This is a genomic window from Candidatus Stoquefichus massiliensis AP9 (assembly GCF_000455285.1).
Classification (GTDB): domain Bacteria; phylum Bacillota_I; class Bacilli_A; order Erysipelotrichales; family Coprobacillaceae; genus Stoquefichus; species Stoquefichus massiliensis.
The window spans coordinates 57,217-114,887 of record NZ_HG005285.1; the positions used below are offsets into that span (position 1 = coordinate 57,217).

46 protein-coding genes and 2 other annotated features (1 of these 48 running past the window's edge) are annotated in these 57,671 nt (G+C 31.0%); of the genes, 3 read left to right on the forward strand and 43 right to left on the reverse strand.

Translation table 11 applies throughout. The annotated features are described in order from the left end of the window. The 14 genes from BN350_RS18330 to BN350_RS02585 all read right to left on the reverse strand — a co-directional run. Positions 1-8,368, reverse strand: an 8,368-nt coding sequence (locus BN350_RS18330; protein ID WP_187117094.1) for a SpaA isopeptide-forming pilin-related protein, incomplete at its 3' end; no start/stop codon positions are given. Positions 8,369-8,379: 11 nt separating this feature from the next. Further along, positions 8,380-9,561, reverse strand: coding sequence for an AfsR/SARP family transcriptional regulator (locus tag BN350_RS02525; RefSeq protein ID WP_028042182.1), 1,182 nt, complete (start codon positions 9,559-9,561; stop codon positions 8,380-8,382). A gap of 219 nt (positions 9,562-9,780) precedes the next feature. After that, positions 9,781-10,836 (reverse strand): type IV pilus twitching motility protein PilT, encoded by a 1,056-nt coding sequence (locus BN350_RS02530; RefSeq protein ID WP_028042183.1) that lies wholly within the window; start codon positions 10,834-10,836, stop codon positions 9,781-9,783. Further along, positions 10,826-11,218, reverse strand: a complete 393-nt coding sequence (locus BN350_RS02535) for a hypothetical protein (protein ID WP_028042184.1) — start codon at positions 11,216-11,218, stop codon at positions 10,826-10,828. The genes BN350_RS02530 and BN350_RS02535 overlap by 11 nt, the downstream gene beginning before the upstream one ends. Before the next feature lies 1 nt (position 11,219). Then, a complete protein-coding gene (locus BN350_RS02540; RefSeq protein WP_028042185.1) occupies positions 11,220-11,579 on the reverse strand; it encodes a hypothetical protein in 360 nt (119 codons plus the stop codon). Positions 11,580-11,591: 12 nt separating this feature from the next. After that, complete coding sequence (locus BN350_RS02545) at positions 11,592-12,041, reverse strand: DUF4860 domain-containing protein (RefSeq protein WP_028042186.1); 450 nt, start codon at positions 12,039-12,041, stop codon at positions 11,592-11,594. After that, complete coding sequence (locus BN350_RS02550; protein ID WP_028042187.1) at positions 12,034-12,333, reverse strand: hypothetical protein; 300 nt, start codon at positions 12,331-12,333, stop codon at positions 12,034-12,036. Before BN350_RS02550 ends, BN350_RS02545 begins: the two co-directional genes overlap by 8 nt. Positions 12,334-12,342: 9 nt before the next feature. Next, the gene (locus BN350_RS02555) at positions 12,343-13,371 is read right to left on the reverse strand and encodes a type II secretion system F family protein (RefSeq protein WP_028042188.1); all 1,029 of its coding nucleotides are present in this window, start codon (positions 13,369-13,371) and stop codon (positions 12,343-12,345) included. 11 nt (positions 13,372-13,382) lie between these two features. Beyond that, positions 13,383-14,276: a transglutaminase-like domain-containing protein gene (locus BN350_RS02560; RefSeq protein WP_044600075.1), complete on the reverse strand. Its 894-nt coding sequence runs from the start codon at positions 14,274-14,276 to the stop codon at positions 13,383-13,385. 106 nt (positions 14,277-14,382) lie between these two features. Further along, positions 14,383-15,603: an MFS transporter gene (locus BN350_RS02565; protein WP_028042190.1), complete on the reverse strand. Its 1,221-nt coding sequence runs from the start codon at positions 15,601-15,603 to the stop codon at positions 14,383-14,385. Then, a complete protein-coding gene (locus BN350_RS02570) occupies positions 15,600-15,929 on the reverse strand; it encodes a MerR family transcriptional regulator (protein ID WP_028042191.1) in 330 nt (109 codons plus the stop codon). The genes BN350_RS02565 and BN350_RS02570 overlap by 4 nt, the downstream gene beginning before the upstream one ends. 120 nt (positions 15,930-16,049) lie before the next feature. Beyond that, entirely contained in the window at positions 16,050-16,934 is an 885-nt protein-coding gene (locus tag BN350_RS02575) for a LysR family transcriptional regulator (protein ID WP_028042192.1), read from the reverse strand. A 20-nt stretch (positions 16,935-16,954) separates the two neighbouring features. Next, positions 16,955-18,235: an amidohydrolase family protein gene (locus BN350_RS02580; protein WP_028042193.1), complete on the reverse strand. Its 1,281-nt coding sequence runs from the start codon at positions 18,233-18,235 to the stop codon at positions 16,955-16,957. A 12-nt stretch (positions 18,236-18,247) separates the two neighbouring features. Further along, entirely contained in the window at positions 18,248-18,703 is a 456-nt protein-coding gene (locus BN350_RS02585) for a GNAT family N-acetyltransferase (RefSeq protein WP_028042194.1), read from the reverse strand. Between the two features lie 145 nt (positions 18,704-18,848). Between BN350_RS02585 and BN350_RS02590 the strand changes: the two genes are divergently transcribed. After that, entirely contained in the window at positions 18,849-19,568 is a 720-nt protein-coding gene (locus tag BN350_RS02590) for a glucosamine-6-phosphate deaminase (RefSeq protein WP_028042195.1), read from the forward strand. 255 nt (positions 19,569-19,823) lie between these two features. Here BN350_RS02590 and BN350_RS02595 read toward each other — a convergent pair whose 3' ends face one another. From BN350_RS02595 to BN350_RS02650, 12 genes are all read right to left on the reverse strand, one after another. Then, positions 19,824-21,074: an alkyl/aryl-sulfatase gene (locus BN350_RS02595; protein ID WP_028042196.1), complete on the reverse strand. Its 1,251-nt coding sequence runs from the start codon at positions 21,072-21,074 to the stop codon at positions 19,824-19,826. Positions 21,075-21,414: 340 nt separating this feature from the next. Beyond that, entirely contained in the window at positions 21,415-21,834 is a 420-nt protein-coding gene (locus tag BN350_RS02600; RefSeq protein WP_028042197.1) for a hypothetical protein, read from the reverse strand. 7 nt (positions 21,835-21,841) lie between these two features. Continuing rightward, positions 21,842-23,350, reverse strand: coding sequence for a Y-family DNA polymerase (locus BN350_RS02605; RefSeq protein ID WP_028042198.1), 1,509 nt, complete (start codon positions 23,348-23,350; stop codon positions 21,842-21,844). Between the two features lie 340 nt (positions 23,351-23,690). Continuing rightward, a complete protein-coding gene (locus tag BN350_RS20855) occupies positions 23,691-23,867 on the reverse strand; it encodes a hypothetical protein (protein WP_187117095.1) in 177 nt (58 codons plus the stop codon). A 191-nt stretch (positions 23,868-24,058) separates the two neighbouring features. Then, positions 24,059-25,411, reverse strand: a complete 1,353-nt coding sequence (gene rlmD, locus BN350_RS02615; RefSeq protein ID WP_028042199.1) for a 23S rRNA (uracil(1939)-C(5))-methyltransferase RlmD — start codon at positions 25,409-25,411, stop codon at positions 24,059-24,061. 35 nt (positions 25,412-25,446) lie between these two features. Next, positions 25,447-26,184: a hypothetical protein gene (locus BN350_RS02620; protein WP_028042200.1), complete on the reverse strand. Its 738-nt coding sequence runs from the start codon at positions 26,182-26,184 to the stop codon at positions 25,447-25,449. Positions 26,185-26,238: 54 nt separating this feature from the next. Next, positions 26,239-27,672 carry an Asp-tRNA(Asn)/Glu-tRNA(Gln) amidotransferase subunit GatB gene (gene gatB, locus BN350_RS02625; protein ID WP_028042201.1) on the reverse strand — a complete coding sequence of 478 codons (1,434 nt, stop codon included), beginning with the start codon at positions 27,670-27,672 and terminating at the stop codon, positions 26,239-26,241. A 3-nt stretch (positions 27,673-27,675) separates the two neighbouring features. Next, a complete protein-coding gene (gene gatA, locus BN350_RS02630) occupies positions 27,676-29,118 on the reverse strand; it encodes an Asp-tRNA(Asn)/Glu-tRNA(Gln) amidotransferase subunit GatA (RefSeq protein ID WP_028042202.1) in 1,443 nt (480 codons plus the stop codon). After that, positions 29,119-29,409, reverse strand: a complete 291-nt coding sequence (gene gatC / locus BN350_RS02635; RefSeq protein ID WP_028042203.1) for an Asp-tRNA(Asn)/Glu-tRNA(Gln) amidotransferase subunit GatC — start codon at positions 29,407-29,409, stop codon at positions 29,119-29,121. 11 nt (positions 29,410-29,420) lie between these two features. Beyond that, a complete protein-coding gene (locus BN350_RS02640) occupies positions 29,421-30,491 on the reverse strand; it encodes a CamS family sex pheromone protein (protein WP_028042204.1) in 1,071 nt (356 codons plus the stop codon). Beyond that, a complete protein-coding gene (gene ligA / locus BN350_RS02645; RefSeq protein WP_028042205.1) occupies positions 30,488-32,476 on the reverse strand; it encodes an NAD-dependent DNA ligase LigA in 1,989 nt (662 codons plus the stop codon). The genes BN350_RS02640 and ligA overlap by 4 nt, the downstream gene beginning before the upstream one ends. Before the next feature lie 186 nt (positions 32,477-32,662). Beyond that, positions 32,663-34,810 (reverse strand): ATP-dependent helicase, encoded by a 2,148-nt coding sequence (locus BN350_RS02650; protein WP_028042206.1) that lies wholly within the window; start codon positions 34,808-34,810, stop codon positions 32,663-32,665. Between the two features lie 172 nt (positions 34,811-34,982). Between BN350_RS02650 and BN350_RS02655 the strand changes: the two genes are divergently transcribed. Beyond that, a complete protein-coding gene (locus BN350_RS02655; RefSeq protein WP_028042207.1) occupies positions 34,983-35,846 on the forward strand; it encodes an ROK family protein in 864 nt (287 codons plus the stop codon). 20 nt (positions 35,847-35,866) lie between these two features. On the opposite strand, the gene BN350_RS02660 is transcribed toward BN350_RS02655, so the two are convergent. From BN350_RS02660 to murC, 10 genes are all read right to left on the reverse strand, one after another. Continuing rightward, complete coding sequence (locus BN350_RS02660; RefSeq protein ID WP_049945492.1) at positions 35,867-37,570, reverse strand: Na/Pi cotransporter family protein; 1,704 nt, start codon at positions 37,568-37,570, stop codon at positions 35,867-35,869. 78 nt (positions 37,571-37,648) lie between these two features. After that, positions 37,649-38,566, reverse strand: coding sequence for a bifunctional riboflavin kinase/FAD synthetase (locus BN350_RS02665; protein WP_028042209.1), 918 nt, complete (start codon positions 38,564-38,566; stop codon positions 37,649-37,651). Beyond that, positions 38,566-39,402 carry a tRNA pseudouridine(55) synthase TruB gene (gene truB, locus BN350_RS02670; RefSeq protein WP_028042210.1) on the reverse strand — a complete coding sequence of 279 codons (837 nt, stop codon included), beginning with the start codon at positions 39,400-39,402 and terminating at the stop codon, positions 38,566-38,568. Before truB ends, BN350_RS02665 begins: the two co-directional genes overlap by 1 nt. Before the next feature lie 57 nt (positions 39,403-39,459). Beyond that, the gene (locus BN350_RS02675; protein WP_028042211.1) at positions 39,460-40,077 is read right to left on the reverse strand and encodes an FKBP-type peptidyl-prolyl cis-trans isomerase; all 618 of its coding nucleotides are present in this window, start codon (positions 40,075-40,077) and stop codon (positions 39,460-39,462) included. 9 nt (positions 40,078-40,086) lie between these two features. Continuing rightward, entirely contained in the window at positions 40,087-41,313 is a 1,227-nt protein-coding gene (gene tyrS / locus BN350_RS02680) for a tyrosine--tRNA ligase (protein WP_028042212.1), read from the reverse strand. A 33-nt stretch (positions 41,314-41,346) separates the two neighbouring features. Then, positions 41,347-41,547: a binding site (T-box leader), on the reverse strand. A gap of 1,515 nt (positions 41,548-43,062) precedes the next feature. Continuing rightward, the gene (locus BN350_RS02690; protein ID WP_028042213.1) at positions 43,063-44,622 is read right to left on the reverse strand and encodes a ClC family H(+)/Cl(-) exchange transporter; all 1,560 of its coding nucleotides are present in this window, start codon (positions 44,620-44,622) and stop codon (positions 43,063-43,065) included. Between the two features lie 43 nt (positions 44,623-44,665). Beyond that, complete coding sequence (locus tag BN350_RS02695) at positions 44,666-45,673, reverse strand: LacI family DNA-binding transcriptional regulator (protein WP_028042214.1); 1,008 nt, start codon at positions 45,671-45,673, stop codon at positions 44,666-44,668. A gap of 2 nt (positions 45,674-45,675) precedes the next feature. Continuing rightward, entirely contained in the window at positions 45,676-46,158 is a 483-nt protein-coding gene (locus tag BN350_RS02700; RefSeq protein WP_028042215.1) for a YtxH domain-containing protein, read from the reverse strand. Positions 46,159-46,178: 20 nt separating this feature from the next. Continuing rightward, positions 46,179-46,478, reverse strand: coding sequence for a hypothetical protein (locus tag BN350_RS02705; protein ID WP_028042216.1), 300 nt, complete (start codon positions 46,476-46,478; stop codon positions 46,179-46,181). A 64-nt stretch (positions 46,479-46,542) separates the two neighbouring features. After that, a complete protein-coding gene (gene murC, locus BN350_RS02710; RefSeq protein WP_028042217.1) occupies positions 46,543-47,853 on the reverse strand; it encodes a UDP-N-acetylmuramate--L-alanine ligase in 1,311 nt (436 codons plus the stop codon). A gap of 125 nt (positions 47,854-47,978) precedes the next feature. On the opposite strand from murC, the gene BN350_RS21610 reads away from it, so the two are divergent. Next, complete coding sequence (locus BN350_RS21610) at positions 47,979-48,113, forward strand: hypothetical protein (protein ID WP_261797083.1); 135 nt, start codon at positions 47,979-47,981, stop codon at positions 48,111-48,113. A gap of 78 nt (positions 48,114-48,191) precedes the next feature. Here the strand turns inward: BN350_RS21610 and BN350_RS02720 are convergent, their stop codons facing one another. The 7 genes from BN350_RS02720 to BN350_RS21220 all read right to left on the reverse strand — a co-directional run. Next, positions 48,192-49,274 (reverse strand): M24 family metallopeptidase, encoded by a 1,083-nt coding sequence (locus tag BN350_RS02720; protein ID WP_028042218.1) that lies wholly within the window; start codon positions 49,272-49,274, stop codon positions 48,192-48,194. Beyond that, positions 49,252-51,018, reverse strand: coding sequence for an aspartate--tRNA ligase (gene aspS / locus BN350_RS02725; RefSeq protein ID WP_028042219.1), 1,767 nt, complete (start codon positions 51,016-51,018; stop codon positions 49,252-49,254). Before aspS ends, BN350_RS02720 begins: the two co-directional genes overlap by 23 nt. After that, a complete protein-coding gene (gene hisS, locus BN350_RS02730; RefSeq protein ID WP_028042220.1) occupies positions 51,011-52,291 on the reverse strand; it encodes a histidine--tRNA ligase in 1,281 nt (426 codons plus the stop codon). Before hisS ends, aspS begins: the two co-directional genes overlap by 8 nt. Positions 52,292-52,329: 38 nt before the next feature. Beyond that, positions 52,330-52,514, reverse strand: a binding site (T-box leader). Between the two features lie 783 nt (positions 52,515-53,297). Next, positions 53,298-53,777 carry a nucleoside-diphosphate kinase gene (locus BN350_RS02740; RefSeq protein ID WP_028042221.1) on the reverse strand — a complete coding sequence of 160 codons (480 nt, stop codon included), beginning with the start codon at positions 53,775-53,777 and terminating at the stop codon, positions 53,298-53,300. A 93-nt stretch (positions 53,778-53,870) separates the two neighbouring features. Beyond that, positions 53,871-56,087, reverse strand: coding sequence for a RelA/SpoT family protein (locus BN350_RS02745; protein ID WP_028042222.1), 2,217 nt, complete (start codon positions 56,085-56,087; stop codon positions 53,871-53,873). 182 nt (positions 56,088-56,269) lie between these two features. Next, entirely contained in the window at positions 56,270-56,782 is a 513-nt protein-coding gene (locus BN350_RS02750; protein WP_028042223.1) for an adenine phosphoribosyltransferase, read from the reverse strand. Between the two features lie 59 nt (positions 56,783-56,841). Next, the coding region annotated (locus tag BN350_RS21220) for a DHHA1 domain-containing protein (RefSeq protein ID WP_044600076.1) crosses the window boundary (this coding region is incomplete at its 5' end): on the reverse strand, positions 56,842-57,671 show 830 of its 859 nt. 29 nt of the annotated region lie beyond the right edge of the window.

Genomic DNA, 57,671 nt, shown 5'->3' on the forward strand with positions numbered 1-57,671 from the left:
CAACCTTTATATGCACTGCCTTTAATTCAGGAGATAATGTAACCTTTTCATATGAAGTTGTACCAATATTTTGAATATTAGTCATTTTTCCATAAGGCACTTCTTTCCATTCACTTACTTTTCCAAGTTCATAAGATTGATAATAAACTTGTGCAGTAATTTGATTGCTTGCTTGAGATTGATTATAAGCACGATATACATTTACAGAATTAATTATCCAAGAATCCTTATCAAATTGATTATCTTCCACATATTGTCCTTTAGAAGCATCAAAGTATTTCATAACAGTATTCGTATCACTTACTGATAAGTAATCTGCAGGAACAGTATTGTTCCCAGTAGCATAACCACGCAATGAGAATGATGTCTGATATGCTTCTTCACTCAATGAATTATCAGCATCTACACTTTTCTTCATAGAAGTTGTAATACCTTTTTGAATATCAGTTTTAAAATTCATCAAGTCATGAGAACTTGTGTTTGTAAATGATATATAATTTCTATCAGCATTTGCTTTGATGAGATTCTCATTTTGAATAGGATAAACTTTTACCTGACCAGTAATTGTATGAATAGAATTATCTAACACATATCCATCAGGTGCTTTTAACTCTTTTATATAGTAATCAGTCCCATTAGATGTAGCCTCTAATAATTGACTTACTCCAAATCCATCATCACCGATGATGACTTCTGTTACTTTATTCTGATAATCTACATCACTAAAGATACCAAATACAGCACCAGCTAATTCATTTGTCAAAGCAGAATTATTATTATCCTTCTTTTGAATAACAACTTTTCCCATTGTTGAATAATTAATAATTTCTCCATTATTTGTTTCATTAGGATAATAATTAATATTAGTAGCTTTGTTTTCAGCAATCGTTACATCATATTTTTTATCTGAATATTGATATCCCTGAGGATTATCAGCTAATTTAATTTCTTGGACATAATATTGACCTGGATCGATATTTTCCCAAACAATCTTTCCTAAATCATCAGTCACTTTTTCTTCAACAAGTTTATTATCTGCTGTATATAGTCCAAAATGTACACCTGCTAATGGTTCATTTTTAGCCAAATATTGACCAGCATCATTGAATTTTGTAATCATGATACTTCCTTGTGCACTATCAACTACTTTTCCGTTTTTACCTAAATAAGTCATTTGTTTAGCAACGATTTCAAATAATATAGGATCAATTTTTGCATAACCTTGTGGTGCATATATCTCTTCTAAACGATATTCTCCTGGTTCTAGCATTCTTGATGAGAACGATCCATCACTTTCTGTTTCAAATTCATCAAAAATTACTTTTTCATAATTACCGTTGATTTGAATCAATCTAAATTTTGCTCCAGATAATGGCTGATTATTAGCATCAACTTTTTGGAATTCAAATTTTCCTAATGTTGGATGATTTACAATAGCGTTTTCACCTGTAAAATAACTATTTTCTTTTCCTTTTTCAATAGTCACTTTATAAGAATCATCATTTAATTCAAATCCTTCTATACCTTTTGTTTCCTTTAAAACATACTTTCCTTGATTGAGTCCGATAAATGTAATCATACCATTTCTATCTGTGATATCTTTTTGAACAACTGTCTTACCATCTTCTTTATATAATGTAAACTCTACTCCACTTAATGGTAATTTTTGAGATTGATTTTCAGGTAAATCCCATTGTGCAACTTTCTTAATTTTTAAACTTCCAAGTAAATCATTTTCAAATATATATTCTTTTACAACTGGTTGTGAAGAATCAATTTGTGTTGTTCCAGTTTTAACTTCCATCAAATCACTCTTTAATTCATAACCAATTGGCGCCTGAATTTCTTTGATATAATATGTGTGATCAGCCTCTAAGTTATCAAACACAATTCCTATATGAGGATCATAAACTTTTGTTTGAAGTGGAGTTTGATCATTTTTATTCTCATATAGAGCAAAAGTTGTTCCTTCAAGATTTGTAATGAGAGTATGAGAATCAGAATCATTCTTTATGATAGAGAGTGCTTGCTTCATAACATTTGTAATTGGAAGCGATGATTCTGTAATGACTTGTTTTGTCACTGAATACGCCCCCAAATATCCTTCATTTAATACATATCCATCTAATGTCTTGATTTCCTTAAGATAATAGTCACCTTCAGGTAGTAATGGAGACGTTGCTATACCCTGCATATCTGTCGTCATAAGAACATTTTCAACCTTTGTATAAGTAGAACCTGATTTTGTATATACTTCAAATTGAACACCTGCTAAAGTTTTAGTCATATTATATTTATCAACCTTTTTAACAGAAAACATACCATATTGAGATTCGTTAATAATTTTGTTTGTTTCAGTTCCAATTGGTTGTCCAGATTCATTTATTTCAGTAACAACTGATGTTAACTGATTACTTTTAATTGTAAATTTTCCTAAATATTGAGCAATATATCCAGAAGATGTGTTATTTCCAATACTCGTTTCTTTAATCACGTAGTCACCAGCATCTAACCAGTTTTTATCTGTTACATCTTGACCAATTAAATTTTTAAATTGAATATGACCATCAGCTTGAGAAATTCCTGTTCCAACGAATTCATTTGTATCAAATTTATAAATTTTAAACTCAACTCCAGATAAATTTTTGAAAACAGTACTTCCATCATATTGAACTTCTTTCCCAACTTTACTTAAATGAATATATCCTTGAGCATTATTAACAATTGTTAATGGATGATTTTGCGCTTCATTTATTGAATCATAATAAGTGATTGTTTGATTATTCATACCAGTAATTTTTCCAGCTTGAATATCGAATTGAATTGGTTCACTCATTGTATAACCTTCTTCAACTTTAGTTTCCTTTAATTGATAATTTCCTGGCTTTAATAATGCATCAAAATGTTGATCAAATTGATAAATATTCTCTCCATCAGTTTCTATTTCTACAATTTTCCCATTGCTTAATTTATAATCAACATATTCATTCCCTTGCTTGATTTGTAAAACAAATGTTGCTTTTAATTTCTGATTTTGAACATTAGAAATTTTATTCAAATAGAAAGATCCATATTCTGTTGTATTTTCAATAGGATTCTTATATAAATCCTTATTATCTTCAGTTTGCTTATTATCAATTTTTGTTAACTCAACAATATGATAACGCTCCTTATTAACCAATCCTTTATCAGGTAAAGAATCCATATCTTCTTCAACAATATAGATACCAGCTGGTAAATGGATACTCACTGCTCCACCATCCCCTGCAATTGTATCAGTACCAGTGTGCAATGTATCGACTTTCTCTCCAAGTTTATAATATTTCCCATCTTTTTCAATAACTGAAGACTCTTTATCCTCAGCTTGAATAGCTTGATATATGTTAAAATTGACACCATTTAATTCTTTAATATTACCAGCAAAAATAAAATTCTTTTTTAGCCAAATTCTTTGATATAAATAATTTGTAACTGATAAAATTTTACCTGTATGTTCATCAATTAAATAATACTTATTCCCATCAACCTCGATAGAAACAGTATATACATTTTTATCTCTTTGATGTGTAGGATGATTGTTATTATCCACTGGTGCTTTAATTTCCAGTACATAATATGTCTTTGTTGTATCTAATCCCTTAAACTGGATTTGTCCATTTTTTGATGTTGTCACTTGTAAAACACCATATTCTTCTTGCAACTGAGAATCATTAGTAAGCTGATTTAATAACTCATCAGATAATTGGGAAACTTTATCAGCATCATCTTTTGATAAGAATAAAGCAAATATTGCTCCATCTACCTTATTGCCTTGTCCATCAACTTTATCTCCAGTTGCTGCTATTGGTGCAAAATTTGTGATTGTCACTTCAGAAAGTTTACCAGATTCTAATGGTCCTACTTTTGTCCATAATTGACTTGCTTCATAACCATTTGGTGCCTTTATTTCCTTTAGAAAATATGTTTCACCAGGTTGTAAAAACCCTGAGAACCCAACACCGTTTAGAGTTGTTGCGTTACCATCTTTATCATACATGATAGCTGTTCCAGATTTAATTTTATACTTCAAACCAGCAGATACAACTTGATATGATGTATCATCTATTGTAATTGTTTCACTTTTTTCGTTTTGTTGTGCTAAACGATAAATATCAAACTCTGCATCATTTAATAATTTTTTAGGATTAGCAGCATCAACTTTTGTAATTTTTATTTTACTGTTTGTATTCGTATTTTTGAAAACAAGTTTTCCTGAACCACCAGCTCCTAAAACAATAGCTTGGGCAGGTGCTTTTGTAAATCCTTGGCTGATTTGTTCTTTTGTTAATTCTTCTTCAACAATATATGCTCCTGGTTTTAACCCTTTAATGGTTATTGAACTATGACCACTTGTCACCTCTTTTTGCGTATAAGTACCTTTTTTATAATACTTACCATTCAATTCAACCGCACCTTCATCAGTTGCTTGACATTCAATTGCATTATAGATTTTAAATTTAAATCCAGCAGCGATAAGATTCACTTCTTCTTGTCCCACAGAATTCCATGATTCATATTTTACCAATGAAAGTGAACCAGATGGTACATTTTGAATTGGATTTTCAAAATAATACTGATTAAGCTTTCCAGCCTCTATCGTAAATTCATGAGGTGTTTTATCTAACACATAAGATCCACTTTTAATTTCTTTTTCCACTAAAACATAATCACCTGGTTCAAACCAGTGCGTACTTAATTTTGTTCCTACTGGTGTTTTATCAGCCGCATCAGTACGAACAGTAAACAATTCTTTTTGTTGAGAATAATCTGTTATTCCTTCAACTTTTTTATAAACAGAAAAGAGCACATCAATACCTATGTTTTCATCTTCAGAACTTACTTTTTTAATTTTCAACTTTCCTTTTGCATAAGTATTCTTAACTTCTAATAAACCTGTTTCTTCATTAGAATTAATCGTAATATTAGGCTTGACAGTGATAACTTGTGGTTCTATTTCTTGATAAAGTCCATCTTTATTTGGAATTTCCTCAACCCAATATTCACCAGCATCTAAAAGAGGTGATTGAACATTCCCTTTATTTCCTGTTGTGCCTAATTGGAATAATGTTTTATTATAAGTAGCCGTTTCTTTGTCAGATGATGAATCTTTTGTTAATTTTGGATAAGTTATAAATGATATACCTGAAAGATTCTTAATTGATTCATCAAGATCAATAAGAGTCTTATGAACTGTGAATTTACCTTTAGGTGTATTCTTAAAATCTTCTCCAAACTGTATCCAATCTCCACTATTTTCAGTTGTTTCATTAATATTGGCTACAAATGAATGAACTTTTGTATCCAATGTATATTCTTTATTTGTAGATGTTTCAACAAAATAATATCTCTTTCCATCAACAAGATGATCAAATGTTATCAAGCCTTTATCATCACTTATAAATTCACGATAACTAGCATTTGGATTGGCTGTTGGATCAACTTCATATAAACGAAATTTAACACCACTTATCACCTGAGAAGTTATAGAGTCAATCTTTTTAAATTGATATTTCATATAAGGGATATTTGCAATGTCACTATCTTTAATCACTGTTTCATTATTATCAGTTATTGTAAATGAAACAGAATTCTTTAATTCGATATATCCATTTGGTGCTACTTTTTCTACTAATCGATAGTCTCCAGATGCTAATAGATTTGATTTAGCATAACCATAAGTATCTGTCACTAACGTCTCAACAACATTGCCTTTTTGATCTATAATATCAAATTTAGCACCTTGTAACCCAACTTTTGTTTTTAAATCAGTTTTATGAATACTCACAAGACCTTGTTGACTCACTTTGTTATCTACGCTTATTCCAAGATTTTTTCCAGAAGTTATTTTCACTTCAATTGGTTCTGTTAATTGAATATACCCTTTAGGAACAACAGTTTCTTTTAAATAATAAGTTCCTTCATCAAGATAGATAATATTTGATGTTGGATTTCCTTTAAAATCAACATAAGGTTTAATGACAATAGCATTTCCATCACTATCTTTAACCAATGATTCCTCATTAAGATTTTTATCTGTATAAATTTGGAATTCAGTTCCATCAATAGGAATTCTAAATGGATTATCTGCTGATAAAACTCCATATTTTTGTAACTCTAAACTTCCTTGAGGAATATTTTTAACAACGACATCTATTAATGTGTTTTGTTCTACTTTAACACTCTTAAATTGAAAATCTACAGTATAGCCTTGTGGTGCTTTTATTTCACGATAAACATATGTTCCTGGTACTAAAGCAGGTGATTCTACAAACGTCTGATCCTTAGAATCTAATACATAACTTTTCAATCCACTTGTATTAAAATCATTAAGTTCTTCTTCTGTATAAGTTTTATTTAAATCGTTTGGAACATATATTTCAAATTGTGCACCTTTCAATTCCTCATCAGTAACACTTGATTTTTTAATGAACTTTAATTTCCCCTTATTAGATACATTTTGAACATAAGGATAAGTGTTATCAAATATATCCATTCCTATCGGATAATTGACTTGATTTCCCTTCACCGTTACAGACCATGACTTATCAGATATTTCAAATTCATTATCATCAGTCTTGTTTTCAGTAACTGTATACTCACCAGCAGGAATTCCTTCAAATAAAACAAGTCCATCTTTATTAGATTTTGCAGTATAAGAATTTCCATTTGTGTCCTTTAAAGTAAATTCCACACCTGCTAACCAGCCAGTATCTTTTGATGTTGCACTTGAGCCTCTTTTCCAAAAAGCAACATATCCATAACCATTTTCATCCGTTGTATTGATAAAATCAATATTGTTATTATTGATATTTTTATCATCAACTTTGATTGTTCCATCTTGTTCATCAATAACAATCTTCTTGACCCCATCATTTTTAAACAAACGAGGTCCAGAAATTTCTTTTAAATAATATGTGCCATATGGAATTGACTGAAATGACGCCTGTCCATTTTCATTAATTTCAATAGGATTCACAACATTCTTGTTATTATCAAGAGCAAGTGTTTTACATTCTTGATCAGTATATAATGCAAACTGAATATGATCATTACCTCGATAATACATATCTTGCATTGTTTTATCAAATAATTTTGTATCATCCACACCAATATTAGGCGTACCAGTTGTTTTAACAGTGGCCTTTTTGGTAACTGTAAAATCAACATTGACTTGATTTTCTTCCTGCCATCCTAATTGAATTGGCGCACTAGAATCAACTGTTTTTTCATCTTTGCCAATAGGTTTATAAACCAGTTGAGCTTTATTTGTTAATATTTTTTGTATAAAATCTTCATTTTGGCGAATTTTATAAGCGTTGTAATCATATAACATTGTCAATGTATATGTGGTATTAATAGCTGCTCCTTTTGGTATAAAACTTTGACTATCTGATCCATTATATTGATTAACATATTGAATCTGAAGTTCTTTAATTGATTTATCATCATTATACTTTCCAACTGTGTAATCAGTTCCTTCAACCAATGTTTTATCTCCTACTTTAATTTCAGATAACTGAGCAGCTCCTCCTTCTGGATAACCAGTTGGTAAAATATCTGTTAAAACAAACTTTTCACAGTTTAAACGTCCATAACGATTGGCACTAATATTTTCTGCCCCTGGTCTAATATGAATTTGATAATCGACTTTATAATATTTTTTTCCATTAATATCTGTAATACTTACATTTTGACCAGCTTGCTTCTCAACATTTTTTTGAATTGTCCACTCTTGTAAAGCTGTTGATGTTATCTTAGCACTTGGAATTTCAATAGGCTTAAATTGAGTTGCCTCACCATTTCCTACTTGTTCTATTCCCGTCAATTCCATTCTATCAAAAATAGCAGTTGTTCCATCAGGCGTTTCCATATTTTTAAAATGCATTTTTATATAGATAGTTCCTGCATTTCCTGCTGCCAATGTCTCATCAGCTGAAATATTAAGATAATTATTTCCAAATTTTTCAACAATTTTAGCATCATGAAATACAGAACTAGAGCCCTCTGGAATAACCAATTCATCAAATTCTATATACTTTGATAGTGGTATAGAAATAAGACAGCTTTTATAAAAAACATTATCTCCCCCTGAATTAACATTATATCTTAATGCCATAAAGAATGGTTCACCAGATTGAATTTCTGTAATTGTATTATTTAGGCTGCCAACACTCCCTACAATTTGTGTTGTAAAAGAAATATTTGCAACAGCATCTTCTGCTTTAACACTATTCAATCCACTCCACTGAATCAAAGACATCACCATTGTTAAGGCCAAGAAAATAACACTAATTTTCTTAGCTAAATAATTTATTTTTAATTTTTTCACCATAATACCTCCTAATTAATCCTCTTCAAATCAGATTTCAATGTCATTTCTATATGTTTCTTCTTTTCATCATATCTTTTTTGAATTCGTTCTACTGCAATTCTTGCTCCGTCAAGATCCGGTGATGCAATAATCAAAGAAAACTGTGTCATATTAAATTTAGAAAAAACATCATTCTTCCGTAAACTTGATGCAATGACATTTCTTAATACGTTTGCTTCATACTGGACTTCTTTTTCAGATAATGTATTCGTCTCATCAGTTAATGTCAATAAAGCCAAGACACGTGCTTTCATAGAACGTCTTGCTGATCTTAAATTCACTTGATAAATATTTTTAAAAACATCAAAATCACAATAGAATGTCGTTTCCGTATTTCCATCATGTGTAAGATTTTCTTCTAATTCATTAACATTAACCTGTGTTGTTGGTGCAGTATCTAATATTAATTGATAAATATCTTTTAATTTTTGAGAAACAGCCATCCCATAACGACTATAATAATAATCAACAGTTTGTCTATAAAAAGACAATGCTGTATCATACTGTTCTGTCTTATAATATGCGTAGAGTTTCATTTCATACAAACGCGAATCTAAAAGTTTTTGAATATTTGGATGATTAGTAATTTTCAGAATTTCTGTATACTTTTTATTTTTTGTTAATATATCTAAAGTATGCAATATAGCGTCTAAGCACCTTGTTTCCAAAGTATTATTCATCTGCATAATCCAATCATTATAATTAAACTCTGGCAAAAAATCATTTTCATAAAATGATAATAAAGTTAAGCACTTTTCATACTTTCTTATCCAATCATTTTCTTGTTCAACACGATTCGCTATTTTTAATATTTCCTCATAATCTATCCGACATTCAATATCCAAATTCCAGTAATATCCCCGACCTTGAGACTGAATACAAGCCGTGTCGTCAAAAAATCTCTTCATTTCTTTACGAGCTCGATAAACTAAATTTCTTAATGCTCCTTCTGGCTTATCAGAATCACCATTAGGCCATAAAAAATCAATCAGCTGTGATGAAGTTAAATTCATATTTCGATTAAGCAATAAATAAACAATTAACAACTCAACTTGTGCACTTCTTTGTCTTTCTAAAGGAAACACAATATTTCCACAAGTAATTTTTAATTTCCCTAATGTTTGAACATTCAATATACCTCTTTTTTTCATAATCGTTCCCTCACTAATATTTTATCTTAACCTCTATGGTTCAAGCTAAATTTATAAATTCATTTAATTTCTTATATTATAATAAATTAATTTTTTCTTTTCATAACCTTTGACAAATACTATTATATACCCATCAGTCACAAATGTCTCTATAATAACATAAATTTTGGAAATTTTTTTAGAAACTTGTGACAAAAAAAAGAATACATCAGTATTCTTTTAAAGCTTCTTTTCTATAATATTGGCATGTGCGGCATACATTAATGCGATTTCTCTTGTAATCTTACCTTGCCGATATAAATCAACAATAGCATCATCCATTGTTATCATTCCTGTTTGTCTTTGTGAAGCAATCGCATTATCTATTTGATGCGTCTTCCCTTCACGAATCAAAGTACGAATTGCTTGATTACAAATCATAATTTCAAATACAGGAATCATTTTACCTTCTCTATTTGGAATTAGCTGTTGTGATACAACAGCATTCAATACCATCGATAATTGAACACGAATTTGTTGTTGCTGTGAAGAAGGAAAAACATCAATCATGCGATCAATTGTATTGGCTGCACCTAATGTATGTAAACTAGAAAAAATCAAATGTCCTGTTTCAGCTGCAGTAATGGCAATATCCATCGTTTCCAAATCACGCATTTCACCCACCAATATAACTTCAGGAGCCTCTCTTAATGCTGCTCTTAGAGCTGATATATAATCTTTCGTATCATGATAAACTTCACGCTGTGAAACAATACTTTGACGATGAGTATGTAGATATTCAATAGGGTCTTCAATTGTAATAATATGTGTATTGCGATGACGATTAATCTGATCAATAATACATGCTAATGTTGTTGATTTACCACTGCCTGCAGGTCCTGTAACAAGTACTAAACCTTTTTTCAGTTTCGCAAGATCTGTAATAATATGAGGAATATGTAATACTTCAGGATCTGGTAATTCAAAACTAACAACTCTAATGACAGCCGCAAATGAATTTCTCTGTTTATAAACATTGACACGAAAACGTCCAATACTTGGAATTGAAAATGAAAAGTCATCATCACCCGTTTTCATAAACTCACCTAAATCGTCTTTATTTGCAATGGAATAGATTTCTTTAATCATTCTCTCTGTATCTTCCGGAAGCAATCTTTGCTCATTATATTTTTCAATTCGTCCATCAATTTTAACTGCACAAGGTGATCCAGCAATAATAAAGACATCCGAAGCCTTCATTGTTACTACATTTTCCAATAATTCCCTAGCTTCCATAGCTTTTCTCCTTACTTTCTGTCTTTAAAGAAACAATCTCTAACGTTTGTTGATGCACTTCAAAAGTCAATCTTAAAACACGTTCATTATTTAAATTCTCTTCTAATATATAATAACCATTTTGATATTGATATTCTCTTTTCATTTGTTTAAGTTGTTTTTCTAAATCATCTGCATCTAATTGATAATAACATTCCATGAGTTTCGCTTCACTTTGATAATACTGACTTGTTATGCTTAATTGTCTATGAATAGATTCATCATAACTCTTTGCTCTTAGATAGGAAAGAATGGATATAATACTCATAACCAAAATAACAAAAATCATAAAAATAGTTGCTGCTCCAATACTCATATGAAATTCATGTCTTTCTTTATCCATCTTAAGCACCTCCCAAAACAAAAGGTAACTCATAACATACTTGGTTATCTAATTGAATTTCAAATATGCCATGAACAGTCTTTTCATGATATAATTTTAGTACAAAATTTTCACCTTGGTAAGTTTGTTCATCCACCTTTTCTAAAGATAATAATTTTGTAGGATTGTCATTAGGGTGTGCCTGCATTGTTTCAATCATAGATTGCACAGAAAACAATGTTTCCTGTAAAACTTTTGCATCTTCCTGTTTTTCTTTAGCTTTCACAATCAGTGAAACACAAATAGTTGTAGATATAGCAAAGAAAAAGATAACGATAATTAATTCCATTAAATATGAAAAAGAATGAACTTTTGATCGCATATAACTCCTCCTTTAACTATGTAAATAAACAGATAATTCTCTAGATTGCTGATGCTTTTCAATATAAACATGGCATAATTGCTGCTGTAAAGTTATTTTTAAACTATCTACTTCAAATAACTTTTCTCCTTCATCTAATAAAGGAATATAATCATCGGCAACAGAAATTTCTTGAATATAACCATCCCTATAATAAATATATGTCGAAGAACTCTCATCACTTAATTTTATACATGATACGTTCTCTAATTCTACCAACGTAATCATATCCCTTTGATCATAGGCTTTTAACTTTGTATTCATATAAGCTAAGGGTGTCATTAGTTCATCTTCTTGTGTGATACTATCATGAATATTCTGATAACCCTGAATTTCACTAGAAACAATAAAAAATGATCCAATCACAAAAATTAAGAATAAAAACAGATTCAAAAGAGTTTGAACATGAAATTGTCTATTCATAATCTTTCACCTTCTTATAAACATGAATGGTTGGTTTGATATTATCCCCCTCATAATGATAAAGAATATGATAATCCTCTTCATTCACTAATAACCCATAATAATTCTTTAAATACTGTATATCTTGAGGGTACTGACCTTCAATACTATAACATTTCAAACTCAAATCAACAATCGTATCATTGATTCTTTGTAAATCTTCTTTTTGAGAATATTCTCCTGCCCAATAAACTCCACTCCATATCAAAGCAATAATAGAGAATAAAAAGCATACTTTTCCTATATTTTTCATAGGCATCACCTATAAAGAAGAGAGAATACTCACAATTGGTAACATAACAGAAAGTAAAACAATTCCTACTATAACAGATAAAAATGTTACAATTGTTGGTTCAATAACATTTAAAAAATGAGTAATAGAGTCATTCACTTCTTCTTGATATGTAAGTGATAATTTTGCAAGAACTTGATCAATACGCCCTGTTTTTTCAGCAACCTGTAACATATTCAGTTTCATCCCATGATAAATGTGATTTTGAGCTATAGCTTCTAAAAAAGGCACTTGAGATTGTATAGCCTTTAAACAATTTTCTAATTGTTTCTTTAAATTTTTTTCTTGAATTAATGGTATAGTGTACTCAATAGCAGCTTCAACCTCATATCCACTTGACATAAACATCGATAATGCATATGTCATTTGTGCATGTGATAATCCTTGTGATAGAGATTTCATAAAAGGTACTTTATCAATAAAAAGTGTTAATAAACTTGTATGAGTCACTTTAGCATAAACATAAAAACTAGCTAATAATATTAAAACAATTAACAACACACAAAAACCTATGAATGAAAAGATTTGTCCACACTGCATAAAGGTATAAGCATATTGTGATAAATCACTTCCTAAACTCTTTAAGACATCTTGAAAAATAGGTAACACTTTCAATACAATAACACCAATAACAACAAACATCATAAATAATAAGACAATTGGATATGTTAAAGCTTGTTGCAATTGTCGTGACATATCATTCATACGTTCATAATATTGTGATAAAGATAACATTGTTTCATCTAAATGACCACTTATTTCTCCAACTTCTAATAAATGAATCATATAATGATCAAATGCATCCGTTTTAAGAACAGCCTGACTTAAACGAGAATCATCCTGAAAATAACGAAGAATATCTTGACACACTTCTTTTATATGAGAATTCTCAACTTCCTGCCCAATCATTTCAACACCCTGTACCATATCAAAACCTGCATCCAAAATCATTGCCATCTGTGTTGTAAAAGCATACTTTTCTTCAAAGTTTAGTTTCATATGATTCCCTCCTAGTAATAATAAACAGCTTCATACTGTCCATCATAGTCAAATTTCGAACTTGCAAATGTTGGATCCATTCGTGTCCAAGTTTTCTCATCTACAAAAATATCAGGATTAACCCATCCTTTTCCCTCCAAATAAACTTCTACCCAAGCATGATATTCAATATCTGTATTCCCACATATCAAACGTGCAGGAATATGCTGAATTCTTAGCATCGCAACCATCATTGATGCATAATCAAAACAGATTCCTTTTTTCTCCTTAAACAATTCTTTTAAATCAGGAATAATATATTTTTGAGTTGCTTCAACGGCCTTACTATCATCATAATCCAAATAATTCACAACAAACATATAAATATCTTTTATACGTTCTAAATCATTCGCATCATCCTTAACAACTTCCATACTTTGCGTTGTTATCATATCTCCTTGTCGATAATTTACCAATTGATTAGGATAAAGAAATGGTAAAAACTCATTCTCTAATTGCACTTGAATTTTTTGAGTTTTCTCAATAAAATATTGATTTCCCTGATGTTGCTTTAATATCGATAAAAGATATTCCCCATCCCCCATCTGTAAAGGTAGAGCAACTGCCTCTAAAGAAGTTAAATCATAAAAATATTTCTGCTCTCCCTTAGATATTTTCACTTTAATCTTGACATCATTATTATGATTTAAATAAGCCATGACATAACCTTTTTTCATATTTGAATAATCAATATTAGCAACATCACTTTCTAAAATCTCTATTCCAGAATTATCCGGATATAAAATCTCATTTAATGTATAACTCTTAGAATTAGGATATTCACTAGGATATTGTTTATCATCATCCTTTGAACATCCGAATAAGGATAGTGTTATCGCTAATAATAAAAATATTTTTTTAAACATCAGCACTTTCCTCCTTCTAATAATCTTATTATACACGAAACACCCAAAGAAAACAATTTTAACAAATTGTCCACCAATACAAAAAAAGAAGTTATGCAAACTTCCATTATTTTGCAATAACTTCTTTATGCTGATATCTCATGACAATCATTAAAAGAATAAAACATAAAATATTAATACCCAATCCCAAGATAAAAGCAAAAATATAAGATCCCATAAAATCATAAATATAACCAACAATAGATAATGCAACAGCCGCACCTAAATTAGAAGCGAACGAAATACTTGGAAAAACTTTATTATAATTTTCTAAACCAAAGAAATATTTACATAACAATGGCAACCCAACTGCACCTACAGAGTAAATAGACCCAAACAAGAATGCACCTATATATAATCCAAATACATGCGGAGAAAAAATAAGGAAAATAATCCCTAACATATTCATACTCATCATTGTTATTGTTGCTTTCATTGGACCAAAACGATCACTCATAATACCAATTAATAGTTTTGAAATAATATTCCCTACCATTCCTGCTGAAAGTAAAGTTGCACCTACTGTAGAAGTATATCCAATGGATTCAGCAAAACCGGGTAAATGTTGAGTAATACCAGTAATCATTGTGTTCATTAAAGCGAGAATAAAAAATCCAATAAATCCAACTGTCAAAAAGCGGAATACTGAAACCTTAGATTGAAAACGTTCTAAAGTCTTTTCATCAAAACCATAGGGAAGAATTCCCTCATCCTGTGGATGAACTGTAAATGGATAGAGAATTGCTGGTAAACATAATACTAAAATAATCAATGCTTTTATTATATAACTCATTTGCCAGCCAAATATCTCAATACATTGTGATAATATTGGTGAACAGATAGATCCTGCTAATCCACTAAAGCCAAAGACAAAACTTGTTGCAAAGCCATGTTTTTTATGAAACCATTCATTAATAATCATTGTCAGTGGCACAATGGAAAACATTCCTGTTGCAAATCCACGGATTCCCCCTAATATATTAAACATAAATGCAGTATCTACAAATCCCATAAAAGCAGTTGCTATAACAGCAATTGCAACACTCACAACTAAAATAAGTTTATAAGAAAACTTACGCATGAAAACAGGAACAACAAATGCACTTAATGCTGTTACAAATGAGAAAATTGTCATATGCATTGCAAATGTCCCTCTCATCATATTTAATGATTCAGATACAGGCGTATAAAAGACCCCTGATGAATTAATAGATATGCCAATAGATGAAGCTGCTAATCCACAGCAAACAGCTAATACAATCCATGGCTTTTTTTGATTTTTTTTCATATATTCCGCTCCATTTCATTAATAATTTGATCAATTCTCTCTTTTTGATGAAAATAATGATGCCATGTTTTTAATAAAATTTGACGTTTCTTAACAAGTAACGTTCTTTTCTTATTTATATCACCCATCAAATAATCATTAATTTCTTTTAAAGATAAACCACTCTTTTCTAAAGAAAGAATTATACTAAGTCTTGCAATAGCATCTTTTGTATAACAATAATCATTGCCAAGCCTTATATCATGAAACAAATCATATGCTTCATATTTGTGAAGGTCAAGCAATTCAATACGATAAATATTACTCACTTCCTGACTTGTCACCATATCCCTTCTTTCTTTGACACTATTATCATAATAGATTTTCTTTGTTATGTCTAATACCTATAATCTATTTTCAATAATGCTTAAAAAGCATAAAAACTCTATAAGTACATCTTACAGAGTTTATATTTCTTTAAAATACATTTTTAGCATATCAAGAAAATGTGTTACTGCTGGTGAGAAAATTTGATGCTTTTTCCAAACAATCACAGTTCCTGTTTCTAAACGAGGGGATAATCTTTTAAAAATAAGATTTGAATCATTATTCATATAAATAAGCTTTTCAAAACAAATAGCCATCCCCATACCTGTTTCTACCATTAATGATGCATTATAGACTAAATTATAAGTTGATACAATTTGAATTTGTCCAAAAGCATCACCAAACCAATGTTCTAATTCTTTTAAAACCAGATCTCTGCGTGAACAAAGAATTTCTTCATGAATTAAATCATATGGTTCAATATATTCTTTACTTGCAAGTGGATGATCTTTTCGCATCAGAACACCCCAGATATCTTTTTGTGGTAATCGTAAAAAATTATATTTTTCGATATCAACAGGTTCAGCCAAAAGCCCAATATCAATCAATCCTCTATCAAGTTTTTCTTTCACATCATCAGCATTACCACTATACAAATGATATGTAACTTGAGGATAGAGATCATGAAATTCTTTCATGACCTCTGCAATTTTTTTCATTGTATATGTTTCACCACTGCCAATATCAATAGAACCTGCAATCATTTCTTCTTTCCACAAAAATTCTTGTTTTGTCTTATCTGCCAAATCAATCATTTCCTGTGCTCTTCTTTTTAAAAGCATTCCTTCATTTGTAAGTGATATTTTATTTTTACCTCGAACAAATAACTGAGTTGCTAATTCGTCTTCTAATTGCATTAATTGACGTGATAATGTTGGTTGTGTAATATGTAATGTTTCAGCAGCACGACTAATATTTTCTTCTCGTGCTACAGCAAGAAAATATTTAAGAACTCTTAATTCCATAGTTTCACTCACTTTCTCAACTATAAAAATTTATCCAACTGAACTTCAATATCATTCATCTTTTTCACTTGAGGTTGATGAATGATTTGACCACCAACAATAACCATTTCAAGATGACGCAATGCCTGTAGATCTTCCAGTGGATTGTTTTGACAAACAATCAAATCAGCAGCCTTTCCTGATTCAATGGAACCTGTTATATCTTCTAAACCAGCCAATTTAGCATTAACTTGTGTCGCTGTATGTAACGCAAAAGCAGAAGATACACCACAATATTTATGAAAATAATAGACTTCACGCCACATATCATAATGTGTAATAAATGGACAGCCAGTATCTGTTCCTAATCCTACAGGTATATGATTTTCTAAACAGGCTTTCGCACATTCCACAATTCCGTCAAAAACAATCTTTCCATTATACTGTTCCATTTCTGTAGCATGACTTATTTCTCGATCAAATAATGCATAAGGGATAGCTGGTGATAATGTCGTGATAAGACAAGCCCCATGTTCTTTAAAAAGATTTAAAATATATTTATCCGGCTTTGCTCCATGCTCAATTGTATCAACACCATTTTCTAAAGCAACTTTCACACCTTCTGGACTTTCAACATGAGCAGCCACTTTTAATCCTAAACGATGTGCTTTATCACATGCAGCATGCACATAATCAGCTGGCATTTTTAAGACACCCGGTTCCCCTTTTACTTTGGCATCTAAGACACCACCAGTAATCATTAATTTAATTAAATCCGGTTGATCTTTTGCAATTTTTTCTACATAGTGACTTGCTTCTCTGGCATTATTAGCAATATAAGCTAAAGATCCAGCCATGTGTCCACCCTCTACAGATATTGCCATATTACTTGCTATAATACGTGGTCCCATGATTTGATGATTAAAAATGCGATCTCTTATCTGTGTATCATAATCCATAATCCCACCAACGGTTCTCAACGTTGTTACACCACTTAATAATTCTGTTTTGGCATAACCTTCACACATTTTTCTTGTTATCATTCTTAATAACGAACAACTTGTCACTATTTTCACAAGACGATTTAAATCAGTCTGTTTCTTCTTGGGTTTCCCACTTGCAGGCAAATGAACATGCATATTAATTAAGCCTGGCATAATATACTGTCCCTTTAAATCTATAATCTGATAATCAGAAAAATCCCCATTATCTGATACAATATTTTGAATCTTTTCATCATGAATCAAAATTGCTAACCCTGATTGTGGTACCATATCTTCTGTTCCATCTAATATTCTTCCATTTATAATAGCATATTTCACTCTTTCTTCCTCCTATAAATTCTTTTTCATATAAATCACATCATTCATTGGATTATCATAATAAGCAGGTATCTCTATAAAACCCAACTTTTTATAGATACCAATAGCAGAATGCAATGGTAAAATTGTATCCAAAACCATTTCTGTGTAGCCATCCTCTTTAGCTGCCTGAATAATATTTTCAATCAGTCTTAAGCCAATCTTCTGTTTACGATATGTTGGTAAAACATAAAGTCTTTTCATTTCGCAACGTTTTTCATTATGACAATGATAGGCAACACATCCAACCACTTGTCTTTCAACAATAGCCACAAGAATACGACCATTTTTTTGAGTATATTTTTGATCAAGATGTTCTAATTCATCATTTAAATTTTGAAAACTCAAATCTCTCTGTAATTCCTCTACATAAGATATAATCAATTTTTTAATCTCATCAAAATACAAACTCCCATCAACAATTTTCATCCAACCTCACCATCCTATTACTCTCATTTTACTACCAAGTGTCTCAAGAAACAATTGAAACATTTTTATAAAAGAGAAGTTTTCTTGACCAAATCATAAAAACTGAATATACTAAAATTAACAATAGTTATCAAAGGAGAAGAAAATGAAACTAATAATTGAAGAAAACGAACAAAAAATGAGTGAAAGTGCCATGTTTATTCTACTAGGTGCTATGATGCAAGATAAACGTGTTAATATTTCACTAACATCCGGACGTTCACCTAAAACAATGTATCGCATGATGATTCCATACGTCAAAGATCAGGAAAAATTTAAAGAGATTCAATATTATCTATTTGATGAAAATCCTTATATTGATGAACCTCATGGACCTAACTGGAATGATATGCAGGAGTTGTTTTTTAAAGATGCACATATTCCAGATGAACGTATTCATATTATGAATGCTGATAATTATCAGCAATTTGATAATGAGATTCGTAATGCTGGTGGCATTGACGTGATGGTGATTGGGTTAGGTCACGATGGCCATTTCTGTGGTAATTGCCCTCGCTGTACGCCATTTGATAGTTATACATACTGTCTTGATTTTAAAGAAAAACAAGCCGTTAATCCAACTTATACTGATCGTCCACGTCAACCTTTTACTCTCACAATGGGACCAAAAAGTTTGATGCGTGTGAAACATTTAGTCATGATTGTGAATGGCAAGGAAAAAGCTGAAATTTTCAAAAGATTTCTAGATGAGCCTATTAATCAGGATGTACCTGCAACAATATTAAAATTACATCCAAATTTTACGGTTATTTGTGATCAAGATGCTGCTTATCTCATAAATCCACAAGCATATTCACATATTTAACCAATGTAACCTTTGATTACTCTCATGATGCCCATCATCATGAGTTTTTCAATTATCAACATTGACTAACAAATATCAAAACAATCAAGACATTATCAAATAATAATTTATAAAAAACAAGAATAAATTTAGACACAACAAACTTCTTTCAGTTAAATAAATAAAGGATAAAACAAGGATACACATATGTATCTTTACTCCATCCTCACTAAAATAAATCTATTTCATAATTATTCTATTAAAATATCTTTCAACTTACTCTTTAGCACAACTCAAATAATAATGTCTACCATTTGCACTTGTTTCCCATTTAGCAATGGCAAGTAATGCTTTTTTCTTTAATAATTGAGCTGAAAAACCACTATCAATTAACATATCACAATATTGTAAAGCCAATTGATATTGTTTTGTATCCATTGCTTTACGAATTTCCAAAACCAATTTATCTTGACCAATGAGAGATACAAGTTTTGAATTAAAAACATGATCTGGCAAAGGATGAAGATGTGTAGGATTTCCATCAAACCATCCTAGATATCCCTGATATATCGAACGAACACTCCATTCTACTGTCCCATAAAACTCACCTAGATATGATAATTGACGCAAATCATCTGGGAGTTGAAGTCTTTCAACAATCTCTGATTCACTCATTCCCTGATTCATATAATCTAAAGTGTTCAATAATATATATTCTAAAGCTTCTTTATAGTGCCCAATAATTTCCTGAATTTGCATTTCCCCAATTAAAGCTTGTGTATGTCCAGGTAAAACATACTGTGGATGATATGAAAGGATAAGTTCTAATGAATCAATCCAAGTTGCAATATCTCTATATTGTGTTCCTCTAATAGCATACAGGTTAGGAAAGCAGCCATAATAATTATCACCACAACATAAAACCTTGTCTGTTTCCAGCCATACAAAAATTTGATCATCTGTTTCACCTGGTACACTCACTAATTCAATATTTACACCATCAATAACTCTTTTAACACAATCATCAGTATAGAGTGTTGTTGGATTAAAGAAGTGATATTGACCTTCATTTTGAGTGAAACCTTCTCTTTTTCCAATTCCCTGACATATTGCCTCTTGATTGTTTAAAAGATAACCATGCTGATATTGACCCCGCTGATTAAGAACATCATTTAATCGATCATAATACTTAAGCATGGGTTTCTTAGGTGCAAAGGCAATGATTTCCTTAACAGTTGATTCAAATGCACCTGAACCACCACGATGATCAGGATGACAGTGTGTAAAAATAATCGTCTCTACTTCTTTATTTGTATACGCCTTTAATCTTTCTTTTAACATTTCAGCTCTCATATTAGTATCCAAAGAATCAATCAAGATTAAACTGCTATTTCCTTCAATCACAATAACATTACTATGACCTAATCCAACCACATGTAAAATACGTTCATTAATTCTATGAATTTCATACGGATATGTTTCATCAGCAAACTTCTGTAGTAATTCTTCACCATTTTCAACTAACATATATAACCCTCACTTTCTTAGTTTATTGTAATAGAAGAAATTATTGATGTAAAGTAGGCACTTTCAAGTAACCAACATTTTTGATATATTTATTAGCTTTCATCAAAATTCAGCTGAAACATTGAAAAAGTCATACTAATCCTCTATAAAAGTTATAAATATCTTACTCATTGGCAATCAGTACATTATCCTAGTTTCTATATTGTTGAATCAGTAAGGTCTAATCTTTGATTAAATGAAATATAATTACTGAAATTACACTATTAAACGTTGGAAAGCAAAATTCACAACATTTTGGATAATACTAGATTACACTATCAATACCATATCTCTTCTCTCATTATTTCTCATGAATAATATCCAAATCATAAATATCTTCAATCGGAATCTTTATATTATCTTCCATGATTAACAAACACTGATACTCATCTATTTTATGAATCCTTTTTATAAGTGTATAATAATGTCCCCCATCTTTTTTTGTATCACTCTTATAATAATTCAGTTGAAGAAGTGGATGTAGCTTAAGAATTTGTATGACTTTCTGTATTTTTAAATTCAAAAGATAAATTTGATTTTCATCCAGTATTTTTTTATGATCAGTTAAACGTGCAGTTTCACTGATTGTTTCTTTATGTCCCGTCAAAGCCGCAAAAGGAGCAAACTGTGCAGCTCTATCCATTTGACTCATATGTGGATGATGTCTTGACTTCTGATAAGGTATATCTTTTATATCATCATAACTATGTATAGCGCTCATAATTCATCTATGCTTTATGTCCTCCAATCGTCCCATTACGTTCTCTTGTTGTTGCTCCTTCTTCAAGATTCATTCCTTTAAGAACTGCATTCTTTCCAAATTTCTTCTTCAATAATAAAGTCGCCTTTTGTAATTGTCTTTCTTTCCTTAGCTTTTCCTTTTCTTGTTCCTCCTCTTTTTTCAAAGCATCATAATCAGTAAAAATATCTAACTGACAATATGTTTCTTTATTCTCAATATCTTTTTCATAAACAATATGATTTGCTGAGATATTCACTCTTTTCACAAACAAACGTTTATCGACAATACGATCAAATAAATCCATAACAGCATCAATAATCAAATGAGAAGATGCAGTATAACATTTCAGATTTGCTGTTCCATGAGCATGTTTAGGAATCTTTCTACCATAAAAATCAGTCGTTACTTCCCCATCATATCGTTTATTCTTTAAATTATCTATATCATATCCAACAGTCAATACAATTTGATCAGTCACAAACCCTTTATCAACTAAATCTAATGATAATAAATCTAACATCTCTTTCACAATTAATTTTGCTTTCAAAAAATCATAAGGACAACTTAAAACTTGTCCTGTTCCAATGCTATTATGAACTGGCCTATAATTTTTAATATCTTTCATAGTACATGATTCATATCCCCATGCATGATCTATAAGTAATTCAGCATTCACACCAAAAGTATCAAAAAGAAGATTTTCATTATAATACTCATCCTCTTTTCCTACTGAACATTTTGCAATATCTCCCATTGTATACAATCCCAATTTTTCTAATCTTTTCTGATATCCTCTCCCTACTCGCCAAAAATCTGTTATTGGCTGATGGTCCCATAAATATTCACGATATCTCTGCTCATCCAACTGAGCTATTCTTGCTCCATTTTCATCAGGAGTTATATGTTTAGCAACAATATCCATAGCAACCTTACACAAATACAAATTACTACCAATCCCCGCCGTCGCTGTTATTCCAGTTGTTTTGAAAACATCCAAAATTATTTTTGATGCTAATTGTTTTGGAGTCACTCTATAAGTTTTTAAATAGTTTGTCACATCCATAAAAACTTCGTCAATAGAATAAACATGAATATCTTCTGATGATATATATTTCAAATAGATTTGATAAATCTTTGCACTATAATCCATATAGAAGGACATTCTTGGTGGTGCAATAATATAAGATAAAGAAAGATATGGATTTTTTTCTAGTTCATCACTATCATAAGATTCTCCAACAAATTGATGAGGTAATATTTTCATTAGTCGTTGCTGATTTAATTCTTTAACTTTTTGTATCACTTCAAACAATCTTGCTCTTCCTGGTAAGCCGTACTTTTTTAAAGATGGTGAAATAGCTAAACATATGGTTTTTTCTGTTCGACTTGAATCAGCAACAACCAAATGAGTAGTTAGTGGATCAAGATTTCTTTCAACACATTCAACTGAAGCATAAAATGATTTTAAATCAATTGCTATATAAACCCTCTTCATTTTATTATCCCGCCTCTTTGTACATATAATTATAAATACATGATTATTTTAACACAATAAGTTGCATATTTCAATTTATTATGCAACTTATTATTCTATGAATAGAATATACCTTGACACTATTATTTTATACAAATTAAATTGTTTCATCATTTCTTAATATTTAACACTCTATGCATTCATGCAAAATAGAGGTTTCCAGTTTTACCTGGAAACCTCTATTCACATTGTTTTCTTTTTTGTATATAGTTATCTGACATCTGGTGTTCAAACCAGAATTTCTCTAGCATGATATTTCTGTTCCTTTTCTGCTGATGATTTTTATCAGCAATATCACAACTTATTTAATAATTTTTACATCTTCTTTCTTTATATCATACCTCAATCCATTAACAATTAATATATAATATAAATCATTCATACTTTCAAATTTCATATCATCAGTAATTTCAAATTGGTCATTGACATCAAAATGCAAAATACCTGATTGATATGGTTTTATAAATTCTATTTTCATATCTAACACCCCTATTACTAGTGTAGTATATCACTAATACTATCACAAAACAATCATAAATAACGATTATTTATAGACCTTTACTAGATTTATAACAAAATGAGATATACCTTTCAACCAACCTATCACCCTATAATGGAAAGAAAATACTACCTAACCGACTTAAAATGATATAAATATCTTCATCATTTTTATACTTTTCGAACTAATAGAACTATGTTCTCTATGTGATAACTTTGTGGGAACATATCAACAGGTTGACATATATCAGCATGATAACCATGTTCTTGCAGATAAGCTATATCCCTAGCCTGTGTTGCAACATCACATGAAATGTAAACAATTTTATCAGGGGATAGCATAACAACTTGACTTAAGAAAGTTGGCGAACATCCTTTGCGTGGAGGATCTACCATCACAACATCAATATGCTTATTCTTTTTAGCAAACTCCACCATAAATTCACCAGCATCCTGACAAGTCAATTCAACATTATCAATTCTATTACGTTTTGCATTTTCTCTAGCATCAATAATAGCCTGCTCAACAATTTCTACACCATAAACTTTATGAACATATTTAGCCATAGAAAGAGCAATTGTTCCTATCCCACAATATGCATCAATAACTTCATCTGTTGATTTTAATTGAGCATATTCTATAGCTTTTTGATAAAGATGCTCTACTTGAATAGGATTCACTTGATAAAAAGATTGTGTTGAAATACGATAAGTATTTCCCAATAACTGATCCTCAATATATCCTAATCCTGATAAAATTTTGATTTGATTTCCCAAAATAACATTGTCATGTCTTTGGTTGATATTCTGAACAATTGTTTGAAGATTTGGAAATTCTCTTTGTAATGTTTGTATTATTATTTGTATATTTTTAATTTGATGATGATATGTAATAAAAATTAACATCGTTTCTTTAGTTGTATGAGCAGTTCTAACAAGAATATGTCTTATGTTTCCTGTATGTTTGACTTTATCATATGGTGTTTCTTTCGCATCCTGTAAGAGTTCTCTTGCTCGTTTCACCAATTGATTAGATTCATTATTTTGAATATAACATGTTTCCATTGGAATAATATCATTACTATGTTGTTTATAAAAGCCTGATACAAGCTGGTTATTTTGAATTCCTATAGGAACTTGTACTTTGTTTCTATAGAACCATGGATTTTCCATCATCAGACAAGGTAAAACATCTACATCACAATGTCCAATACGTTCTAATGTATCTTTCACTCTTTTGGTTTTAAAATCTTGCTGACCATGCTGAGAAATATGTTGAAGATGACATCCCCCACATTGTTTAAATAATGGGCATCTTGGTTCCTCTCTATATGGATGAGGCTGATAAACTTCTATTAATCTTCCAACAGCATAATTTTTTAAAACCTTAATAATCTTAATCTGTCCTACTTCGTCAATTAACATATTCTTTACAAACACAGGAAATCCATCAATCTTTACAATACCTTGCCCATCATGAGTATAATCTATACACTTTGCTTCAACATATTCATTTTTTTTCATAACTTCCTCCAAAAAAAACGAGCACTGCTCGTTTTTTAATTTTCATTAAGTGTTTCTTTAGCTTTTTCAGCACTATCTTTATCTCTTACACTTGCAAATGTATATGAGAAATCATCATTTTGTACATTTTTTGTTCCATATATTGGGAAATCTTCACTATTTTTTGATGTTAAAAACAGATTCACTTCATACTGATTCACATTGTCAATCTTGCCAAATAATGTACTATATGTTTTGTCATTATCTTTAGGTTGTCCTACTAATTTATCTAAAGTTTGAACAGCACTTTCAGCAATCTTTTGTGCTTTCTTTGTATCCATACCTTCTTTATAAACAATATCAACCTTGACTTGACGACATGCTATTTCAATTGTTATATCTTCTACTTCAGTATTCTCTTTCTTCACAGTGTCAATCGCAGCTGTCTGTAAATCTTTAGAAATTGTTACTAATCCTTCACAGCGTTTCCCATAAACAGGTCCATCATTACTAGAAACAATAAAAATATATGCAATAAATACAATACCTAAAACAGCTAAAACAATGAGTAAATAATACCACCATTTCCATACAAATTTTTTCTTTTTCTTACTCATAGGTTGATTACCCTCTTCATCAAAATATTCAAATTGATCAGTATATTCATATGTATCTTCTACTGGTTCGTTTGATTCCTTAGCCTTCATATTTTCTAATTCATCAATATGAGAAGGTTGCTGATAACCATCTTCTGGAATATCATCCTCATCATCAAACTGAAATTTCTTTGCCATTATCTCACCTACTTTCTCTCATTGTATCAAAATTCACAACAAATGTATAGGGCATTATTTTGTTCTTTCTTTTAGCAGCTGAATTAAAATCTGATTTGTTACTTTTGGATTTGCCTGACCACCAGTTTTTTTCATAATCTGTCCAACTAAAAATCCAACTGCACGATCTTTACCAGCTGCGAAATCTTGAATTGATTGTTCATTTGCATCTAGAACTTCATTAATGATCATTTGCAGTGCTTGTGGATCAGAAATTTGTTTCATTCCTTTTTCTTCAATAATCACTTCTGGATCTTTTCCTTCTGCCATTAAACATTCAAAAACCTTCTTAGCTTGTTTTGAAGAAATCGTTCCATCTTGAATGAATGTAATCATCTTTCCTAAATAAAGAGGTGTTAACTTTGTTTCTCGAATTGTTAAACCTGCTTTATTTAAATAAGCCTGAACCTCACCTAATAACCAATTACAAATCAATTTATATTCCTGAGATGTTTGAATTGTTTCTTCATAAAAATCAGAAATATCTTTAGATGATACAAGAATATGTGCATCTGTTTTTGGTAAACCATGTTTTTCTATATAGACTTGCTCTCTTTCATCTGCCAACATTGGTAGATTTTTTTCAATATCTAAAACCCATTGATGATCTAAACGAATAGGCAAGATATTTGGTTCAGTATAGTACTTATAATCAACAGCATCACCTTTAGCACGCATCATAACTGTTTCTTTACTATCTTCGTCAAAACGTCTTGTTTCCTGTAAAACTTCGCCACCTTGAATTAAGATTTTTTCTTGTCTCAATGCTTCAAACTCAATCGCTTTTTGGACATTAGAAATAGAATTTAAATTTTTAATTTCAGTTCTAATTCCATACTTATCACTGCCAAAAGGACGAATTGAAATATTCACATCACAACGCATAGATCCTTCTTCCATTTTCGCATCTGAAACATCTGTATATAAGAATATTTGTCTCAATTTTTCTAAATAAGCAGCTGCTTGGGCACCACTTCGAATATTAGGTTTTGTAACAATTTCAATAAGAGGAATACCTGCACGATTGTAATCAATTAATGAATAATCATCAAAATGAAATTGTTTTGCAGTATCTTCTTCCATATGCAAACGTTCAATTTCAACCCGTGTCTTTTCGCCTTCAACTTCTATATCTAAATAACCATTACGCCCAATTGGTCTTTTATCCTGCGTAATTTGAAAGCCTTTAGGTAAATCAGAATAATAATAATTTTTACGATCAAAACATAATAATTCATCTATTTCCATATGTAATGCATGACATACTCTGATTGCAAATTCAACACCACGTTTATTTAATGCTGGCATTGTCCCTGTCATTCCCATATCTACTTCATTAATCATTGTATTGGGTTCTTCCCCAAATGTCACTGGAGCAGCTGAAAACATCTTAGAATGGGTTTTTAATTCACAATGGACTTCTAATCCTATAACTTGTTCAAAATTCATCTGTTACCCCTCCCTTGAATATTGATTCTTTAACCCTAATGCATTTTCTAATGCATAAGCACAATTAAAGACTGTCTGTTCTTCAAATAAACGACCCATCAAATTAACTGCAATAGGCATTCCATCAACAAAACCAGATGGTAAAGATAAGCTTGGTGTTCCAGCAAAATTAGCTAAACAAAGATGATTTTCTAAAATTAAGTATTCATCACTTAAGCGATCATCACTTGCTTCATCTACACGTGGTGCAACACTTCCACCATTAGGTGTCAAAATAATATCATAATTCTCATAAATTTTATTTAATTCTCCTACAATAATTCTTCTGACACGTTGTGCTTTTCTAAACATTCTTTCTTGATTTTCTGTTGCTAAAGCAAGATTTCCAAGAATAAAACGACGTTTAATGTGATCCCCAAATCCATTTGTTCTTGAATTAATCATGACATCATCAGTTGTTGTTCCTGCTTGTCTGTTTCCATATTTAATACCATCCAAACATGAATGATTACTTGTTGCTTCTGAATTAGCTATAATTGTATATGTTGGCAATAATGTACGCATAATTTCTGTTGGCATACGAACATTCTCAACAGTTGCACCTAAATCTTTCAATGTTTGTACAACATAAGCAAAGTTTTCTTTTATTTGAGGATTTCTCATTTCATCACTCACTGATGTTAAAACGGCAATTTTCAAATTTTTAATATCATCTGTTAAGTTTTCTAGATAATGTGGAACAGGTTTATCGCTTGATGTCATATCACGATCATCACGTCCTGCTAAAGTTTCTGTAACAATTGCCATATCCCTCACATTACGTGTAAAAGCGCCCACAGTATCTAAACTTGAAGCATATGGTATAACACCATAACGAGAAATACGCCCCCAAGTTGGTTTCAATCCAACAACTCCACAAAAACCAGCCGGTTTACGAATTGAATCACCTGTATCACTCCCTAAAGCAAATGGGACAACACCACTTCCAACAAGTGCTGCACTTCCTCCTGAAGATCCTCCTGCAATGCGTGTATGATCCCATGGATTATACACAGGACCAGTTAAAGCTGACTTATTTGTTCCACCCATTGCTAATTCATCCATTGATGCTTTTCCTACTAAACAAACACCTTTTTTTGTTAATAAATCAACCACATGAGCATTATAAATAGGAACATAATCTTCTAACATACGGCTAGATGCTGTTGTTTTAATACCTTTTGTATTATAATTATCTTTTAAAACATATGGAATACCATTTAATAAATCTTTAAAATCAGCATTTTTTAAATCCTGATAAGTTTTATCTTTTGTGATTGTTACAAAAGCATTTAAACGCTTTTGCTGTAATTCTACTTCTTCAAATAATTCATCATAATAATCCTGCGGATTCAATTCCCCAGAAGAAAATAAACGATGAAGTTCTTCTATACTATATTGAACCATTTATCCCACCACCTTTGGTACTTTAATTTGATTATCTTGAACACTCTTCGCATTTTGCAAAGCCTCTTCACGGTGAATTGTATAAGTCAATTCATCCTCACGTAAAAACGTTGTTTCTATTTCATAGGGAAAAGCCAATGGCTCAACACCTGTTGTATCAATTGCTTCTAAAGCCTTAACATGACTCATAAAAACATCATATTCTTCTATTAATGCTGGCATTTCTTCATCACTTACATCAAACATAGTCTTACGACCTAACTGTTTTAACATCATTTCTGTTTCATTCATACTTATACCTCCTATTCTAAACTATAACTCTTGGCACTCTTACCTTTTTCTTTCACAATAATTGCACTTAACTCATCCTGTGAATAAATCAGTACCTTTGTATCAAAATCATAAGTAAATTTACTTTCAATACCATCAGCAACAATAGAAGTCAAATACATTAACTCTGTAGCCGTTTTCACATTTAAATGAACATTAATGACCATTGATTGAATTTCACCATTAACATATTTTGCTTCACCAACAAATCCTGCAGCTTCGGTAGCCGCGTTCTTTAATCCAGCTTTAATTGTATCAAAATCATTACTTGTTGTTTTGTCAATTTGCTGTGCTCTCTCACTGACAAAAAGAACAGTTTCCTGATTCACATTTGAAATTTCTCCAAGTTCATTTTGACAATAACTCTTTAAAATATAATGACCATTCACTGTACTTGTTGTTTTATCAGTTGCCTGATAAACAGTAATAAGTACTGGTATATTTTTTACATTTTTAAAATCATCCGAATTTTGTATGACTTTATAAAATTTTTCAATACACTCACGACCATATTTCACAATTTCTTTATCACTCATTGCGACATCCAGACGTGTATTATCACTCTTACGCGGATCAATCACAATGGCAAATGCCAATCCTTTTAAAGTATAACGATCACCATCTTTAATATAATAATCTTGTTCCTGAAGATTTTGTACCATTACAGGACTCTCTATATTTTCAATGACCCTACCACTTTCAGGCTGTAAAGAATTTTCACTTTTACGGCTTAACATTTCTTTCACCAATGATAATTTTAAATACTGTCCCTCACTCATATAATGATTAGAAGTTGAAAAATAATCGTTAGATATTAACTGTAAACCACGTCCTACAGATTGAAAATCATTTGTTGATCCATAATCTAAATAGAAATCTTCTCTTAACTCACTATCATCAAATTTAACAATTTTATAATAGGAATCATCAAATGAATTCATTGATGCCGTATTATTCGCTGTCTGTTCCTGAATAGATTCTTTAGCTTTATGACATCCTGTTAACATGAACAAAGCCAAAAAAGCACATATGAACTTTCTCATAGATCAACCTCCTCTTTAAATTCCTCTTCACTCATCACAGTTACTCCTAATTGATTCGCTTTTTCTAACTTACTACCTGCATCACGCCCACAAATCAAAAAATCAGTTTTCTTAGAAACACTTCCAGTGACATTTGCGCCTAGACGAGCTAAGTAATCTTTAATTTCCTTTCTCGTCATTAATTCAAGTGTTCCTGTTACACAGACAGTTTTTCCATTAAAGATACTTTCTTGAATAAGCGTTGTCTCTTTTAAATAATCCATATTTAATCCAAATTCTTTTAAATGCTCAAGTAATTCCAATGAAGCTTGGTCTCTTCTAAAACGATTAATAGACTGGACAATTGTCTCTCCCACATCTTTCATTGCCAAGAGTTTTGCAGAAGAAGCTTCTAATAAAGCATCCATACTTTTGAATTCTTTAGAAAGATTATCTGCCATCTTCGCGCCAATACCTTTAATACCTAAACCAAACAAAAGTTTCTCCATTGAATTTTCTTTACTCTTTTCAATAGCAGCCACAAGATTATCCATAGACTTTTTACCAAAACCTTCTATATCCATAATTTCCTGTTCATGTTGATATAAAGTATAAATATCTTCAATTCTTTTTACAAATCCTAAATTATACAATTGCTCAATAATTTTTTCACCAAGACCTTCAATATTCATAGCATCTCTAGATGCAAAATGAATAATCCGTTCTATCTTCTTAGAATCACAATGTTCATTCAAACAATAATAAGCTGCTTCATTATCTTTTCTAACAAGATGACTTCCACAATATGGACAAGTCTCAATCATTTCAAATTCTTTTTCATTTCCATCACGACGTTCCTTTAAAGCTCTGACAACCTCAGGAATAACATCTCCCGCTTTTCTCACAACAACAAAATCACCAACACGAATATCCTTATGTTTTACATTATCTTCATTATGTAATGTCGCACGCTGAACTGTGCTGCCAGCCACACGAACTGGTTCTAATACAGCATTCGGTGTAATTTGTCCTGTCCTTCCAATTGTAAAGATAATATCCTTAAGTTTTGTAATCACTTCTTCAGCCGGAAACTTATAAGCAATTGCCCATTTAGGCACTTTAGCTGTATACCCTAAACGTTCCTGCCATGCAAGATTATTGACCTTAATAACAACCCCATCAATTTCATAAGGAAGTGTATCACGTTTTTCTGTCATTTCTTCAATAAAAGCCCAGACTTCCTTTATATCTTTACAGACTCTTGTCATTGGGTTCGTTTTAAAACCTAGTGACTGAATATAATCTAAGGCTTCTTTATGCGTTGTACAACCCACTTCATCAGCAGTAGGAACCATATATAAAAAAGCATCAAGCCCACGTTTTGCTGCAATCGTAGAATCTAATTGTCTAACACTACCTGCTGCTGCATTACGTGGATTCGCAAATAAAGACTCACCATTTTCTTCTCTTTGACGATTTAAGTCATTAAATGATTTCTTAGGCATAAAGATTTCTCCACGCACTTCAAAATCACCATCATAATCAATTGATAATGGAATAGATTTAATTGTTTTGACATTATGTGTAATATCTTCTCCAATCGTTCCATCACCACGAGTCGCACCATAATCCAAACGACCATCAGCATAAACCAAAGAAACAGCTAAACCATCAATCTTTAACTCACAGACATATTCAGCTTGTGGATAGACTTCACGAATACGATCATCAAATTCACGCAGTTCATCTTCATTAAAGATATTCCCTAATGATAACATCATTCTTTGATGTGTGACCTTTGTAAAATTTTCTAAAACTTGTCCTCCAACTCTTTGACTTGGTGAATCAACTGTTATCCATTCTGGATGTTTTGCTTCAATACCTTGCAATTCCTGCATCAAACGATCATATTCCTGATCTGTTACAGTTGGATTATCTAAAACATAATATTGATAGTTATATTCATTTAATAATTTCTTGATTTCCTGCAATCTTTCCAATGTCATTTATATACACTCCATTTCACTTGCTCATTATATCAAAAATAGCCATTGAATAAAACCATAAACACAAAAAATTCTCAAAGACTTCTTTTCTGATTATAACTTATTCTTCCCATCAATTTCTTAAGAAAACATTAATTTCTATAACGACAAGAAAAGTCAACAATCTTTATCATTGTTGACACTTTTTTAAGATGAAAGTTTTCTTAAAGCCTTGTGATGAGCCATTAAAGTTTTAATCCCATAAGGAACTGAAAAAGCAATATCTAAAGTTGTTCCATTAACTTTTACAATAACACCTTTGCCAAAAGTATCATGCTCCACAAGATCTCCCTGTTTCCATTCCTCTACTTCATTATCGCCAATCATTTCCTCAACAGTAGGCCCTAAATGCAAATACTCTTTAGGCTTAAACTTTGAAGGATTTCCTTTGTGTTCAACATGCTCACTTCCTATCTCATCAATAAAACGTGATGACATCTTAGGTGAATTCGTAATAAAATTAAAACCTTGGCTATCCGTTAAATACAAACGTTTCTTTGCACGTGTAAACGCAACATAAGCCAAACGACGTTCCTCTTCCATACCATCATCTCCCGCTTCAGAAATACTTCTAAAACTTGGAAAAACATCCTCAGACAGCCCTACAACAAATACATAATTAAATTCCAGCCCCTTAGCCATATGAATACTCATTAAAGATACATATTCATCATCAAACACATCATCTTGAGATGTATATAAAGCAATATCCTGTAAATAACTTTCAAAAGTCGCTGTATCAGGATGTGTATTCATATAATTCGTAATGGAGTTCTTTAACTCCATTAAGTTTTGAATACGATTATCATCCTGATCATTCTTTAACATATGAAAATAACCAACATCTGTTAATAATTTTTCAAATACATTAGGTAAAGATAAAGAAGACGATTTTGCACTTTCAATACATCTTACAAACTCAGCCAATTGTTTTCTTGCTTTTCCAGACAATCCAATTTCATCATTATATAAACAGAGCGCTTCATAATGACTTATCCCATATTCAATAGCCTTATTTTGAATTTTCTGTAAAGTCTTCTCCCCAACGCCACGAGCTGGAACATTAACAATTCTTTCAAAAGATAAATCATCTTTATTAACCATTAAACGAATGTAACTTAAAGCATCTTTGATTTCTTTACGATTAAAGAACTTTAAACCACCAAAGATTTTATAATCAATTTGTCTTTGAATCAGTTTCTGTTCAAATGAACGTGAGAGATAATTCGCACGATATAAAATCGCAAAATCATGATAATTAACCCCATCAACTTTTTGAATAATATCTTCAATCGTATCACAAACAAAATTAGCTTCAGCTTCTTCATCAACCCCTGAATAATGTAAAACCTTTGGGCCATCTTCTAATTCTGTAAATAAATCCTTTTCTAAACGATTTTTGTTTTTACGTATTAAATTATTAGAAATATCTAGTATTGTTTTGGTAGAACGATAATTTTGATCTAAAATAACTGTTTTGGTATGAGGAAAATCTTTATCAAAGTTCATAATAAAGTTAATATCCGATCCTCTAAATGAGTAAATTGTCTGATCAGGATCACCAACAACACAAAGCGTTGATTGCCCAGATAAATACTTAATCAGCTTATAATCAACTTCACTCACATCTTGAAACTCATCAACATGAATAAATTGAAACTGCCTTTGCCATCTTTCCAATATTTCAGGATATTTTTCAAATAACTCAACTGTCTTTAATAATAAATCATCAAAATCAAGCATAAAATGATCTTCTTTATATTGTTCATAATCCTGATAAGCTATCGCTTTTTTCTGTTCGCCAATAAAATCTCCCGCAAAAGAAAGGGCTCTATCAGGTGTTACACCAGCAATCTTACAAGTAGATATATAAGAAATACAACTTTTCACACTTATTGTCTTTTGATCAATTTCACGCTCTTTAAAAATCTTTTTTAATAATGATTTTTGATCCTCCTCATCCATAATAATAAAATTATTAGGATAATTCAAAGCACGAATATTTTGTCTTAAAATTCTTACACAAAGAGAGTGAATTGTACAAAGTAGTGCTCCAGAAGCATAATCTCCTAACAAATGAATAACTCTTTCTTTCATTTCATTCGCTGCTTTATTCGTAAAAGTAATCGCTAAAATATGTCGTGGCTCAATTCCAACCTCTTCTATCAGATAAGCAATACGATAAGTTAATACTCTTGTCTTACCACTTCCTGCTCCAGCAATAATACGCAAATGAGAATCCAAATAAGTTGCTGCTTCTTTTTGTCTAGGATTTAATAATTCATCTAAATTCATCGTACCCCTCCTTGTTCTCGTATTTTATTATTATAGCATAATCTAACGCATAGAAAAACCAACATTAGACAATTTTTTCAAAATCATTTTTACATACTCAATAAAACATTAATAATTATATATTTACAAATGATGGATTCAATGAAATAATAAAGACAAGGAAGTGATAGTTATGTATTTAGTCGTTGATGTTGGTGGTACTTTCACTAAATATGGTTATTATTCAAATACTGGAAAATGTTTAGAAAAAGGAAAACTATCAACTGTGAAAACCAATTGTGATGATTTTTATCAAAGCATCACAAATCTGATAAAAGATGATGTTGAGGGCATTGCTTTAAGCATGCCAGGTATTATTGATAGTGATCATGGTTACATTCACGCAATTACTCTTTTGCCTTTTTTAAATAAGTGTTCTATCAAACAAGACCTTGAATCTTTAAGTCATTTACCAGTTTCTATAGAAAATGATGCAAAATGTGCAACTATAGGTGAAATGTGGAAAGGCAGTCTTTGTCATGTACGTAATGGTTTTATGATTGTTTTAGGAACTGGAGTTGGTGGTACTTGTTTATTGGATGGTAGAATTATCACCAGTGCTCATTATAAGGCAGGAGAAATTGGTAGTCTCTTAATACCTATAGATGAACATTATAAAATGATGACGAATTTTGGGAAAATGAATAATGCTGTGAAATTAGTTTATGATTTATCACAAATCTTAAATTGTGAAAATGATGGGAAAATTGTTTTTGAAAAATTACCAGATTGTCAAAAAGCAATGGAACATTTGAGATTGTATGCTCGTCGCATGGCAGTCATGATATATAATTTGGATTATCTTTTTGATCTTGATTGTGTTTCTATTGGTGGAGCTATCAGTCAACAGCCTCTCTTTATAGAAATAATTCAAAAAGAATTCAAATCACTAAGAAAGCTTTACAAAGAAGAACATCATGAACCTCATATAACTGCATGTCAATTAAACAACGAAGCACAATTATTGGGAGCTCTTCATCATCATTTAAAAGAATGAGAAATTATTTCCTCATTCTTTTATTTAACTTCAATTTTTTGTGGGTCAAGAAACTTATTTTCATGTTTCTTATATGCTACAAATGTACGATTCGCAATATCTAAAGAAATATCTCCTATTCTTTCCATATGTGAAAGAATATCTAAAACAACAGAAGCAGCAATGGAATTATCGCAAATATTTTGACACATTCTTTCAAAATGGTTTTGCTGACATTGTAATTCTAATTGATTCAATTGTTTTTCCTTATTGTTTAACTGTCCTAATAAGCGTGTTCCTTTTCTTATATCATATATATGCATAGCATCTTTTAACATATCTTCTATTAAGACATATATTTTTTGCAAATCATTGATGGCACCTTGAGAAAATATGCCATTTTCATCATAAACCATTTTATAAAAATCAACAAGATTATTCACTTGATCGGATATTTGTTCTAAGTGTTTGACAATTTGATAATTTTTATAATATTCTTGCGTTTGATCTTTTGATAATGTTGGCTGTTGTGCTATCTTTAAAAGATATTGGGATAATTTAGCATCATATTTATTAACTAATGCTTCTACTTCTAAAACTTCATCATATTCTTCCTGTTCGTGTGATAAAAGGTATTGTTGAGATAATTTAATATTTTCTAATACATTTCTTCCCATTCTTAAAGTATTCTTTTTAGCAACTGCCAAAGCTGCAGCAGGGAATTTTTCAATCAGCTGATCATCTAATTCATCAATGTTTTCAATCTTTACACCTTTTGAATCTTCGCCAGGAATTAATATCTTCAATAATTTTACACATTGTCCAACAAAAGGAATAACAAGTAATGTGGAAGCAACGTTAAAGATAAAATGTGCCTGTGCAATATACATTTCTGGACCACCACTAATAATCTGATTAAACCAATTTGTGAATTCTACAAATGGTATAAGGAGAAGCATTCCAAGTATTGCACCCAGAGCATTATAGACCGCATGAAACCAAGCAGCACGTTTAGTGGAAATAGAACCTCCTAACGCAGCAATTAAAGCAGTCATACATGTTCCAACATTTGCACCAAAGATAAAGGCTGCTCCAGCTGCAGGTGTTAAAGCACCTGTGACATAAAGTTTTTGAACAATGCCAATAATAGCTGTTGATGATTGCATAATGGCAGTTGCAATTGTTGCCCCTAATAATGCAAACCAAGGTTGTTTTCCGAGTGTAACCATTAAATCCATAAACCATGGTTCCTTGGCAATAAGCACTAACTGATTACTCATCATTTCCAATCCAACAAAAATAAGTCCAAACCCAGTTAACACTTTTCCTATATAAGTCATCTTCTTACGTTTTGCTAAAAACATAATAGCTACACCCGCAAACACAAAATAATAAGCAAATTGTTCAATATTCAAACCTATCATAATTGATGTTACACAAGTCCCAATATTAGCCCCAATCGTAATACCTATTGCCTGTTCTAATCCCATCAATCCTGCTCTTACCAAACTAATAGAAATCACAGTGACTGCCGAACTTGAATGTAACAAGGCAGAAATAATTGTTCCAACCAAAATAGACATAAAAAGATTTCTTGTATATTTTTCAATATATTCACGAATACGTGTTCCTGCTATACTTTTTAAAGCATCACTCATCATATTAATACCAAAAACAAATATAGCAAGACCACCTAAAACAATACCAACTGATTGTATTGTATTTTCATTGAGCCATCCAAACATTTTCATCCCTGCTTTCTTTCCTTTATTTTATCATATTCTTTCTATAAAATTAAAGAAAACAAGACAAAAAAAGTATTTTCAGTTTTCCTCAAAATACTTTCTGACATACATTTGATCTTTTGTTAACTGTTGAATTAAATCTTCCTGCGATGCAAAAGCTTGTTCTTTACGTATTAGACAATAAAACTCTACAGCAATGTCTTCTCCATAAATATCTCCATGAAAATCCAATATATTCACTTCCAGAGATGGTTTATCTAAAACAGTAAATGTTGGGTTATAACCAATATTACACATCCCTAAATAACATTTATCCTGTATATATGTTTTGACTACATAAACCCCACCACAAGGTAAAAAATATGACTGATAATCTATATTAGCAGTAGGAAAGCCTATCGAATGTCCAATTCTTCTCCCATGAATCACTTTTCCTCGAATTGTATATAAATGCCCCAATAAAGCATTCATATCTGATATGTTTCCATCTTCTAATATCTGTCTAATTCTTGATGAAGAAATTTTTTCACCATTATAAATCACTTCTTCAATCATAGAAACATCTAAAAATGAACAGTGCTGTAATGTATTCACATCCCCTAAATTATGACAGCCAAAACGAAAATCAAAGCCACAAACAACATGTTTAACATGACAATCAATCAAATATCTTTGAATAAAATCTTCGGGAGATAGAGCAGCAACTTCTTTTGTAAATTCAATCACAAAAAGATAATCTAAACCTTTTGCTTCTAGTATTCTTATACGGTCATCCATTGAAGTTAAATATCTCTCTTCTGATATTTTTCCTAATACATATAGAGGATAATGATCAAATGTCATTAATGCTTGTTTATATCCTTTATCCTGACTCACTTTTATCACCTCATCAACCAATGCCATATGACCAACATGTATCCCATCAAAAAAACCAATAGCACTGCAGATAGGTTCTTCTATATTTACTTTTTGACCTTTTAAATATATTACATCCATTAAAATAGCCCTCTTATACTCTTAAGATATCCTTGTCCATCTGGTCCATAAACTGCTAGAACTTTTCCTTCCTTGTTTACAACAACAACCTGATGATCAATATCACTTTTCATTTTTTTTCCATGAATAACAATATTTTCATCCTCTATAATGTAATGTTGAAAATGTTTAAATGCTTCTTCCAATGATAATAAACGATATTGTCCTTTTTCTACATCATCTAATGTTACACAATCTGAAAGACGAAAATGTCCAGATTGATTTCTTACTAAATGCGCCATATGCCCAGGATAGCCAAAAGTTCTTGCAATATCAACACATAAAGAACGAATATATGTACCTTTGGAACATTTTACACGCAATGTTAAAATATGATTATCTTGTTTCAATAATTCTATCTCATGAATTGTAATATCTCGTGCTTCAACTTCTACTGTTTCACCTTTTCTAGCATATTCATATAATTTTTTACCATTGACTTTTATCGCTGAATACATTGGTGGCAATTGTTTTTGTTGTCCTACAAAAGATTGTAATATTGTTTCAATATTTTCAATGCCGTTAAAAGATTTTGTTTCAATAACTGTTCCACTACTATCATATGTATCTGTACTGCTTCCTAAAGAAAGTGTTGCAATATATTCTTTTTCTTCACTCATTAAAAACTGTAAAGCTTTTGTAGCTTTACCTATACATAATACCAAGACACCCGTTGCATCGGGATCCAAGGTTCCACAATGTCCAACTTTCTTTGTATGTAATAATCTTCTGACTTGATTGACAACATCATGACTTGTCATTCCTGCCGTTTTATTGATTAATAGTATTCCATCCATTTTATCACCTTTTTCTAGTATACCACAAACAAGAAAAAATGGATAATTTTATCCATTTTATTTTGCTTCACGATAAATATGATTGACTGCAACATCAAATGTAACATCTTTTCCAGCCAATTCTGATGAACCATAGTTATTTGGAAATGTCACTTCAATTGTTTTTGATTTAGTCGCTTGCATTCCAACTAATTGTTCTTCAAATCCATCAATAAATGTTCCTGAACCTAACTCTAATAAGTAACTGTTTCCAGTCCCACCATTAAATGCAGTTCCGTCTAATTTACCAACAAAATCAATCTTCACAATATCTCCATTTTGACATTCTGAAGTTATTTCTTGATACACATTTAAAAGTTTTATATCAAAAGTTGTTTCTTTGCCAGCCAAATCCTCTGAACCATAATTCGCAGGAAATGTCACTTTTATTGTTTGAGAACTTCCTAACTGCATTCCTACAATCTGTTCTTCAAATCCATCTATAAAAGTTCCTGAACCAAGTTCTAATAAAGCACCCTCCGCACTTCCACCTTGGAATGCAGTTCCATTGAGTTTCCCAACATAATTAATCTTAACAACATCTCCATTGCTTGCTTTGATATGAGATGAATTTTGATTTGTTGAACAACCAAATAATAATCCTAATGATAAAAGTAAAGTTAATATTTTCTTCATATAATTCCCCTATTTATGATTAATCACATAGTAGTTTTTCTTACCACGTCTAATAACAGTTGCCTGTTTTCCAAAAGCATTTTCTTTTTGAATGATAAATTCAACATCAGTAATTTTCTCACCATTAATTAAAACAGAACCACCTGTCACAAATTGTCTTGCTTCACGATTAGATGATGCAGCTCCAACTTTTACTAATGCAGTTAATATTTGTGTATCTTCTTCCATTTCAATGCTTGGCACACCATTAAAACATGATTGAACTTGTTCTAGTGTTAAATTTTGAATTTTTCCAGAAAACAACATTTGACTTATTTCCAAAGCTTCCTGATAAGCTTCTTCACCATGAATAAATGTAATAACTTCTTTAGCCAGTGCTTTATGCGCTTCTCGTAAATGAGGTTGTGTCTTGTTCTTTTCAGCTAATTCTTCAATTTCTTCTTTTGATAGGAATGTTAAGAATTTTAAATAATCAATAACTTTTTCATCTTCTGAATTAATAAAGAATTGATACATTTCATATGGCGATGTTTTCTTTTTATCTAACCAGATTGCATGACCATTTGTTTTTCCAAATTTCGTTCCATCACTCTTTGTTAATAAAGGCATTGTAAAACCATAAGCTTCTTTTCCAGTTTTCTTTCTTATCAATTCAATACCAGCAGTAATGTTTCCCCATTGATCTTGTCCAGCCACTTGCATATGACAATCTTTATTTTCATATAACCAATAAAAATCCATAGCCTGCATAATCATATAAGAAAATTCTGTATAAGTAATACCTAAATCTAATCTTCTTTTCACAATATCTTTATTTAACATATAGTTAATATTAAAGTATTTTCCATAATCTCTTAAGAAATCAATAAAATTTAAATCTTTAGACCAATCATAATTATTAACAACTTCAAATCCAAATAAATCTTGAGCTTGTTTCTTTAAACAATCAAAATTATGTTGAACTTGTTCTCTTGTAATCATTGGTCTTTCTGTATCAGGTTTAGGATCACCAATTAAACCTGTTGCACCACCAACTAATAAAATAGGATTATGTCCTGCATCTTTTAATCTCTTACTAATTAAAAACGAAGAGAAATGTCCAATATGCAAACTATCTCCAGTTGGATCAGTACCAATATAAAATGTCATTCCACCCTTATTTAATTTTTCTTCTAAATCGGGTGAACTCACATCTTTAATTAGTCCACGCCACACTAATTCATCATAAATTTTCATAATATCCTCCTTCAAATAAAAAAGAGAATTCCTCCAAAGGACGAATTCTCGCGGTACCACCTTTATTTATGCATTTATTGCATACTCTTTCAATTGATAACGATGTTGCCACCGTCTAAGCTTTGCACTTAGATGCTCCAGAGTGTATTCATTATATCTATTGTTCTGTTTCCACCACCCACAGACTCTCTATTTCAAATCAATATAACTACTTGTCTCCTTCAACGCCTGCTTATATCATATTAGATTTTACAATTGAAGTCAACACCAAAATATTTAAATAATCCCATCGCGACTATAATAGTTTATTTTCATCCTATGGATTTATAACAATTCCAAACAAAAATCTTTTCATCAATTCATCATATGTAATACAATCATCAATTCATTCATCTATTTTATACAGCTGTTTCATCATTGTGACATCTAACCCAAAGACTTCATAATTTACTTTCATATAAGTTATCATCCCTTCCTTTTCTTCATATTCAATACCTTTTCAATTATTGTTTGCCATTAAATAAATAACTGCTTCAAATTCACTCAATTTTCTCTTTCTATCGATTCTATTGATATTTTTGAGATTTACCATATAAATATTTAGAATACAGTTATTGATTTTTCTTCCCTCTTCATATCAAATTGAGCCATTCTTGATTAGGTTTTTCTCATGCTCCTGATTGATAAACAACATCAAATGAAATTCTTTAATCTTTCGATAATCCTTTTGATTGTCTATCATTTGTAAAGCTATATTCTTGCACAGATAATATTAAAATCTCTTGCTTTGATAAATATTAAGAGTACTACTCTACATTTCCAGATCTAGAAAATAGTCATCATATATGATAAAAATGTCCATAATGATTTTCTTGTCAGTAGATATAAAAGCAACTGGTTCACCATTGCCTATGCTTATATGATCAGTATTGAAATAGGTATTGTATTTTATCAAAAACCTTCTAAAATCTAAACTTTCATCACCAACTTTTCTGCAATAATATTTAAAGAACAAACTATCTTTATAATCTAATATCTTTTTCTGTTTCCATCAAAATAACCCTCTACTTCTTATATGTAATTGCCTATAGCGATTATTAAATGTATACATAACTTATTTCTATTCTTTGTATTAATCCTCAAACACAAAAAGATGATATTTCTATCACCTTCTTTTACATCCATTTTTGATTGGTATGATCAACCGCTTTATAGTCATGTTTTTGATAGGAACATTAAAACCGCTTTTAATACATATATTATGTATTTACAATCATAGTATATCATTTTTGAAAACGGGTTTCAACATATGTATATTTCAAGTTACCCTTCTTCTCTGATAAATTTTATATCCAAAGCAACTAAACAGAAAGGCAAATAATACACTATCAAAAACATATGCTATGATATTATCATTATGAAAATAGTCCTACAATGAGGAAACAAAGATAACTATTCCTGTGAAAATCCCACATCCATAACAAAACCAACTATCATTAAAATAAATAAACATGATAAATAGAATACAAATAGAAAGCAATGCTGAAATTGCCATAAATGAGAATTTATATATTGATATTTCCAAACATCGCTAAAGTTCTCAATAAACATATTAACAACAACATACTTATCTTAAGATTCTTCATAACACGACTTCAATATAAGTATAGGTCAATTCTAAGCATCCTACCTTAGATACGATTATCATAAGCTAAATAACCTCTCAATCAATGTGAAAATATATACAAATTATGAAAATGTAAAGATTTCAGATAATTCTTCTTTTGATTCCTCTATTCGATAACGATCAACAATAATAATAACTTGATCACCAACATAAAACTTTGTATTGCCATGAGGAATAATTTCACTCTTTCCTCTCACTATAGATACAAGTAAGCAATGTGGTGGTAACTTTAATGAAGCGACTGTCTGATCAACTGCTATACTTCCTAAACTCACAACAAAGGAAATCAATTCTTTATTTTCTACATAATCCACAGAGACTTTGTTTTTTGTTAAACGATGCAATAAACTTTCATAAATAGGAACACTTCCAATACTATTCGCAACAATATATGCAATAAATGATACTGCAGCAATGGGTAAAAGTAATTTTAATGTTCCACACATTTCAGCAATAAGAACAATTCCTGTAATTGGTGCTCTTACAATACCTGCAAAAAAACCAGCCATGGCAAAAATAATAAAATTAACAAAATAAATCTCATCAACACCACACATCATTGCCAATTGTCCAAAAACGGCACCAATCAGACTCCCTAAAATCAATAAAGGAAAAAATATTCCTCCTGGTGCTCCAGATCCAAAACTTAACATTGAAAATATAAACTTTACAACAAGTAAGATAATCAATGTTGACAAAACAACATTCTGACTATTTAAATAATTAACCAGAACATGTCCACCACCAATAACCTCAGGAATAAACAAACCTAAAATACCAGAAATAAATAAAGGAATAATGACTTTTTGATGTGATTTTAAAAGTGGTATACGATCATATAAATGAAGGGTTGTCATTGTCATTTTATTATAAAAAGCACCCAATAAACCTGTTGCAATACCTAATATCAATAACCAGCCATATTGATTTAATGGCAAAGTATTTTCCATTGTAAAATGTAGAGATGGTGATAAACCAAAAACATTACGACTAATAAAATCACCAGTTATAGAAGCACACATAACAGATACCAAAGCACTTGTAGAAAAGTTTTTATGAACTTCTTCTAAAGCAAACATAATTCCCGCCAAAGGTGCATTAAATGCTGCAGACAACCCAGCAGCTGCACCACAAGTTAATAAAAATCGTTCTTCTGTCTTAATTCGTTTAAAGAATCGTGAAACACCCTTTCCTATCATTGCTCCTAACTGGATACTAGGACCTTCACGCCCTAAAGATAAGCCACCAACAATACATAAAGTTCCAGCAATCATCTTCGTAACAATAACTTTATACCAGCATTGATCAATTTCGCCCTGAACTTCTGCTTCTACCTGTGGAATACCTGATCCTGAAATATATGGTTCATATTTCAAAAACAACGATATTACAAATCCAATTGCAATTAACCCCAATAACCAGCAACAAATCCATATAATATGTCCACGCACCATATGAATAAAATAAAAATATACATCTTCAGCATTTGTTAATAACAAACGATAAATAATTGCAATTAATCCCGCTAAAGCCCCTACTAATAATCCTTCAAAAAACAAACGACTACTCAAATGACTTCTTTCTCTCAATATATGTAGTGTCTCTGAATCTTTCTTATCCATTCTTTTCCCCTCTTTCACAAAAAAACTTCTAAATCAATAGAAGTTATTTGGTTGTTCCTCTAGGCATTAATAAATGCTGTACAGGAACTTCTTTTTGATCAATTTCTTCTTCGTTTAATATCTTCGTTAGCAAACGAACAGCTAACGCTCCCATATCATAAACAGGAACATGAATAGAAGTAAGTGGTGGACGACAAATCAAAGCATAACTTGTATTCATCATACCAATAACTTCCATTTCATCAGGAACCTTAATATCATTATCTACAGCTGCATTAACAACTGCAACGGCTTCTTTATCATAACCTGTTAAAACCAAATCATGACGATGATTTTTAAAATATTCTAAGAATTGAGGATAACTCTTTTCATAATGTGTAGAAGTATGAATCATTTGTGATTCTATATCAAAAACCATTCCATGTTGCTGATAAGCCTCTTCAATACCCTTAATAAAATCTTCTGTCTTAATCAGATTTTGTCTAGGACTGACAAAAACAATATCTTTTTTGCCTTTTTGTAAATACTCATCAACAACATCATAAGCAATCTTCTTTGAATCAACAAAAATAGAACCCATATATTCACTAGAAACTCGTGAACCTATAACAACAGAAGGAATTTTATATTTATTAACTAATTCAATCTCCTGATCAATTTCTTCATTATTAAAAAGAATAACACCATCAGCTCTTGATTTAACAACTCTTTCAATAACTGTTTCAATTGGATTACCGTCACCAATCTCATCAGTTGTATAAATACTTACATTATAATCTAAACGGCGACTTGTATCACCAATTCCACCAATCATATCTTTAACATGCGCAAACAAAGATTGTGGAAATACAATAGCGATTGTTGTTGTTTTACTTGTTGCAAGACCTCTTGCAATTTGATTAGGTTTGAAATCCAGACGTTGAATTGCTTCCATAACACGATCACGTGTTCCAGGTTTGACAACATTAGAACCATTAATAACACGTGAAACCGTTGCTAGAGAAACACCTGCTTCTCTAGCAACGTCATAAATTGTTACATTCTTACCCATAATTAATCTTTGATTTCTTCAATCATTTCTTCAAGTTTATCTTCAACATCATCAATTTCTTCTTCTAATTCATTTAAATAATCATCATCAATTGAAGCATCTAAAACCTTTGTTTTTACTTCATCAATTTTTGAATTCACTTTATCAGTTAAATCAACAACACTTTCTTTGACCTGCATGTATTGATCACTATCTTTAACCTTCGCAGCAAACTCTTCTAATTTCTTTTCTAAATCTGTTAATTTATCTCTTGTTGTTGCTTTAAAATTATCAACATCAAATTCATCAACAGATTTCTTAACAGTTTCAATAGTTTGACCTAGTAAAGCTTCTATATCTTCCTTTGTCATATTCTTTAAATTATCATAAGCTTTTAAAGATTCTCTTTTAATATCCTCTCTTAATTCACTACCTTTTTTAGGAGCAAGTAATAATCCAGCAGCAGCCCCTATACCAAGTCCCATTAAAAATTTTCCAAATTTCATTTTCTCTCACCTTTCTTTTCTTATTTTTTTCTTCTAAACATAGAAGTTAAAAATCCCAATACAGAAAGCAATCCTGCTTTCATTCCACCTCTTGAAAAGAAACCACTTACCAATTCAACAGGTGCATTTAACATATCCATTTTATTATTGACATCATCTAGAATATGATTCACTTTTGCTAAAGTTGTCTCTAAAATAGTCATTAATACAGTCGCTTCCTTGACTGCCCCAGACATTCTAATAAGTAATAATCCTAAACTTAATAAAGCAAAGGCTCCAGACAATATTAAAATGCAAAGACATACTAATTTTGCGTCCATAAGTTCTCCTTTCATTGACTTTATATTATTATACCATAAATTTCCAATGATTAAAAGTCAGCAGTTAATGAGATTCTTTATATGCAATAACCATATCTTCTAACTTATAAATATCCTTACTGCTCATAAACAAATAAACAACATTATCATATTGTGCCAATTGTTTAACTGCTTCTTCATCTTCATGAATAACTTGAGCACGTGGAATATATTGGGCAATTTCATAAATATCTATATTAATGCCTGGTTCTTTCTTTGCATTTTCTGGAAAATGCACAAGGAAAGGATAATCTGCTAAATCCATTGATGCAGCAAATTCTTTTGCAAATCTTAATCCTCTTGAAAAACGATCAGGCTGAAATATAGCAACGATTTTTTTACCAGGATAACGTGAACGCGTTGCTTCAATGACATACTGAATTGCAGTTGGATGATGAGCATAATCATCAACATAAATATTATGCCCAACTTCTTTAACAGTATAACGACGTTTTACTCCATCAAATGTTGATAAACGCTGCTGAATATAATCCGCACGCATATTTTCTAAATATCCTAATGTAATAACTGCTAATGAATTATATAACATATGCATTCCAAAAAACGGCAAAGCAAAATGTCCAAATAAATCACCATGAATATAAACATCAAAAGATAGTCCATGATCATTATGAATGATATTTTTAGCAAGAATATCATTATGTTCACCTGTACCAAACTTTAAAACACGTGTTGTATAATTTAAATGTGGTAAATGTGGATCATCTCCCCATACGACAACAGTATCTTTGACCTGATTAGCGAATTTTTCAAAAGATTCTTTATATTGATCCATAGAATGAAAGTAATCAACATGATCCATTTCAATATTATTAATGACAGCATAGGTTGGAAAATAATGTAAAAAATGATCTTGATACTCACATGTTTCTGCAATAAAATAACGACTGTTTTCTACTGCATGTCCTGTCCCATCACCAATCAACACAGAAGTCTTATCATAGTCTTTAAATAAATGATAGGCCATTCCTGTTGTTGTTGTTTTACCATGAGTTCCAGCAATCCCAATAGATGTGTACTGATTCATCAATTGACCTAAAAAATCATAATAAGTATGTGTTTTCACATGAGGATTATCATAAGCTGCTTTCACTTCTACATTAGATTCATCAAATGCATTTCCCACAATCACATCATAACCATCCTTAATATTATCCTTATCAAAAGAATAAATAGGAATACCTCTTTTTCTTAATTCATCTTCTATAAAAATATATTTATCTATATCACTTCCTGCAACATCATATCCTAAATCATAAAGAATTGTTGCTAAAGAAGCCATTCCTGAACCTTTAATTCCAATAAAATAATACATTCTTTGTCACCTCTTTCCTATTCTAGCACAATTTTAAAAAAATGTATGCTTTCTCTTTACTTTTTTTCATAATTTTTTTGAAACAACACATATTAATAATGTCAATAGAAGAAAAGGAGAAAACAATGAGTCAGAAAAAGTCAAATAACAAACAAAACAAAAATTTTAATAAAGGTTATAATCAAAATCAACAGTCTAATGACAGTTTTGATCAAATGGAAAATCGTAAATTTGAAGATAATTCAAACGCTAGAGCATAAACACGGGAAACCGTGTTTATTTTATTTTGGCTTAAAGCATTATTAATTATGCCCAAAAGAAAAAGGAAGCCTGCTTCCTTAACCTATCACTAATAAATCTTTTGTATATGAATTTAAAACTTCACAGCCATCTTTTGTTACTAAAACAAGATCTTCAACTCTCACACCAAAATCACCTTGTAAATAAATTCCTGGTTCAATAGAGAAAATCATACCTTCTTCTACTTCCATGTCAAAAGCAGCAGAAACATCACCATATTCATGAACATCTCTCCCAATAAAATGTCCTAAACGATGATTAAAGTTTTCACCATATCCAGCTTCACTAATCACATCTCTTGCCGCTTTATCTATATCACAAAGTTTGACACCTGGTTTGATCATTGCCTCAGCAGTTTCATTGGCCTTACGAACCAATTCATAAACCTTTCTTTGTTCATCACTCACTTGCTGATAAAACACAGTTCTAGTCATATCACTACAATATCCTTGATACAAGCCACCCATATCAATCACAATACTGTCTCCAGGTTTTAATTTTGAACCATCACCTTCATGATGTCCATCTGCCCCATTTGCGCCATAAGCAATAATAGCTGGAAAAGAAAACGAAGAGCATCCTAGTGATTGGAAGATTTCAGTGACTTTTTCTGTCACTTCAATTTCTGTTAAGTTCCCTTGAGCACATAATTGAATAACTTGATCCATTGCTAAATCATTAATTCGACTTGACTCACGCATAAGCTGCTGTTCATGATCATCTTTAATCATACGTACATAATCCACACAAATAGAACCAATCTCAAAACAGCATTCTTCATTTGCTAACTCCATAACACGCATCAAGAATTTTGCTTCCCAATTTTTATCAACACCTACAACATGAGCATCTTGTAAATGTTGAGCAACCAAAGCAGCACCATCATCAGTATCAGCATACCAGACAATTTCTAAATCTAAATCTTGATCTAGATAAAATAATTGATTCAAAAAGATTGTATGTTGCCCATCTAACGACAACAATAAAACAAACATTCTTTCACCAGGATGATTATTATATCCTGTTAAATAATCAATAGAACTAGGATCACTGATAATCAAATGGTCCATACCTCTTGATTGCATTTCATTTAGAACTTTATTCACTCTGACTTGCTTCATGTTCAATCACTCCAATTCCTAATTCATCTAATTGTGCATCAGCAACCATTGTTGGTGCTTTTGACATCGGACATGTTGCACTTGTATTTTTAGGAAATGCAATCACATCTCTTAGCGAATCACAACCACACAATAACATGACAATTCTATCTAATCCTAATGCAAATCCACCATGAGGAGGTGTTCCATATTGCAAACCTTCTACAAACCATCCAAATTGAGCATCAATTTGTTCTTGAGTAAACCCTAAAGCTTTAAATGCTCTTTCTTGCAAACTTTGTTCATAGATTCTTTGTGATCCACCACCTAATTCAAAACCATTTAAAACAATATCATAAGCATCAGCTAAACAGTTTTCAGGATCTGTTTCTAGTTTATCAATATCTTCATCTTTTGGTCTTGTAAATGGATGATGTTTTGCATAATATCTTTGTGTTTCATCATCATATTCAAACATTGGAAAATCAACAACCCATAAGAAATCAAAAGTATTAGGATCATAAAGTTTTAATTCTTTTCCTAAATAATTTCTAATAGCTGCTAAAGCATCACAAACAACTTCATATTTTGCATCACTCACAAATAATAATAAATCATTATCTTTAGCATTCATTGCATTTAATAAATGATTCATCTGTTCTTCAGTAAAGAATTTTGCGATTGGTCCTTGAACACCTTCATTTGTCACTTTTAACCAAGCCAATCCTTTCGCTTTATAAGTTTTAGCCAAATCTGTTAATTGATCAATTTTCTTACGAGAATAAGCCTGTGCCTGTCCTTCAACATTGATTCCTTTAACATGTCCATGAGCTTCTAACGCACTCTTAAACACTGCAAAATCAACACCTGCAACCACATCATTTAAATTCACAAGTTCTAATCCAAAACGTGTATCAGGTTTATCAATTCCATATTTTTCCATAGCTTCATGCCATGTTAAACGTCTAAGAGGCAATTCAATATCAATCCCTTTGACATCATGCATCACTTTTGCCATCATACCTTCACCAATCTCAAGAATTCGATCTGTTGATAAGAAACTCATTTCAACATCAACTTGTGTAAATTCAATTTGGCGATCAGCACGCAAATCTTCATCTCTAAAACAACGTGCAATCTGATAATACTTTTCAAAACCAGATACCATAAGTAATTGTTTAAATAACTGTGGAGATTGTGGTAATGCATAAAATGCACCTTTATGTACACGAGATGGAACTAAGAAGTCTCTTGCTCCTTCAGGAGTAGAACGATTTAAATAAGGTGTCTCAATGTCAATAAAATCAAGATTATCCAAATATTCTCGAATACAACGTGTGATTTTATGTCTCATCATGATGTTCTCCTGCATCATGGGACGTCTTAAATCAAGATAACGATATTGCATACGTGTTTCTTCTAATGCATCTGTTTCATCAGCTACAATCATTGGTGTTAATTTAGCAGTATTAATAACCTGAAAGTCTCTCACCTGTACTTCAATATCTCCTGTAGGTATTTTAGAGTTTTTTGAAGATCTTTCAACAACAGACCCTTTCACTTGTAATATATACTCATTCTTAACTTCTCTTAATCTCTCTTCAAAAGATTCATCAAATATAATTTGAGTGATTCCATATCTATCTCTTAAATCAATAAAAACAAGTGAACCCAAATTTCTCTTTTTCGCAACCCAACCAATCAGTTCAACATTATCACCAACATGTGATAAACGTAATTCTCCATTATTATGTGTTCTATTCATGATCATGCCCTCCCTCATAATGATTCTCAATAAATGCAACAATATCTTCCAAAGGAACAACCGTTTGTTCTTTAGAGTGATTACATTTCATATTCACGACTTCTTTTTGCACTTCTTCATCTCCAATAATCATTGAAAAATGTGCATGGAAACGATCAGCAGATTTAAATTGACCCTTTAATCCACGATCACACTGATCCATATCACAAGTAAAACCATTGGCACGAAGCATTGTAACAATTTGCATTGCTAAATCTTTTGCCTCTGTTTCTAGTGGCATCACATAGACATCCAAACCATCCTCTTCATCAGATTCACTCCCCATTGCAATCATAAGTCTTTCCATTCCGAAAGCAAAACCAACGCCAGGATTTTCTGGTCCACCTAATTCACTAATTAAAGTACTATATCTTCCACCAGCTCCAACAGTCGCACCTGCTCCTAATTTAGGATCATCTGAAATGACTTCAAAAACAGTATGAGAATAATAATCTAACCCACGAACAAGATTTGTATCAATCACATAATCAATTTCTAAATCATCTAATAATGCACAAACTTTATCAAAATGATTTCTAGCACTATCACTTAAATAATCAATAGTACGTGGTGCATCCTTCATAGCTGGATAATCTTTATCTACCTTACAATCTAAAATACGTAGTGGATTCTTTTCAAAACGTTGTTGACAATCATAACATAAATCATTTAACACAGGTTGAAAATGTTGCTTTAATGCATCTCTATAAGCCTCACGTGATGCTTCATCACCTAATGAATTAATATGTAAAGTAATGTCTTTCAAACCTAATGCTTCCACAACAGTGACAGCCATGACCATACATTCTACATCCACATATGGAGACTCTAGGCCAATCATTTCAACTCCAAACTGATGGAATTGTCTTTGTCTCCCATTTTGTGGTCTTTCATATCTAAACATAGGTCCCATATAATAGAACTTTTGAAGTTTTTCAGGTAAAGCAAATAATTTATGTTCTACATAACTTCTTGCAATACCAGCTGTTCCTTCAGGACGTAAAGTAATAGAACGTCCTTTCTTATCTGCAAAAGAATACATTTCTTTTGTGACAACATCAGTTGTATCACCTACTGCTCTTGAAAACAATTCAGTATGTTCAAAAATAGGTGTTCTCATTTCCTTCACATTATAATTTGCACAAATTGTTCTTAATAACTGTTCTAATTCCTGCCATTTCCCTGATGTCTCAGGTAAAATATCAACTGTTCCTCTTGGTGCACTATATGCCATTTCTCTTTTCCTCCTTAAAATCAATAAAAACGTCCTTATCTAAGGACGTTCATTCACGCGGTACCACCTTAGTTCATACATTGTATGCCCTCTATATCTTAACGCGATAAACGGTTACTCTCATAACCTCCTCCAAAGTGTCCCATAGTTTCCTCTTACTGTTCTCACCAGCCACAGTATCTCTTTAAAAATTCCACTATTTAATCTTCTTCATCGGAACTTATCTGAATTATAATGTATTCTTGACAAAAAATCAACATGATAAACAAGAAAAGATAGGAATCTTCTGACTCCTATCTCTATATAAAGAAGAAATATTACCTTCTATGTGACTTATTTATATAAATCTCATAAATAATATTCATTATTTATTTGCTTACCATTTTCATATCATTCCACTAACAAGTTCATCTCTATTTACATTTTATTTTTTTATATTTCTTACACATCTTAGAAACACTTGTTCATTCATTTCAATTCAATGATAATCTCATGAAGGATGTTTCCATCTTTTCCATAAAGCGATTTCATCATGTCTTTTTCTACTCATTCATATCAATAACTTCAACTACTTCATCATTACTCAAACATCTATCTATATAAATTCACATCATACATTCATAAAACAAATTTATTCGCATATTTCAGATTTCACTTATAATGCTAAACATTTCACTAACAAATTACCATAACAAACAATTGATATGAACTTTCTCATTCACCCATCATGATCTTTCTTTACTATATCATGAACTTTTTTATATCTAAGGCCTATCACTTACAGGCCTAACGTATGTTAGGGGGTAGTAAATCTCTTATTAATCTATAATCTTTTGGAAGATCTAGATTAACCATGATTGCAGGTCTTACATATAAATATTTTTCTTTTTTCACTTCTAACATTTCTAAGACCTCCTTTCATGTCCTTTCCTTTTCTACATCTATATAATAGCACATTTTCTTATGAAATGGAAGCCCTTCCATTTTCATATTTTGAAAATGTTATTTAGAGATAATCATGCCAAATTTGTAACTCTCTTTGTGCAGATTCTATTGAATCAGAAGCATGAATCACATTATTGACAAGACGATTTTCACTATCAGCTAATTCATAACTATCTTGGCTAAATGTTGCACGAATTGTTCCTTCCTTAGCATCAACAGGATTTGTTTTACCAACTAATTTTCTTGAATATGCAATAATATCTTCATCACCTTCATAACTGACTTTCATAGGCATAATGTAATGTGGTCCATGAAAATAGAAAGTATTAAACAAACGAGCTGGAAAATGAAAATCCGGCCCTTTTTCATCAATCACTTGATGATAATGTTCTAATAATATTTTCATCACATCCATAGTTACTTCTACTGTTTGTGATGCTTCTATAGATAGTCCATGATCTTTTATCATCTTTAAAATCTTTTCTTGTTGTTGATCTTGAAAAGCATCAGGTTTTAACATCATATAAGTGTATTGTTTCATTATTATTCCTCTTTTCTTTAGTTTATAACTATTGTAACACAAATAGACAAAAGAATCATTTATAGTATCCCTACAAATGATTCTTTTAAACGATTAATGAATAACTCTTTTGATATCATAGATACCTTGTATTTTATTGAGATTATCTATTGTTGTCTGCAACAATTCAGCATTTTCAACTGATAAAGTTAACTTAATTTGAGCTTCCATATCTTTAATTCCTGCATTAATATTCAATATATTAACTTTGACTTGTCCTAATACCGTAATAATATCATTTAATAGATTTGGTCTATCAAGTCCATTTATCTCAATATCAACATGAAAGCGTTTTTCTGTAATATTCGTATAATCCCAATAAACATCTATAATACGCCCTTTTTCTGCACCATTTAAATTAGGACAATCCGCTCTATGAACTTTGATTCCCTGCCCTTTAGAAACATATCCAACTATTGGATCTCCAGGAATAGGATTACAGCATTTTGATAACTGAATCTTTAATCCATCAACACCATTAACACTAATACCTAAACTACTGCTTGTTCTTTTTTGATTCTTTAATGCATTATTGTTCTTTTTAAGCATCTTAGAAAGATTATCAAAGAATCCTGTACGATTTGGTAAAACTTTATCAATTAAAGTCGATGCAGTTGCTTGTTTTTTTCCAATCACAAGCATTAAATCATCAAAATTATTAGCTCCAAATGAACCAAAATAAGATTTATAAGTATCTGGATCTAAATATGTTTTTTCATCCAAATCACGTTTACGAATTTCCTCTTTTAATAATTTCTTACCCTCTTCAATAAATTCTTTTTGTGTCTCTGCATCTTTTTTAGAAATATACTGTCTAATTTTATTCCTGGCACCAGCTGTTCTCACAAACTTTAACCAGTCTTCACTTGGTCCAGAATTTTTGTTTGTTTTAATTTCACAGACATCACCAGTTTTTAATTTGGTATTGATTGGTACCATAACATTATTGACAATGGCACCTACTGCATGATGTCCAACTTCTGTATGAATACGATATGCAAAGTCAATTGGTGTAGCACCATTAGGTAATTCAACAATCTTCCCTTGTGGTGTCATCACATAAACATTGGCTTCAAATATATCACGTCTTAGCGAATCATAATATTCCTTAGCATCACCATCTTTAATTTCATCACTTAATGTAATAAAATCACCTAACCATTGTAATTTATCAACAATATCCTTTTGTTCCTGTTTAGAAGAATAATCCTTACCTTCTTTATAACGCCAATGTGAAGCGACACCACGTTCTGCTAATTCATCCATTTCTTCTGTTCGAATCTGAATTTCAAAAATATGCCCATTTTCACCAATTACTGCAGTATGCAATGACTGATACATATTTGGTTTAGGCATTGCAATATAATCTTTAAAGCGTCCAGGCAAAGGACGATAATAATCATGAATAATTCCTAAGACTTCATAACATTTCATTTTATCTTTTAAAATGATACGTAAAGCATTTAAATCATAAAGTTCATCAAATCTTTTATGCTTAATAACCATCTTTTTATAAATACTATAAATATGCTTTGCTCGACCTTTAATACGATATTCAATATGATGTTCATCTAATAGATTTTTAACAGAATCCATCATCTTATCTACTGATTCCTTACGTTCACTTCGCTTTTGTTCAAGCAATTCAGATATTTCCTGATAGGCTTTAGGATCAAGATAATTTAAACAAAGATCTTCTAACTCTATACGAATATCATTAATTCCCAAACGATGTGCAATGGGTGCATAAACTTCCAATGTTTCTCTTGATATTCTTTGTTGCTTATCAGGCCGCATATATTGTAAGGTACGCATATTATGCAAGCGATCTGCTAATTTAATTAAGATAACACGTATATCTTTAGCCATTGCAATATATATTTTTCGATGATTTTCAGCATAAACATCTGCTTCATCTTTAAATGGCATTTTATTAATCTTTGTCACACCTTCAACAAGTGAAGTAATTTCTTCTCCAAAACGTTCTACCATTTCATCATGTGATACATCACAATCTTCCATAACATCATGTAGCAATCCAGCTGCAATTGTCGTTGGTCCTGTTTGTAAAGTTGTTAAAATATAGGCAACCCAAATTAAATGGTTTGTATAAGGTTCACCACTTTTTCGCTTCTGATTTGCATGCATAATCATGATAAAATCATAAGCACGTTGAATAAGGTCAATGCTTTCTTTTTGTGTAATATACGTTGAACAGCTTTTTAAAACATCTTCAAATGTTACCTGATCATGTGCTCCTTTATACTCCATACTTCTTCCTCCTTTACATTCTCTATAACAAAACTATTTCTTGATTTGTTATATTTTACTATATTCTCTCCATCTAATCAACAACAGCTTTTCAAATAAAAACAAGGAGCAAAACAAAAATACATAGACCCATGTATATTTATTTTACTCCTCATACATTTATATTATGTAACTATAACTCATCAATACTTTAAAACAGAGTAAACGTCATATCCTTCTAAAAGGTCTCTTCCCTTTAAATCAACCAATTCAATAAGAAAAGCAATTCCTACGACATTTCCACCCATTTGTTCAATCAAAGATACAGCCGCATCAACAGTTCCACCAGTTGCCAACAAATCATCAACAATCAAAACATTCTGTCCTGGTCGAATACTATCACTATGCATTTGAATTTCATTTTTTCCATATTCTAATTCATATGACTGAGTCAAAACCTCACGTGGTAATTTCCCTGGTTTTCTTACAGGCACAAAACCACAATTTAATTCAATCGCAACTGGACATCCAAACAAAAAACCTCTTGCTTCTGGTCCTGCAACAACATCCACATTCTTCTCTCTTGCAAAATCAGCTAATAAACGTATTGATTCTTTATAAGCAGCCTGATCTGCTAATAACGGTGTCACATCTCTAAACAAAACACCTGGTTCAGGAAAGTTAGGAATATCTTCAATATATTTCTTTAAATCCATAGCTATAAAGCCCTCCTTGTTTTCTTATTATATCAAATTATCACTTGTTAATAAAGAATCTATAACATATCTTTAATAATAAAATTAATACTTTTTTGATTTCTAAATTCATTAATACTTAATGTCCCTATTAAATTCACTATTTTTTGATTTTGTAATTGTTCAAAAAGATCCCCATGCTGAAAATATAAAGCAGATAGTTTTACTTTAGAAAAAAGAATATCTAACTTTAAATGCTTACCTTGACTTAATTGATAAAGTTTTTCAACTGGAGCATCTTTTAATAAATATAATGGTTCCTCATTACTCATTCCAAAAGGTTCTAACAAAGATAATGATTCAATATTATCAATACTTAAATCATTCTCATCAATTAACAAAACAGAAGCTGTTGACTGAAGATTAACATCCTTTAATTTTTCTTCAATACAATGATAAACAGTCTCAAAATGTTTTTCATCAATGGTAAATCCACCTGCTAAAGAATGCCCTCCATAAGCTACAAAATGTTCACTATGAGAAGTAAAGAATTCATGTAATGAAAAACCCTCAACACTTCTTGCACTTCCCTTATAAATTCCTGCTTTCTTATCATAATGCATAACAAAACTAGGTTTCTCATATGTTCGTGTATATTTTCCAGCAATCAATCCAACCAATCCTTCATGAACATCTTCACTTGCCCAATATAAAAATTCATCATTCATATTTGTTTGTGCCAAAGTATATTGCTCATTTGTTAATGTTTGACGTTTAGTATTAATTTGCGTCGCTAACTGTGACACTTTCATCATCAGTTCGCTCGGCGCATTCTTGAGAAAATATTTCACAAGTACATTAGGATTACATAATTCAGGTAATCGTCCAAATGAATTAATTTTTGGTGCAA

Excerpts from the sequence above, each read along its gene's own strand:
- BN350_RS02545 (WP_028042186.1), bottom strand. The coding sequence starts at position 12,041 with ATGAATAGACAATTTCATGTTCAAACTCTTTTGAATCTGTTTTTATTC.
- BN350_RS02540 (WP_028042185.1), bottom strand. The coding sequence starts at position 11,579 with ATGCGATCAAAAGTTCATTCTTTTTCATATTTAATGGAATTAATTATC.
- BN350_RS02535 (WP_028042184.1), bottom strand. The coding sequence starts at position 11,218 with ATGGATAAAGAAAGACATGAATTTCATATGAGTATTGGAGCAGCAACT.
- gatC (WP_028042203.1), bottom strand. The coding sequence starts at position 29,409 with ATGAATGAAACAGAAATGATGTTAAAACAGTTAGGTCGTAAGACTATG.
- BN350_RS02605 (WP_028042198.1), bottom strand. The coding sequence starts at position 23,350 with ATGAAGAGGGTTTATATAGCAATTGATTTAAAATCATTTTATGCTTCA.
- BN350_RS02600 (WP_028042197.1), bottom strand. The coding sequence starts at position 21,834 with ATGAGCGCTATACATAGTTATGATGATATAAAAGATATACCTTATCAG.
- BN350_RS02705 (WP_028042216.1), bottom strand. The coding sequence starts at position 46,478 with ATGGACGCAAAATTAGTATGTCTTTGCATTTTAATATTGTCTGGAGCC.
- BN350_RS02700 (WP_028042215.1), bottom strand. The coding sequence starts at position 46,158 with ATGAAATTTGGAAAATTTTTAATGGGACTTGGTATAGGGGCTGCTGCT.
- BN350_RS02740 (WP_028042221.1), bottom strand. The coding sequence starts at position 53,777 with ATGAAACAATACACTTATATGATGTTAAAACCTGATGCTTTTCAAGAT.
- BN350_RS02555 (WP_028042188.1), bottom strand. The coding sequence starts at position 13,371 with ATGAAACTAAACTTTGAAGAAAAGTATGCTTTTACAACACAGATGGCA.
- BN350_RS02585 (WP_028042194.1), bottom strand. The coding sequence starts at position 18,703 with ATGAAAATTGTTGATGGGAGTTTGTATTTTGATGAGATTAAAAAATTG.
- BN350_RS02565 (WP_028042190.1), bottom strand. The coding sequence starts at position 15,603 with ATGAAAAAAAATCAAAAAAAGCCATGGATTGTATTAGCTGTTTGCTGT.
- hisS (WP_028042220.1), bottom strand. The coding sequence starts at position 52,291 with ATGGCATATAGTGCACCAAGAGGAACAGTTGATATTTTACCTGAGACA.
- BN350_RS20855 (WP_187117095.1), bottom strand. The coding sequence starts at position 23,867 with ATGAAAATAGAATTTATAAAACCATATCAATCAGGTATTTTGCATTTT.
- BN350_RS02595 (WP_028042196.1), bottom strand. The coding sequence starts at position 21,074 with ATGTTAGTTGAAAATGGTGAAGAATTACTACAGAAGTTTGCTGATGAA.
- BN350_RS02745 (WP_028042222.1), bottom strand. The coding sequence starts at position 56,087 with ATGGAGTATAAAGGAGCACATGATCAGGTAACATTTGAAGATGTTTTA.
- BN350_RS02560 (WP_044600075.1), bottom strand. The coding sequence starts at position 14,276 with ATGTTTAAAAAAATATTTTTATTATTAGCGATAACACTATCCTTATTC.
- BN350_RS02690 (WP_028042213.1), bottom strand. The coding sequence starts at position 44,622 with ATGGATAAGAAAGATTCAGAGACACTACATATATTGAGAGAAAGAAGT.
- murC (WP_028042217.1), bottom strand. The coding sequence starts at position 47,853 with ATGTATTATTTTATTGGAATTAAAGGTTCAGGAATGGCTTCTTTAGCA.
- BN350_RS02530 (WP_028042183.1), bottom strand. The coding sequence starts at position 10,836 with ATGGAAGCTAGGGAATTATTGGAAAATGTAGTAACAATGAAGGCTTCG.
- BN350_RS02640 (WP_028042204.1), bottom strand. The coding sequence starts at position 30,491 with ATGAGAAAGTTCATATGTGCTTTTTTGGCTTTGTTCATGTTAACAGGA.
- BN350_RS02750 (WP_028042223.1), bottom strand. The coding sequence starts at position 56,782 with ATGGATTTAAAGAAATATATTGAAGATATTCCTAACTTTCCTGAACCA.
- BN350_RS02675 (WP_028042211.1), bottom strand. The coding sequence starts at position 40,077 with ATGAAGAAAATATTAACTTTACTTTTATCATTAGGATTATTATTTGGT.
- BN350_RS02550 (WP_028042187.1), bottom strand. The coding sequence starts at position 12,333 with ATGAAAAATATAGGAAAAGTATGCTTTTTATTCTCTATTATTGCTTTG.
- BN350_RS02570 (WP_028042191.1), bottom strand. The coding sequence starts at position 15,929 with ATGGTGACAAGTCAGGAAGTGAGTAATATTTATCGTATTGAATTGCTT.
- BN350_RS02720 (WP_028042218.1), bottom strand. The coding sequence starts at position 49,274 with ATGAAGCAAGTCAGAGTGAATAAAGTTCTAAATGAAATGCAATCAAGA.
- BN350_RS02695 (WP_028042214.1), bottom strand. The coding sequence starts at position 45,673 with ATGGGTAAGAATGTAACAATTTATGACGTTGCTAGAGAAGCAGGTGTT.
- ligA (WP_028042205.1), bottom strand. The coding sequence starts at position 32,476 with ATGACATTGGAAAGATTGCAGGAAATCAAGAAATTATTAAATGAATAT.
- BN350_RS02660 (WP_049945492.1), bottom strand. The coding sequence starts at position 37,570 with ATGTTTGGATGGCTCAATGAAAATACAATACAATCAGTTGGTATTGTT.
- tyrS (WP_028042212.1), bottom strand. The coding sequence starts at position 41,313 with ATGAAAATTTATGATGAATTAGTGTGGCGTGGACTAATTAAAGATGTG.
- BN350_RS02525 (WP_028042182.1), bottom strand. The coding sequence starts at position 9,561 with ATGAAAAAAAGAGGTATATTGAATGTTCAAACATTAGGGAAATTAAAA.
- BN350_RS02590 (WP_028042195.1), top strand. The coding sequence starts at position 18,849 with ATGAAACTAATAATTGAAGAAAACGAACAAAAAATGAGTGAAAGTGCC.
- aspS (WP_028042219.1), bottom strand. The coding sequence starts at position 51,018 with ATGAATAGAACACATAATAATGGAGAATTACGTTTATCACATGTTGGT.
- BN350_RS02620 (WP_028042200.1), bottom strand. The coding sequence starts at position 26,184 with ATGGCAAAGAAATTTCAGTTTGATGATGAGGATGATATTCCAGAAGAT.
- BN350_RS02650 (WP_028042206.1), bottom strand. The coding sequence starts at position 34,810 with ATGAATTTAGATGAATTATTAAATCCTAGACAAAAAGAAGCAGCAACT.
- gatA (WP_028042202.1), bottom strand. The coding sequence starts at position 29,118 with ATGGTTCAATATAGTATAGAAGAACTTCATCGTTTATTTTCTTCTGGG.
- truB (WP_028042210.1), bottom strand. The coding sequence starts at position 39,402 with ATGGATGGAATACTATTAATCAATAAAACGGCAGGAATGACAAGTCAT.
- BN350_RS02665 (WP_028042209.1), bottom strand. The coding sequence starts at position 38,566 with ATGGATGTAATATATTTAAAAGGTCAAAAAGTAAATATAGAAGAACCT.
- rlmD (WP_028042199.1), bottom strand. The coding sequence starts at position 25,411 with ATGAAAAAAAATGAATATGTTGAAGCAAAGTGTATAGATTATACTCAT.
- BN350_RS02655 (WP_028042207.1), top strand. The coding sequence starts at position 34,983 with ATGTATTTAGTCGTTGATGTTGGTGGTACTTTCACTAAATATGGTTAT.
- gatB (WP_028042201.1), bottom strand. The coding sequence starts at position 27,672 with ATGAATTTTGAACAAGTTATAGGATTAGAAGTCCATTGTGAATTAAAA.
- BN350_RS21610 (WP_261797083.1), top strand. The coding sequence starts at position 47,979 with ATGAGTCAGAAAAAGTCAAATAACAAACAAAACAAAAATTTTAATAAA.
- BN350_RS02575 (WP_028042192.1), bottom strand. The coding sequence starts at position 16,934 with ATGGAATTAAGAGTTCTTAAATATTTTCTTGCTGTAGCACGAGAAGAA.